Source organism: Pseudomonas palmensis, from assembly GCF_017848315.1.
In the GTDB taxonomy this organism is placed as follows: domain Bacteria; phylum Pseudomonadota; class Gammaproteobacteria; order Pseudomonadales; family Pseudomonadaceae; genus Aquipseudomonas; species Aquipseudomonas palmensis.
The window spans coordinates 115,061-171,447 of sequence record NZ_JAFKEC010000002.1 but is presented as its reverse complement, the minus strand read 5'-3'; the positions used below and the strand labels follow the sequence as shown (position 1 = coordinate 171,447).

Annotated in this window: 56 protein-coding genes and 5 pseudogenes (2 of these 61 running past the window's edge); 33 read left to right on the top strand and 28 right to left on the bottom strand. The window is 52.5% G+C overall.

Annotation, left to right across the window (positions count from 1 at the left end):
* The 3 genes from JZZ72_RS02195 to JZZ72_RS02185 form a co-directional block, all read left to right on the top strand.
* Positions 1–248, top strand: partial view of a hypothetical protein gene (locus JZZ72_RS02195; protein ID WP_210013980.1) — the 3' portion only. It extends 7 nt beyond the left edge of the window; 248 of the gene's 255 nt are visible here — the last part of the coding sequence; the start codon falls outside the window, past its left edge; its stop codon occupies positions 246–248.
* Between the two features lie 593 nt (positions 249–841).
* Positions 842–1,798: a GAF domain-containing protein gene (locus tag JZZ72_RS02190; protein WP_210013979.1), complete on the top strand. Its 957-nt coding sequence runs from the start codon at positions 842–844 to the stop codon at positions 1,796–1,798.
* Positions 1,785–1,994 (top strand): hypothetical protein, encoded by a 210-nt coding sequence (locus JZZ72_RS02185; RefSeq protein ID WP_210013978.1) that lies wholly within the window; start codon positions 1,785–1,787, stop codon positions 1,992–1,994. Before JZZ72_RS02190 ends, JZZ72_RS02185 begins: the two co-directional genes overlap by 14 nt.
* Before the next feature lie 282 nt (positions 1,995–2,276).
* Here JZZ72_RS02185 and JZZ72_RS02180 read toward each other — a convergent pair.
* Positions 2,277–3,439, bottom strand: a protein-coding gene (locus tag JZZ72_RS02180) for an IS3 family transposase (protein WP_210013977.1) whose coding sequence is annotated in 2 segments (ribosomal slippage) — positions 2,277–3,187 and positions 3,187–3,439 — 1,164 coding nt in all. Because the reading frame shifts where the segments join, the coding sequence is not laid out codon by codon here.
* 38 nt (positions 3,440–3,477) lie between these two features.
* On the opposite strand from JZZ72_RS02180, the gene JZZ72_RS02175 reads away from it, so the two are divergent.
* Positions 3,478–3,780 carry a hypothetical protein gene (locus tag JZZ72_RS02175; RefSeq protein ID WP_456291239.1) on the top strand — a complete coding sequence of 101 codons (303 nt, stop codon included), beginning with the start codon at positions 3,478–3,480 and terminating at the stop codon, positions 3,778–3,780.
* A gap of 713 nt (positions 3,781–4,493) precedes the next feature.
* On the opposite strand, the gene JZZ72_RS02170 is transcribed toward JZZ72_RS02175, so the two are convergent.
* On the bottom strand, positions 4,494–5,540 hold the full coding sequence (locus JZZ72_RS02170; protein ID WP_210013976.1) for a DUF4062 domain-containing protein: 1,047 nt from the start codon (positions 5,538–5,540) through the stop codon (positions 4,494–4,496).
* Between the two features lie 146 nt (positions 5,541–5,686).
* On the bottom strand, positions 5,687–5,878 hold the full coding sequence (locus tag JZZ72_RS02165; RefSeq protein WP_210013975.1) for an antitoxin Xre/MbcA/ParS toxin-binding domain-containing protein: 192 nt from the start codon (positions 5,876–5,878) through the stop codon (positions 5,687–5,689).
* 439 nt (positions 5,879–6,317) lie between these two features.
* On the opposite strand from JZZ72_RS02165, the gene JZZ72_RS02160 reads away from it, so the two are divergent.
* Positions 6,318–6,866 (top strand): hypothetical protein, encoded by a 549-nt coding sequence (locus JZZ72_RS02160; RefSeq protein WP_210013974.1) that lies wholly within the window; start codon positions 6,318–6,320, stop codon positions 6,864–6,866.
* Between the two features lie 95 nt (positions 6,867–6,961).
* Here the strand turns inward: JZZ72_RS02160 and JZZ72_RS02155 are convergent, their stop codons facing one another.
* Positions 6,962–7,186: a hypothetical protein gene (locus JZZ72_RS02155; RefSeq protein ID WP_145187299.1), complete on the bottom strand. Its 225-nt coding sequence runs from the start codon at positions 7,184–7,186 to the stop codon at positions 6,962–6,964.
* 511 nt (positions 7,187–7,697) lie between these two features.
* Between JZZ72_RS02155 and JZZ72_RS02150 the strand changes: the two genes are divergently transcribed.
* Entirely contained in the window at positions 7,698–9,338 is a 1,641-nt protein-coding gene (locus JZZ72_RS02150; protein ID WP_236066215.1) for an SIR2 family protein, read from the top strand.
* A gap of 350 nt (positions 9,339–9,688) precedes the next feature.
* Positions 9,689–10,735, top strand: coding sequence for a hypothetical protein (locus JZZ72_RS02145; RefSeq protein ID WP_210013972.1), 1,047 nt, complete (start codon positions 9,689–9,691; stop codon positions 10,733–10,735).
* A 258-nt stretch (positions 10,736–10,993) separates the two neighbouring features.
* On the opposite strand, the gene JZZ72_RS02140 is transcribed toward JZZ72_RS02145, so the two are convergent.
* A complete protein-coding gene (locus tag JZZ72_RS02140) occupies positions 10,994–11,365 on the bottom strand; it encodes a histone-like nucleoid-structuring protein, MvaT/MvaU family (protein WP_210013971.1) in 372 nt (123 codons plus the stop codon).
* A 479-nt stretch (positions 11,366–11,844) separates the two neighbouring features.
* On the opposite strand from JZZ72_RS02140, the gene JZZ72_RS02135 reads away from it, so the two are divergent.
* The 6 genes from JZZ72_RS02135 to JZZ72_RS02110 all read left to right on the top strand — a co-directional run bounded on the left by JZZ72_RS02135 (position 11,845) and on the right by JZZ72_RS02110 (position 16,415).
* Entirely contained in the window at positions 11,845–12,597 is a 753-nt protein-coding gene (locus JZZ72_RS02135) for an alpha/beta hydrolase family protein (RefSeq protein WP_186517034.1), read from the top strand.
* A gap of 704 nt (positions 12,598–13,301) precedes the next feature.
* Complete coding sequence (locus JZZ72_RS02130) at positions 13,302–13,634, top strand: carboxymuconolactone decarboxylase family protein (protein WP_122388558.1); 333 nt, start codon at positions 13,302–13,304, stop codon at positions 13,632–13,634.
* A gap of 93 nt (positions 13,635–13,727) precedes the next feature.
* Entirely contained in the window at positions 13,728–14,423 is a 696-nt protein-coding gene (locus JZZ72_RS02125; protein ID WP_210013970.1) for a DsbA family oxidoreductase, read from the top strand.
* 51 nt (positions 14,424–14,474) lie between these two features.
* Positions 14,475–15,023 carry an OsmC family protein gene (locus tag JZZ72_RS02120; RefSeq protein ID WP_210013969.1) on the top strand — a complete coding sequence of 183 codons (549 nt, stop codon included), beginning with the start codon at positions 14,475–14,477 and terminating at the stop codon, positions 15,021–15,023.
* An 88-nt stretch (positions 15,024–15,111) separates the two neighbouring features.
* Positions 15,112–15,447: a thioredoxin family protein gene (locus JZZ72_RS02115; RefSeq protein ID WP_210013968.1), complete on the top strand. Its 336-nt coding sequence runs from the start codon at positions 15,112–15,114 to the stop codon at positions 15,445–15,447.
* Between the two features lie 74 nt (positions 15,448–15,521).
* Positions 15,522–16,415, top strand: a complete 894-nt coding sequence (locus tag JZZ72_RS02110) for a DMT family transporter (RefSeq protein ID WP_210013967.1) — start codon at positions 15,522–15,524, stop codon at positions 16,413–16,415.
* A 92-nt stretch (positions 16,416–16,507) separates the two neighbouring features.
* On the opposite strand, the gene JZZ72_RS02105 is transcribed toward JZZ72_RS02110, so the two are convergent.
* Positions 16,508–16,966 (bottom strand): Lrp/AsnC family transcriptional regulator, encoded by a 459-nt coding sequence (locus tag JZZ72_RS02105; RefSeq protein WP_100633724.1) that lies wholly within the window; start codon positions 16,964–16,966, stop codon positions 16,508–16,510.
* Between the two features lie 176 nt (positions 16,967–17,142).
* Here JZZ72_RS02105 and metC point away from each other — a divergent pair, with 176 nt between their 5' ends.
* The 4 genes from metC to JZZ72_RS02085 all read left to right on the top strand — a co-directional run bounded on the left by metC (position 17,143) and on the right by JZZ72_RS02085 (position 21,629).
* A complete protein-coding gene (metC, locus tag JZZ72_RS02100) occupies positions 17,143–18,327 on the top strand; it encodes a cystathionine beta-lyase (protein WP_210013966.1) in 1,185 nt (394 codons plus the stop codon).
* 124 nt (positions 18,328–18,451) lie between these two features.
* On the top strand, positions 18,452–19,882 hold the full coding sequence (locus JZZ72_RS02095; protein ID WP_122388551.1) for an amino acid permease: 1,431 nt from the start codon (positions 18,452–18,454) through the stop codon (positions 19,880–19,882).
* 76 nt (positions 19,883–19,958) lie between these two features.
* Positions 19,959–21,149 (top strand): NAD(P)/FAD-dependent oxidoreductase, encoded by a 1,191-nt coding sequence (locus tag JZZ72_RS02090; RefSeq protein WP_210013965.1) that lies wholly within the window; start codon positions 19,959–19,961, stop codon positions 21,147–21,149.
* A gap of 30 nt (positions 21,150–21,179) precedes the next feature.
* Positions 21,180–21,629, top strand: coding sequence for a DUF1641 domain-containing protein (locus JZZ72_RS02085; protein ID WP_122388549.1), 450 nt, complete (start codon positions 21,180–21,182; stop codon positions 21,627–21,629).
* An 83-nt stretch (positions 21,630–21,712) separates the two neighbouring features.
* Here the strand turns inward: JZZ72_RS02085 and JZZ72_RS02080 are convergent, their stop codons facing one another.
* Together JZZ72_RS02080 and JZZ72_RS02075 are read right to left on the bottom strand one after the other, a co-directional pair.
* Complete coding sequence (locus tag JZZ72_RS02080; protein WP_014860748.1) at positions 21,713–21,913, bottom strand: YbdD/YjiX family protein; 201 nt, start codon at positions 21,911–21,913, stop codon at positions 21,713–21,715.
* Positions 21,914–21,927: 14 nt separating this feature from the next.
* The gene (locus JZZ72_RS02075; protein WP_100633715.1) at positions 21,928–23,985 is read right to left on the bottom strand and encodes a carbon starvation CstA family protein; all 2,058 of its coding nucleotides are present in this window, start codon (positions 23,983–23,985) and stop codon (positions 21,928–21,930) included.
* 295 nt (positions 23,986–24,280) lie between these two features.
* Between JZZ72_RS02075 and JZZ72_RS02070 the strand changes: the two genes are divergently transcribed.
* The 3 genes from JZZ72_RS02070 (at position 24,281) to JZZ72_RS02060 (ending at position 27,763) form a co-directional block, all read left to right on the top strand.
* Complete coding sequence (locus tag JZZ72_RS02070) at positions 24,281–25,642, top strand: cache domain-containing protein (RefSeq protein WP_210013964.1); 1,362 nt, start codon at positions 24,281–24,283, stop codon at positions 25,640–25,642.
* Positions 25,643–25,675: 33 nt separating this feature from the next.
* A complete protein-coding gene (locus tag JZZ72_RS02065) occupies positions 25,676–26,317 on the top strand; it encodes a response regulator (protein WP_210013963.1) in 642 nt (213 codons plus the stop codon).
* An 870-nt stretch (positions 26,318–27,187) separates the two neighbouring features.
* Positions 27,188–27,763, top strand: a complete 576-nt coding sequence (locus tag JZZ72_RS02060) for a TetR/AcrR family transcriptional regulator (protein WP_210013962.1) — start codon at positions 27,188–27,190, stop codon at positions 27,761–27,763.
* 545 nt (positions 27,764–28,308) lie between these two features.
* Here JZZ72_RS02060 and JZZ72_RS02055 read toward each other — a convergent pair.
* Both JZZ72_RS02055 and JZZ72_RS02050 read right to left on the bottom strand, forming a co-directional pair.
* Positions 28,309–28,557, bottom strand: coding sequence for a hypothetical protein (locus JZZ72_RS02055; RefSeq protein ID WP_100633707.1), 249 nt, complete (start codon positions 28,555–28,557; stop codon positions 28,309–28,311).
* Between the two features lie 538 nt (positions 28,558–29,095).
* Positions 29,096–29,413, bottom strand: a complete 318-nt coding sequence (locus JZZ72_RS02050) for a transposase (RefSeq protein WP_100633705.1) — start codon at positions 29,411–29,413, stop codon at positions 29,096–29,098.
* A gap of 273 nt (positions 29,414–29,686) precedes the next feature.
* On the opposite strand from JZZ72_RS02050, the pseudogene JZZ72_RS27715 reads away from it, so the two are divergent.
* From JZZ72_RS27715 to JZZ72_RS02025, 6 genes and pseudogenes are all read left to right on the top strand, one after another.
* A pseudogene (locus JZZ72_RS27715) lies at positions 29,687–30,135 on the top strand (transposase); the annotation flags it as partial.
* Between the two features lie 393 nt (positions 30,136–30,528).
* Positions 30,529–31,083: an OsmC family protein gene (locus JZZ72_RS02045; RefSeq protein WP_100633703.1), complete on the top strand. Its 555-nt coding sequence runs from the start codon at positions 30,529–30,531 to the stop codon at positions 31,081–31,083.
* A 72-nt stretch (positions 31,084–31,155) separates the two neighbouring features.
* On the top strand, positions 31,156–31,929 hold the full coding sequence (locus JZZ72_RS02040) for an SDR family NAD(P)-dependent oxidoreductase (RefSeq protein ID WP_100633701.1): 774 nt from the start codon (positions 31,156–31,158) through the stop codon (positions 31,927–31,929).
* Positions 31,930–32,024: 95 nt separating this feature from the next.
* A complete protein-coding gene (locus JZZ72_RS02035; protein ID WP_100633699.1) occupies positions 32,025–32,615 on the top strand; it encodes a TetR/AcrR family transcriptional regulator in 591 nt (196 codons plus the stop codon).
* Positions 32,616–32,618: 3 nt separating this feature from the next.
* Complete coding sequence (locus tag JZZ72_RS02030; RefSeq protein ID WP_100633697.1) at positions 32,619–33,317, top strand: DsbA family oxidoreductase; 699 nt, start codon at positions 32,619–32,621, stop codon at positions 33,315–33,317.
* A 63-nt stretch (positions 33,318–33,380) separates the two neighbouring features.
* Positions 33,381–33,710, top strand: a complete 330-nt coding sequence (locus tag JZZ72_RS02025; RefSeq protein WP_100634008.1) for a thioredoxin family protein — start codon at positions 33,381–33,383, stop codon at positions 33,708–33,710.
* Between the two features lie 33 nt (positions 33,711–33,743).
* Here the strand turns inward: JZZ72_RS02025 and kefC are convergent, their stop codons facing one another.
* From kefC to JZZ72_RS01995, 7 genes and pseudogenes are all read right to left on the bottom strand, one after another.
* Positions 33,744–35,567 carry a glutathione-regulated potassium-efflux system protein KefC gene (gene kefC, locus JZZ72_RS02020; protein ID WP_186517019.1) on the bottom strand — a complete coding sequence of 608 codons (1,824 nt, stop codon included), beginning with the start codon at positions 35,565–35,567 and terminating at the stop codon, positions 33,744–33,746.
* On the bottom strand, positions 35,568–36,089 hold the full coding sequence (gene kefF / locus JZZ72_RS02015; protein WP_100633693.1) for a glutathione-regulated potassium-efflux system oxidoreductase KefF: 522 nt from the start codon (positions 36,087–36,089) through the stop codon (positions 35,568–35,570).
* Positions 36,090–36,198: 109 nt separating this feature from the next.
* Complete coding sequence (locus JZZ72_RS02010) at positions 36,199–36,417, bottom strand: tautomerase family protein (RefSeq protein ID WP_014860756.1); 219 nt, start codon at positions 36,415–36,417, stop codon at positions 36,199–36,201.
* Positions 36,418–36,447: 30 nt separating this feature from the next.
* Positions 36,448–37,554, bottom strand: coding sequence for an alkene reductase (locus tag JZZ72_RS02005; RefSeq protein ID WP_186517017.1), 1,107 nt, complete (start codon positions 37,552–37,554; stop codon positions 36,448–36,450).
* A gap of 44 nt (positions 37,555–37,598) precedes the next feature.
* Positions 37,599–37,931 (bottom strand): carboxymuconolactone decarboxylase family protein, encoded by a 333-nt coding sequence (locus tag JZZ72_RS02000; protein WP_014860758.1) that lies wholly within the window; start codon positions 37,929–37,931, stop codon positions 37,599–37,601.
* Between the two features lie 316 nt (positions 37,932–38,247).
* Positions 38,248–38,638, bottom strand: a pseudogene (locus JZZ72_RS27710) (hypothetical protein); the annotation flags it as partial.
* A gap of 62 nt (positions 38,639–38,700) precedes the next feature.
* Complete coding sequence (locus JZZ72_RS01995) at positions 38,701–39,051, bottom strand: hypothetical protein (protein ID WP_146095018.1); 351 nt, start codon at positions 39,049–39,051, stop codon at positions 38,701–38,703.
* Between the two features lie 86 nt (positions 39,052–39,137).
* Between JZZ72_RS01995 and JZZ72_RS01990 the strand changes: the two genes are divergently transcribed.
* Complete coding sequence (locus JZZ72_RS01990; RefSeq protein WP_167400214.1) at positions 39,138–39,299, top strand: hypothetical protein; 162 nt, start codon at positions 39,138–39,140, stop codon at positions 39,297–39,299.
* A gap of 165 nt (positions 39,300–39,464) precedes the next feature.
* On the opposite strand, the gene JZZ72_RS01985 is transcribed toward JZZ72_RS01990, so the two are convergent.
* The 4 genes from JZZ72_RS01985 to JZZ72_RS01970 form a co-directional block, all read right to left on the bottom strand.
* A complete protein-coding gene (locus JZZ72_RS01985) occupies positions 39,465–39,761 on the bottom strand; it encodes a hypothetical protein (protein WP_210013961.1) in 297 nt (98 codons plus the stop codon).
* Positions 39,762–40,136: 375 nt separating this feature from the next.
* Entirely contained in the window at positions 40,137–40,823 is a 687-nt protein-coding gene (locus JZZ72_RS01980; RefSeq protein WP_236066214.1) for an HAD family hydrolase, read from the bottom strand.
* Between the two features lie 602 nt (positions 40,824–41,425).
* Positions 41,426–42,154 (bottom strand): metallophosphoesterase, encoded by a 729-nt coding sequence (locus tag JZZ72_RS01975; RefSeq protein WP_210013960.1) that lies wholly within the window; start codon positions 42,152–42,154, stop codon positions 41,426–41,428.
* A 359-nt stretch (positions 42,155–42,513) separates the two neighbouring features.
* Positions 42,514–43,236 carry a hypothetical protein gene (locus JZZ72_RS01970; protein WP_328825105.1) on the bottom strand — a complete coding sequence of 241 codons (723 nt, stop codon included), beginning with the start codon at positions 43,234–43,236 and terminating at the stop codon, positions 42,514–42,516.
* Between the two features lie 24 nt (positions 43,237–43,260).
* Between JZZ72_RS01970 and JZZ72_RS01965 the strand changes: the two genes are divergently transcribed.
* Positions 43,261–43,713 carry a helix-turn-helix domain-containing protein gene (locus tag JZZ72_RS01965; RefSeq protein WP_210013959.1) on the top strand — a complete coding sequence of 151 codons (453 nt, stop codon included), beginning with the start codon at positions 43,261–43,263 and terminating at the stop codon, positions 43,711–43,713.
* Positions 43,714–44,739: 1,026 nt separating this feature from the next.
* Here the strand turns inward: JZZ72_RS01965 and JZZ72_RS01960 are convergent.
* The 5 genes and pseudogenes from JZZ72_RS01960 to JZZ72_RS01945 all read right to left on the bottom strand — a co-directional run bounded on the left by JZZ72_RS01960 (position 44,740) and on the right by JZZ72_RS01945 (position 47,791).
* The gene (locus JZZ72_RS01960) at positions 44,740–44,946 is read right to left on the bottom strand and encodes a hypothetical protein (protein WP_210013958.1); all 207 of its coding nucleotides are present in this window, start codon (positions 44,944–44,946) and stop codon (positions 44,740–44,742) included.
* 11 nt (positions 44,947–44,957) lie between these two features.
* Positions 44,958–45,164, bottom strand: coding sequence for a hypothetical protein (locus JZZ72_RS01955; RefSeq protein WP_213085755.1), 207 nt, complete (start codon positions 45,162–45,164; stop codon positions 44,958–44,960).
* Between the two features lie 512 nt (positions 45,165–45,676).
* Positions 45,677–46,429, bottom strand: a complete 753-nt coding sequence (locus JZZ72_RS28445; RefSeq protein WP_456291240.1) for a methyl-accepting chemotaxis protein — start codon at positions 46,427–46,429, stop codon at positions 45,677–45,679.
* A gap of 105 nt (positions 46,430–46,534) precedes the next feature.
* A pseudogene (locus JZZ72_RS28440) lies at positions 46,535–47,299 on the bottom strand (MCP four helix bundle domain-containing protein); the annotation flags it as partial.
* 177 nt (positions 47,300–47,476) lie between these two features.
* Positions 47,477–47,791, bottom strand: coding sequence for a DUF7673 family protein (locus tag JZZ72_RS01945; protein WP_210013956.1), 315 nt, complete (start codon positions 47,789–47,791; stop codon positions 47,477–47,479).
* A gap of 483 nt (positions 47,792–48,274) precedes the next feature.
* Between JZZ72_RS01945 and JZZ72_RS01940 the strand changes: the two genes are divergently transcribed.
* Positions 48,275–49,276 (top strand): AraC family transcriptional regulator, encoded by a 1,002-nt coding sequence (locus tag JZZ72_RS01940; RefSeq protein WP_210013955.1) that lies wholly within the window; start codon positions 48,275–48,277, stop codon positions 49,274–49,276.
* A gap of 64 nt (positions 49,277–49,340) precedes the next feature.
* Here JZZ72_RS01940 and JZZ72_RS01935 read toward each other — a convergent pair whose 3' ends face one another.
* Positions 49,341–49,928 (bottom strand): acyl carrier protein phosphodiesterase, encoded by a 588-nt coding sequence (locus JZZ72_RS01935; protein ID WP_210013954.1) that lies wholly within the window; start codon positions 49,926–49,928, stop codon positions 49,341–49,343.
* A gap of 290 nt (positions 49,929–50,218) precedes the next feature.
* Here JZZ72_RS01935 and JZZ72_RS01930 point away from each other — a divergent pair.
* The 4 genes and pseudogenes from JZZ72_RS01930 to JZZ72_RS01915 all read left to right on the top strand — a co-directional run.
* A pseudogene (locus tag JZZ72_RS01930) lies at positions 50,219–50,898 on the top strand (IS5 family transposase); the annotation flags it as partial.
* Between the two features lie 1,953 nt (positions 50,899–52,851).
* Positions 52,852–53,937, top strand: a complete 1,086-nt coding sequence (locus JZZ72_RS01925; RefSeq protein WP_210013953.1) for a DUF4760 domain-containing protein — start codon at positions 52,852–52,854, stop codon at positions 53,935–53,937.
* A 200-nt stretch (positions 53,938–54,137) separates the two neighbouring features.
* A pseudogene (locus JZZ72_RS01920) lies at positions 54,138–54,433 on the top strand (transposase domain-containing protein); the annotation flags it as partial.
* Between the two features lie 134 nt (positions 54,434–54,567).
* A complete protein-coding gene (locus JZZ72_RS01915) occupies positions 54,568–55,518 on the top strand; it encodes an endonuclease domain-containing protein (RefSeq protein WP_210013952.1) in 951 nt (316 codons plus the stop codon).
* Between the two features lie 179 nt (positions 55,519–55,697).
* Here JZZ72_RS01915 and JZZ72_RS01910 read toward each other — a convergent pair whose 3' ends face one another.
* Positions 55,698–56,387, bottom strand: partial view of a DUF6119 family protein gene (locus JZZ72_RS01910; RefSeq protein ID WP_210013951.1) — the final stretch only. Its footprint extends 1,032 nt past the window's final position; only the last 690 of its 1,722 coding nucleotides appear in the window; its start codon lies off the right edge, out of view; its stop codon occupies positions 55,698–55,700.

Sequence of the window (56,387 nt, the reverse complement as noted above, 5' to 3'; positions counted from 1 at the left end):
GCGAGCCCACCGAAGTAACCAGCGACGACGTGTTGCGCTGGATGGATGAGCATGCAGCCGCCCAGAAGCAGGATGGGCCATTGTCAGAGCTTGAGATGTTGCGCGCGGCAGTCAAAGAGTTGGAAGCTCTGCGGGATGCACGAGTTGACGAGAAACTGGCCCATCACCAGGGCGAGCCGGTGTCGTTGCCTGAGCGGGCCTGTGAAGACTATCCGGAGGGTGCCGGACTTCATTTTGGCAAGGGCTGAAACGCATGCCTCGACGAAATCGCCAAGCTGGGGCCCCTCTACACCCGACCAGCTCCAGCGGTACACCAGGGCGAGCCGGTGCACATCGTTCGTTCCCACGGGTCTTGCTGCTGGGAGGATGCAAGAGGCGAAGGCCTGGATATCTGCTTGTCCATGCCGAAGGAATACGAGGTTCGCACGCTCTACACCCACCCCGCCGCTGGCGAGGTTGAGCGGGGGTATTCGCACGAGGCGGTGCAGTCGAAAACGACACCCTGCGCGCCCAGTTGGCCGAACGTGATGCGCTTCTGCGCGACATCAGCGATGCACCTGGCGGCAGCAGCTTCTGGAAGCACATTGAGACCGCCCTATCCGCCAGCGCAGAGCCGAGCGCTCGCCGCGCCGTGGTTGCCTCAAAATTCCCCAACGTGGTCAAGGTGCCCAAGGAGCTGATGCCGTGGTCGCCCTCGCCTGCATGGCCTACGCGATCTACAAAGGTCGCGTAGGCTACGGGCGGTGGGAAGGTAGCGCAAATCTACGGGGTCACGTGGCGATACGTCTTGACTATGGAACTAGAATCTTGCATACAGCGCAAAATATTTTGAGAGCTCGAGATGGACCTACGACAACTAAACCTAAAAAATAAGTTGATCGAGTCAAACATAGTTGCAATTTCAATAATTTTTGCAAGCATGTGGATGACTCTAATATCTCCAATCATAATAGGCTTATGCATTAGCAAACTTTTCTCCACCGACAACAAATTTACGTTTCTAGAGGGCGGTTTTGCAGTCATTGCTGTCGTAGCCCACTTGATCCTGGCACTTATATTATACAGGGGCGGATCAAGGCACATAAACTCCATCGAGATCGACAACATTTCAGATGAGAATGAGCATCTTAAAAAGGATGTCATCCCAAAAGCCAAAGAGCTTTATCTTGCCGCCACAACCCAGCAAAGTGTTATTTACCTTATAACACTGGAACTAGAGTCCATAATATCCGAAATCAACAGAAAGCCTAAAGACTACCCACTAGTAAAAAAGTGGGAGGACTCGCAAGAAGGCCTAGAGGCCATGTTAGGACATCTCGCACACCATAGAACCCCATTGTTCGGTTTCACTGGTGACAGTATGTACAACATGGCACTCTATTTGTATGATAAAGATGATAAAGACCTGTGTATCATTTGGCGTATGCATGATGACAGGATGACTACATCTAATCGAAGATGGAAGCCAGGCTATGGGCACGTTGGGTTAGCCTTTGTGCAACAAGAAGCAAAGATTTGTCATGACATTTTTGAAAGCACCGAGCTAGCCAACTCCTCAACGAGCGACACCTCAGACAAAGAAAAATATAGATCATTCCTTTCAATCCCAGTTAAAGACTACTTTGGCAATGATGATGGAAAAAAACCATTGGGCGTGCTAGTATTTACCAGTAGTAGCGCAGGCCAGTTTAACTGGGAGCGAGATAAGTTCTTCACGCTTACGATAGCCAAGCTACTATCTATATACATCGAGCGAAATGTCACAGAATGGTCAGGAGCGGAACATGAGCAAAGCTAAAGATAGCAAAAATCTCGCAGACGCTCTGACTTCCTCACCAAAGAAAAATGAGGGCGTCACATCTGTGAGCTTGAGCTTTGAGGGCTATTTAGTTGAAAGCTCCAAACGTAAAAACTCTTATTCCTCAGATTGGCTAGAAGCGGAGATCGAAAAAAGCAGTTCCTACTTCACAAAGGAAATATACAGCCAAGAGTAAATCACTTCCTCGCTCATAAGAACCGGCTAAGGCCGGTTTTTTTGTCCCCGCCACTTAAAAATCAACCATCACTAATATTTTCTTACCCCAGCATTCCTCGTTATCTGAGTTAGGTATTGGAATCTGCCGCCGGGGAGGTACCGGCGTAAGCGCACCAGCAAGAGCAAGAAAAATCCGGGCGGATCATGCTGGAAGTGGATGGCGCGGAGAGCAGCCTGGGCGCCCTGATCAGGAAGATTCTGGCGCGTAACGCTTCGCATGGGTCGCCATACCTTGTAGTGGTCAACTGATCCCGGACACTGAATTGAGTTTTTCCTCTGCGACCGCAGGCGGTAGCCCTTCGTTGAATTGATGCGATCGCCGCCAGTTGTACCGCTCCATCAAAAACCTACTGATATCTTGCTGTGCCAGCACAGCGCTCATGTAGCCCACCGTCGGTATCCATTCAGCCCTCAGGCTGCGAAATAGCCGCTCCATCGGCGCGTTGTCGAGGCAGTTGCCGCGCCGACTCATGCTCTGCGTGAAACGGTATCTCCATAGTCTCTGGCGGAAACTCCGGCTGCCGTATTGGCTGCCCTGGTCGCTGTGAAACAGCACATTCTGAGGCCGGCTACGCCGCTCATAGGCCATATCCAATGCCTTGATCACCAGGTCGGCATCAGGCTTGGCTGAGAACGCCCAACCTACAACACGCCGGGCACAAAGGTCGATGACAGCCGCCAGATAGTGCCATTGGCCTTCAGCCCAGACGTACGTAATGTCACCGCACCAGATTTTGTTCGGGGATGCCACGCTGAACCCACGATCAAGCACGTTCGGGATATCAGGCCGCTCCACGGTAGCCTTTTTGTAGGCATGGGAGCCCGGCTGTTTGCTGATCAAGTTCAGCTCGCGCATCAACCTACGTACCTTGAATCGCCCGATCTGCATGCCGTCCTCTTTCATCATCAGCATGATGCTCCGGCTGCCCGCAGCGCTTCGGCATTGCGTAAACAACTCGTTCACGCGGCTACGCAAGACTACTCGTTCGGCATCCGGATACCGACGTTTCCGGCAGTATGCGTAGTAGCAAGATCGGGTGACATCAAATACCGAGCACAACAGATCAACAGGCTCTTGGGCCCGCAGTTGATCGATTAACGCGAACGCTCGTGTTCCTCGGCCATCAAGAGCGCGGTGGCCTTTTTTAAGATCGATTTTTCCCGTTCCAGCCGATTGATACGGGCTTCGAGCTCCTGGATTTTTTGCTGCTCAGGTGTCAGAGCCTTGCTGGTGGGAGTAACACCGCTACGTTCTTGCTGAAGCTGGTTCACCCATCGACGAAGCGCCGATTCGACCAATCCGAGCGTACGGGCGGCTTCGATATGGCTGTAGCCTTGGTCGAGCACCAGGCACGCAGCCTCGCGCTTGAACTCAGGGGTAAGGGTACGACGTTGCTTGGTCATTAGACACCTCTCTATGGCGAGCATTCTCGCCTAAATGGGTGTCCGGTTTCATTAGGCCACTACACCTGCTGCTGACCGACAACGGCAAACGGGTGACGGCAGCGATGCTGCGTCACCGCTGGGACGACGCCCGGGAGGAGGCGGTGAAAGAAGCAGTCTCCGCCGGACACCAGGTCCTGGCTGGCAAGGTCAGCCAGTTCCAGTTCCGCGACATTCGCCCGAAGGCGGCTTCCGAGATCACAGATGTCGACCACGCCAGCCTGCTGCTGGGCCACACCAAGGGCGACATTACCGAGCGTGTTTATCGTCGAATTGGAGCCTTGGCGAAACCCTCCAAGTAGCAAAGTATTGTCAGCGCTGACAAATCAAAACCATTCCCAAGGGTGTTCCCATGAGTAGTTTTTCTATGCACCAAAAACGCAAAAAGCCCTGAGTAATCAGGGCTTTGAATATGGCGGAAGCGTAGAGATTCGAACCCTTCTCTAAGGAGCCGCCCCTTACACCGGTGATGCGATCCTGTCACTGCTCACCTTGAGAGCAATTATAACCCAATAAAACCGGGCCTCTCAAGCCTTTTTCATTGCCTTCCCAAGAAGATGCAACTAGTTGCACCTTTGGTGGTTGCAGCTTTGCAAAGGCGCTGTGATCAAAATCTCTCCTGGGGCTTGAGGAGGCGAGGTAATAGGCTTCCGATCGGCCTAATCCTACTACCCAAAGCCTGAAGTACCGCTCCACACTGATCTCCAATTCAACAGATACCCGGGGCATCGATGAGCTGAATTAATCATCATCTCAGCTCATTGGCAGGCGCCCTGGCATGTCACCCTCCGAGCCGAAATGACGACATCCAGGCGCCCTCGACCTTGGCTTGTAAACTAAATTTTTGACCTGTTAACCAATGCGGTTTACACATCAAAAAAGAGGTTTACAGGGGGGCGTGAGCGGCGAAGCTCTTCTTGGTGGTGGTATCGACGCGACCGCCCGTGTCCCACGATAAATAATCCAGACGGCCTGCTTTATATGCCCGTGTCCACTCACCAGCCCATATCAACGTTCACATGGACATTTTGCGCTCAAACCTGAACATCACCTCGTCCAACCAAAGACGGTACGCCGCCGGCGTGGCAGGAATCAACAAGCTCCGCTCTTCCAGCTTCTGCTCAGATCGGAACGGCAACGAGATGCTGCTGGAAGATGAAGCCGGGGGCTCAGCGAAGAGCTTGTGGTCAACTCCAGTCAGGCTGATCTGGAACCACCCACTCTTCCCTTCGCACAGCAGCCCGAACGCAGCTTCAGCGCCTGCTCTGACCCTGGATGGGGATAGGTAATACGAGTCCATGATCCCTCGCGACGTCGAAGCGTTGGCCAGTGAAATCGACAACCAGCACAAACCACTCTCATGGTGTCGCCACTTCAAGCCCGGAGTATCAATTCCCGTCTGATCGGCGCTATCGAAGTCCTTGTAGCCGCCTTTGATCGAGCCAAGCCCAGCCTGGCACAGCTTGAGAAAAAACGGGTCGTGTTGAGCATGGGCGGCGCGCAACGTGCCGAGGGTTTCAGGCTGAGGCAAGAACGCTACCTCCAGGCGAGCTTCGTGGTCATAGCCACCCCGCCGGCCATTGCCATCTTTCTGCTGCAAGCGCTGTATGAACTCCTGCTCCGATATGGCCTTACGACTCAGAGATAGTTGATTCAGGCCCTGAACGATGCCGTCTGATAGCTCATGCTGATCAGAAAATGTCAGCCGGAACAGGCCATCGAGATAGTCGGAGACTTCCCGTGAAAACGCTCTCTGCCGCTCTTCCATCTCCACTGTTTCGAGAAAAGCCAGGATAGGCTTGCCGGTCGTCTTCGCTCGCCGAAACTCCTGTTGAGTAACTGACTCACCAGTGTCAGTTTCGTAGCCGAAATTCGCGCCAAGGATAAGTACCACGACATCAGCTTGGTCGATCTCCGTCATGCACGCATGCTGCGAAGAGTAAGGACGTGCACCGAAGTCCTCGCACATGACTGGCGTGTGCCCCAGCAGTGTGATCGCCTTCCTAGCTGCAGCCCGGTACTGCTCAAACCCTCCGACAACGGAGCTCACGAACACCTTCATAATGATCCCCCAAACGCACGCCAAACTGACGGCCTTAGGGAACTACTGTATGTCCTAACAGCGGTAAGTGCCAAGCACCCGACGGAGCCAATTAGCGCCAAAATTGCGGGTGATCAGCCCTTCCCCACCTGCAGCGAATACAGCTTTCAACAAGCAAACCCATGCTCAATCTGAGTCAGCACTTCGATCACCCGCTCCAAGCCTTCCTGATCTTTCACGAAGTCGACAGGTGCCTCGCTACCGAATAACTGACTAGGCGTCGACAGCCATGTAGCGGCTTTGGCCCTGTCGCCAAACACCTGCTCGGCTTTTCGCCACACCGCATCTAAATTTTGCACACGCCACCCCGCACTATCGAGCTCGCCATCACCGTGCAAGCTTGGTCTGTTCTGTAATCACGGAAGGTCATGCAGCCAGAAAGAGCACCATGACTGATCGGGTCGTTTCAAGAGTATCAAGCACCTCTCCCCGAAGCGACCTCAGCAATCTGGTAGAGAGCACCAGAAGACGCTGAGCTTCATATTCATTTGGAGGGCAGACGGGCGCGGGCACGGACGCGAAAACACGTTGCACGGAACACCGATGGCGATGACCAGAACGACCAACGCCTTGACAGCCTCGCAAGAGTTACTGCACCATTTTGGCCATAGGTACGACTACAGGTGCCTGAGCCGCCCGCTGGCCCAAGTGAGAACACTGTTAGCAAAAATCTGACGACTACCCACAAATCTTGGGCCTGAGCGGGCCAGAGCTCCGTATTGGATTTATGGGATAGCTATGTCCAAAACTCTTACCACCACACATCCCCTCACCCCCGAGCTTTTTCAGCAGATTAAGCGCGAAGCCAAGATTTTGAAGCGTAACAGCCAGAAGGCTTTGCGACATAAAGCCTGCTTGTCTATCGTCGCGCGCCGCTACGGGTTTGAGTCTTGGAAAAACTGCTTCGAAGCCTTCAAGAATGCATTCAAATCGTGGCGTGACCACGGTAAAGACCGCTGCGCAGCGGCGTCAGCCGACGAAAGAAAATCCTATTACTTCGTCCAGTTGCACGACTTCTTTGAGCGCAGCTTCTTTAGCCATTGGGTTGGGTGGTCGGACGACGGTTATGAGCTCCGAGTTCCATCGAAGGTTAACCCTGCTTGGTTTATCAGAGCCTTCCGGGAAACCAGAAAGGAGACGCTCTACGTGATCGAGACGCAGGAAGACTACAACCGCTGGACACTGTTCTGGCACGGCCCCGCATTGGTGGAGTGTGATCTGATGCTTTCGGAGGTGCCCAAATTCCTCAGCCCCGAGCCGTCCTATAGCCGGCCTCGACTGAAGTAAAACGCACAATGAGTAGGGCTCGCATCCCAGGCTGCGGGGCCTTCTCATTGCCTCCAGTTCGGATAGTCGAACCAGTTTCGCATTGGTTCCAGCGATTACGACTCTTCAATGTGCTTGAGTACCTGCTCCAGCTTCTCCTTTGGCCAAAGGAGTTCCTTACCGTTTTCCCTAGAGGCGTTCAGAACCTGTCCCGGGTTCATGACATTCACTTTGCGAATGACGCTAGCGACGGTCGCTTGGTGTACCTTCGTGGCGATGTTCAAATCGTGGGCTTGCAGCTGATCGGGGGTGAAGATGTGAAGATCTAGGTTCTGAGTCATGGCCAGCTCTCCTCAATCGCTCATTGTGAGCTCATCAATCTACGCCTCTTTCCAGCGAGCACAACACCGCTGCTCCGACATGTCCATGCCGTCGACGAGCGGTGGGAAACCCTTACCACACCAATGCTCAAGCCAGAGCAAGGCGTTTTCACCCGACTCTGGATGCCACCCGTCCTTCCCCCCTGATCGCATGTTCATTCCAGAGAACTAGTTCTTCTGAGCCCCACCGAGCCCCCCAAGGCCATGGCGTTGACATGGAGTCCGGAAGAAGCAATCACTGCGGCAGTGATGGCCATTCGCTAGAATATCCCCATCCAGGATAACGTCAGCGAATCCGAGAGTTTCTGATCCGCTCTCCCCAGAACACAAGGAAGACCTTATGCCCATGATCGCAAATGACCCAACTACCCAGCTTGCATTTTCGGTGTACGAGAACAAAGGGGTGTACGCACTACTCCTGGGGTCAGGAGTGTCACGCTCTGCCGGCATCCCGACTGGGTGGGAGATCACCATGGAGCTGGTCAAGCGCGCCGGTATTGCCTCAGGCGTAGGGGAGCAAGAAGACTGGCATGCTTGGTATGTAGGTAAGACAGGAGAGCAGCCAAACTATTCGACGCTGCTTGAGACACTGGCTGGGACGCAAAGCGAACGCAGGGCGATTGTTCAAGGCTTCCTGGAGCCGACAGCCCAAGAGCTAGAGGATGGGTTGAAGGTTCCCACACGGGCTCATCGAGCTATTGCAGAAATGGTGCGTGCTGGACACGTACGTGTCATCGTCACCACTAACTTCGACAGGCTAATGGAAAATGCTCTGCGTGATGCCGGCATTGAGCCCACTATCGTGAGTTCAGTCGACGCCTTGGCAGGGGCCGAGCCGATCACCCATTCCCAGTGCTTCATCCTCAAAATTCATGGTGACTACAAGGACGCCAGAATTCTGAATACGGATGTGGAATTGGGTGACTACTCTGCCGAGTTCAACGCCCTGCTCGACCGCATCATCGATGAGTTCGGGTTAATCGTCGCCGGCTGGTCAGGGGAATGGGATCATGCCCTGAGGGCCGCGTTTCTGCGCGCCCCCTCCCGCCGCTACCCAACTTACTGGCTTGCCCGTGGTGGTCTTTCTGAACGTGGCCAGGAATTGGTCACACAGCGTCGCGCATCGGTGGTCAATGGCACTGACGCGGATACATTTTTCGACGCGCTTAAGCTGAAGCTTGAGACCATCCAGCAATCACGCCAGCCCAACCCGGCAAGCGTCGAGCTGATGATCGCCATGACAAAACGCTTCATGGATCGACCTGAACACAGGATCCAGCTCGACGACTTGGTCACGACCCAAACTCGGCAGACGATTTCTGATTTCTCCCCGCTTTTCGCAGGAGGGGCTGACGTGAGAAACGAGGCTTTCAGTGACTGGGTTCCAGAATACGAGGCCATTGTCGAACCTATCGCCCGCCTTGCTTCAGTACTAGGACGTTGGGGCACAGGTGATGAGTTGCGGCTCGTCCTGGACGCAGTCCAAGGGCTGTATGCCGAAGCTCATAGAGAGCAGGCTGGCTATACTCACTGGCTAGCCCTGAAAGACTATCCGGCAATGTTGGTCGTGCTGGGCTATGCACTTGGGCTAACTCGTGCGAATCGCCTTGACGTTCTGCATCGGCTGTTCAGTTCAACAGTTATTAACCGTCGCGAGCGGCCTAGTGTGGTGGGCTATGAACTATCACCGTTCTACCTTGAGTGCGGCAACGGGCTCCTAGAACGCTGGAAAACCCTAGAGGGCCAGAGCAGCGCCCGTACTCCCCTATCCAATAGACTTGCCAGCCTCATTTCCTGCAAATGGGCTCCCTCGTTTGCCGGAGTGCATGATCCTGAGCTGCTCTACGAGCGATTCGAGTTTATGAACCTACTGTTCTTCGTTCAAGAGAATGGCGTCAACGAAGAACAGCTCAACATTCTGATCCAGCAAAGTCAATTTCGAAATATCGCGATGGGGCGACTGTCATGGCACTCGGAAACCATCTCTCGCTTCGCTCAGGAATACTCTATCCCGGAATTCAAGGAGCCTTTGCTTGCTGCCGGCTTCGCCTTTGGCAGTGAAAGCTACCTCCAGCGATTTTTAGAGGGATTGGCGCGGTTTAGCAGGTGGTGAGACCTCCACTCCAGCGCTCAAGGCATCCAGGTCATGGATCACCGCCTGCCTCCAGATCTCGACGGAAGATTCCTCAGCATGTTGAAGATCCGCCTTGGAGGTACCAACATTGATAAGCGTTTTCACCACCTGCTCAAGGAGGCAATCCAGCGAGCCAAGCAACGATCTCTTCGACCAGTAACCTCCGTTGCCATGGTGGCGCAGCCCATCATGCGACAATGCCCACCTCTTCATTCAAGCCCGGAGCCCGCTTTGGAGATCCCAGTAGGATGACGGTTGTAGAGAGCTAAAGCGAGCATCCATAGCCCTCAGCGGCTTACCAAGAACGACGATTGCGACAGGACTTCAGAATGCTTGATCTAGCGCTGCTTGCTGCAACAATACTGTGTCCCGCACTGACCACCTTCTGGCTAGTCAGTAGAAAGCTTGGGGAAGGTCATAACTTACATACCAAAGCACGCTCTGTCTTTGAGCTCAACACCGAGCATGGATTGATCAGGCAAGGTTTGCTGTGGTTAGCCATTGGCATTCCATTGAGCCTAGGCTTCGCATTCGGCCTATGGACGTGGTCAGGTTATGAGGTAAGCCTCACAACCGAAGGGTATAAAAAGTTCGCTGAGATAAGTCTTCTTCCACTGGCGCTCATGTCAACGTCACTGCCATTAGCCGCTTTGGTTGCACGCTTTCACTCGACCCAACAAGCTGCTAGACAAATCACTATAAGCCGAACCAAAAACAATTTAGATGCTTACTATGCGCATCGAAAAGCCATGTTCGAATACTTCAAAGAAATAGACGACACCAAATATTTCAACCAGTATACCTTCAGCTACAAAACCCACCCTGTGGTTCATAAAAGATTTTTTATTGGCACACCTGAAGACGGCACGCCCGTCGTACATAAGCGTGCTTTTGAACAAATTGAAAGTTTTATACAGGGAGCCGCCAACCACTTAAGAGGCGTACTAGATGGAAGCAACAAAGACTCATTTAGCTTTTATCTGGCAGCAAACAAAAACATATATCACGCAGCAAAAAAACTAAATATCAAAAAAATATACATGACAATGAGGGAGCAAGGAGTGTATGTGCGATATGAAGACAACTCCGACGCCCCGACTTTTGGCACAAGCACCTTAGAAACTTTAGCTGCACTCCGCTTTACCTGGGAGTACTACAACAATCTGTGCGATTTTTCGGGAAGAGATCGTATGGATATCCCTCCCGAGCTAGAGGCCGTGTTCACAAAGACTGAGTTCTGGCTGAACAAGGGGAAATTCATTGAGGCACTGCATGAAGGCCCAATTGCTGAGCTGGTAGCCAGTGGCCGCGCGAGCCTCGGAGAGCTGCATCACACACTTCAACCTAAGTCGGTCGGCTCAGCTACCTTGGAATAAAATCGGCCAAGTGGCGGGACTTTTCCCGAATAGGGCGCCAGGCCGAGCTTCGGGAAAACTCGCGCAAGCTCAAACCCAGGCCACCCTCCAACGTCAATCGCGAACTGCTGGAGGAGCGTACTTGACTGCAAACAGGCATAGCAAAGCGCCTACTGCCGAAGGCGCAGAAGTTCCTTTTCGACCTGGCCTTCAAAATCCCATATATCCCTATCCCATAAAAAAGGGCCCCGCAGGGCCCTGATTTGTACTCAAACAGTGTTACTTAGCCAACCAGGATTCGACCTCTTCGGCACCGTGCTCAGCCTTCCACTCTTTGAGCTGCTTGTGATTGCCGCCTTTAGTTTCGATGACTTCACCAGTGTGCGGGTTTTTGTACTGCTTGACCTGGCGCGGCTTGCGATTGCCTTTTTCAGCAACTGCGGCAGGAGCTGCGCGGCGAGAAGCGGCTTGAGGATCGAGGATGGCAACAACGTTACGCAAGCTATAATTGTACTCGCCCAATAAGTTGCGAAGCTTTTTCTCAAATTCGATCTCGCGTTTGAGACCATCATCGTTTTTCAAGCTTTCCAGCTCAGCCAACTGTGCAGCGAGCTGTTGTTCAAGGGCGCGGAATTCAGCGAGCCTAGACATATCGGTTCCTTTTAGATTATTGGTTAGGCTCGTTTTGAGCCTCAGGCAGAGCCTGGTGAGACTGCACGAATAGTACGATGGCCGAAGCTGCCGTGTGAAGGGTGTAGGCCACCATGTGGCAGTCAATTTCTTTGGCAACAACCCCTTGGCCAGACCGGCCTCAGCATTGCGAATGACAAGATTGGTCTGACGCTGTCCGTGAAGTTCGGCATTTAACCGGGCGCTCCAATAGTAACGTATAAAACACGCTCTGGTGATCAGTCACCCCCCCTCAGTGCTTAGCACCGTGCAGCCCTGTGCCAGTTCGCCCCCCTCTAAAAATCGAGGCTGTCAATCACGATTGCAAGCACACCTACTAGATGGTAGGCTTCGATCTATTCGAGTTCGACCCTCAATTCCCTACCACCTTTGCGACAATTCACACACGCAAAACTCTCAGCAAGCCTACTCCAAGACCAATGCTTCCTACGGAGCTAAACATGACCAAACAGAAAATTACGTTTCCAAATTCCCAGGGCATGAACCTTTCAGGTCTGCTTGAGGCGCCTCAGTCACCTAAAGCTTACGCATTGTTCGCGCACTGTTTCACGTGTGGAAAAGATATAAAAGCAGCCGCCCGAATTGCCAAAGCGTTGGTAGACAATAATATCTCTGTGCTTCGATTTGACTTCACAGGTCTTGGTGGCAGTGATGGAGATTTCTCCAACAGTAATTTCTCTTCTAATGTTGCCGACTTAGTAGCTGCAACAGAATATTTGCGTAATTTCCACCAGGCACCATCCCTTTTGATTGGACACAGTTTAGGCGGCGCCGCAGTTATAGCAGCGGCCAAGCACATTCCAGAGGCAAAGGGGGTAGTTACAATCGGCGCTCCCGCCGATGCGTCTCATGTCATGAAACAGTTCAAAGGTCAGGTGGAAACCATCAGAGACATTGGTGAGTACAGCGTAACGCTTGCAGATAGACAATTCACAATAAAAAAGCAGTTTCTTGACGACATTGAGAGCCACCAGCAGGATAACAGTGCTGCGAACTTGAAACGTGCGCTTCTTGTCTTTCACTCCCCCACGGACAACATCGTATCGATAGAACAAGCGCAGAAGATTTACCAAGCAGCTAAACACCCTAAAAGCTTCATTTCACTGGATTCCGCCGACCATCTATTAACTAACAGTCGAGATGCGGAGTATGTTGCCTCATGCATTGCCGCCTGGAGCTCTAGATATCTATAACAGTGTTACTGCCTCGATCTAAAGGAATTGTCTTATGCGATACTGCTCAATTTTGGCCCTAAAGAAGGCTAGGGAACAAGGGAAAGAAACTCCCCTCTGCTGCGATAGTGAATCGGCACAGCGACAAGGGAAAGAGAGTGCCAGTAGCAGTTCTTGGTCTATGATATTTCTCATCATATTAGTGGCGTTTTTTGCGTTAGCTCTAATGCAATCGTCCTAATCCCAGCGTTAGCGTAGGTGCGAGAATTCTGCATAGGGCTGGCACCCTACTCTTCAGCGGTCGCAAGGCTGTGTTGTTGCCGCCACCAATGACGAGCTCAATCGTGAAGCCATCCTAGACACCTAACGAATGGCCGTAGCTCCCCTTCAGACCAATTCCGCCAGTCGAGTCGATCACGTACAGCATCGGCTCACTCATATCCACTGCGGGAAACGGCTAAGCGGCAGGGGTGAGGAAAGCACAGGTAGCTCAGCATCCACAGCGCTCCGTGACCGCCGGAAGCTTCTGAAAGCCAGATATCAAGCCAAGTCCAGCCGACCAGACACAGAGGCTCGGCGCAAGTGATTGCGCCTGTTGGCTGGGAAATCCTAATAAGTGAAACAGAATTGCTATTCCTACCTACTAGGTGGTAGGCTTGTTTTTCTTTCACGCAACCATACTAAAATGTTTCATTTCTACGCCTTGGCGTAGCTGAGAGGATCACATGCAAGATTGGAAACAGGCCCGACAAGACATCAACGCCCGCGTTATGCAGCTTGGCTCGCTTTCGCCAGAAACCATTAAAGGCGTAATGGCACTAGGTGGGGCTGGCGCAAAAACCAATCACCTAGACGCGAAAACCCGCGAGCTGATTTCTCTTGCGGTAGCGGTGACCACTCGCTGCGACGGCTGCATTGCTTTCCATGTAGCCGAAGCTAAGAAGCTTGGTGTTACGGTTGAGGAGGTCTCAGAAGCTCTGGGAGTCGCAATCAACATGAACGCAGGCGCAGCTCTGGTTTATAGCACCCATGTGCTAGACGCCTTCGACAAAGAATGACCTAAAGGGGCTGTTTTCCTAATGAGCAGCCATCCTTTTCCCGTCCGCGCCCAGACTAATAACTGGGCTGCTGAATCTTTCAGGTGATACAAAATGAGCGCAGAATCCAAATTGATCACGATTGACGTTTGGTCGGACTTCGTCTGCCCTTGGTGCTGGATTGCGAAGCGCCGGTTCGAGATTGCCCTCGCCGATTTCGAGCACAAGGACTTGGTTCAAGTTAACTACAAGGCATTTCGACTCGCTGCTGGCCAAAAAGCTGCACCGATAAAACAGGTTCTTGTGCAGAAGTTTGGCAACGAGCAGTCTGCCAAGGGGATGATCCAGGCTGTTGTTGCGAACGCCACAGAAACAGGCCTCGTTTACAACTTTGACACTATGCTTTTTGGAGACACCACAAAAGCACATGCTCTCGTCAAAGCAGTCGACGATAACGACATCAAAAAGGCTCTCAGCGAACGCCTTTATAAGGCCTGCACCACAGATGGACGCTCGATCTTCGAAGTGAACTCATTAGCGGAAATTGCGGGAGAAGTCGGCCTTTCAGAAAGTTTCGTCCAGCATGCCTGGAATGATGAGACGCTGCCTTACCTAGTCGCCAAGGATGAGAAAGAGGCTCGTGAGGTCGCAAACGGCGTTCCTCTGTTTGTCTTCAACAACGGCTTCTACATTTCGGGAGCCCAAACCGTTGACGCATTCAAACTGGCGCTACAACGAATGCATTCGGATGCCACCGAAGATGAATCTTTTCAAGGGCAGACCTGCGGCCTAAACGGATGTGACAGCTGATGAACATGCTCGCACATTAACGATAAATATTAATTTCTGTAGGCCGTCAGCATGAACAACATTGTGAATGGTATCGACGTTACTAATCTAGAGAACTTCGCTCGCGAAGTAGCGGCGGATGACACAAAAGCTGAAGTCCGCTTCAATGTCCAGACTAAGTGGATGGGCCAAACCAAAAGCGTTACGAATGTTACTCAATGCAGGCTTGCCGGTCGGCAAATAGCGCGAGACTTCCGGATCGTCTCGGACGAGCCTGTTGAGCTGCTGGGTGAGAATACAGCTCCCGGCCCAATGGAGCTGCTGCTTGCCGCCCTGAATGCTTGTATGTCGGTGGGTTACGCAACAGGCGCTGCGGCGAGGGGCATCAAAATCAAGAGTCTTGAAATTGAAACGGACACTAATCTAGATCTACGTGGATTCTTGGGTCTTGATGAAAGCCTCAACCCTGGCATAAATGAAATTAACTACAAAGTAAAAATTTGCGCAGACGCGCCTCAGCATCAAATCGAGGAGCTTCATGCACACGTCATTAAAACCTCGCCAAACTTCCATAATATGGCGAGAGAAATCAAAGTATCACCTAAACTAGAGATCATATAATATCTGGCAGCATCATCGCTGAAGGGACGCCAAAGTACTACCTGGCGGCCCTACGCAGCACTTTAAGAACAAGCTTGGATATGTTTCTATGAGTGACGTTCATGACTTAGATGCAGACGGGCTGTATAGAGAACTTAGCGTACCCCATAGACTTTTTGTGGTCTACTTCTCTGCTCCTTGGTGCGGCCCGTGCACCGGAATGAAGCCAGTCTTCCAAAAGCTCGCTGACGCCTACTCTCAGCTCGCGTCATTCAGACACGTTGATGTCGCCCTGTCCCCCACGGTTGCGAAAGCATCAAATATTCACGGCGTTCCTTCAATCGCAGTATTTAGAGAGGGGGTTCTCTCTAAGTTGATCATGGGTGCGAATTCATACAGGGAGTTGCAGAAAGCTCTGGAAATTGAACTCAAATACATGGACTGAAGCGACCTTTAAGGTTGACACTCTATAACAGATTCTCGGTTGGAAATCTGACCCTACCCAGTGGAGGACTTCTCTTGAATACACGTCTATCTGCCGCTCTCACCACCAAAAAAACACAACGCGTTGTCATTCTCACCGCTATCGCTTTGACCGCCTTTGCTGCGAACTCAGTGCTGTGCCGCGTCGCACTGCGCCACAGCGCTATCGATCCGATCAGCTTCAGTGTCATACGTTTGGTGAGTGGTGCACTGATCCTATGGGTGATTCTTAAGTTTCAGCGGCCAGTAAAGAAGGCGACAGGTTCCTGGGGGGGAGCTGTATCACTCTATGTTTATGCCTTTGCGTTTTCCTACGCGTACCTGAAACTAGACACCGGTACCGGCGCACTTGTTCTGTTCGGCGCAGTGCAGCTAACCATGCTCGGGTACGGAGTTCTGCAGGGAGAGCGTATGGGCGTCTTGGCACTGCTAGGCCTAGTGTTGGCGGTTACTGGCCTTGTCGTGCTGCTTCTTCCTGGATCCAGCGCTCCGCCGCTGACAAGCGTAGTAATAATGCTAACATCAGGGGTGGCATGGGGGGTCTACTCAATCCTCGGTAAAGGCTTAACTGATCCGTTGGCGGCTACAGCTGGCAACTTCATGATGTCTGTGCCGCTAATCATGCTTACCTCCCTGCCCTTCATATCCTCTTTCCATGCAGACGTTGTCGGTATTACCTCTGCCGTCGTATCAGGCACAATCGCATCAGGCGCGGGATACGCTATCTGGTACGCGGCGGTTCGAAATCTCTCATCTTTTCGCGCAGCTACGGTACAGCTGACCGTGCCAGTGATTGCCTCTATCGCCGGAGTTCTACTGCTAGGGGAAACCTTTACTACTCGACTTGGCCTAAGCTCCCTCACAGTACTAGGTGGCATTGCCCTGGTACTGTCAGCTAAGCAAACAGCTTCATTAAAGCCGAGAGACTGAAAAGCATCGACACGTGCAGCACAGTCGATCTTAGGCTGCACGCACTGCATCAATCGCTGAGGCAAGTTCCACATCGCGCGTAACCTTGGCACTCACAAAGGAAGAGTCGGGCACCTTTTGATCTCTTTGAGAGAAAAGCCCGTATACATCTCCTTAATATTTCCCAAGCGGCGGATCTTATACATAGCCAGCTGATGGAAATCGTCCATGTCTTTAACCACCACCTGAAGCAAATAGTCATACTTCCCAGATATGTTATGACAGGAAATCACACTTGGAAGTGAATTGATTCCCTTCTCAAAGTTGTCCATCGCCTCCTCAGAATGCGTATCCAACGTAATACTGATGAAAGCAAAAACATTCAAACCAATAGCTTTTCGGTTAAGGGAAGCGTGATACCCCTCAATCACCTCTTCTTCAAGCCGCTTCAATCGCTTCCAGCTTGCAGGGGCCGAAAGCGAGACGCGAGCTGCAATCTCAGCGTTGGTGAGACGACCGTTCAACTGAACGATCTCAAGGATCATTCGATCCACCTTATCCAGCTCAATCATGGGCGCATCTCGGGCAATGGCAGAAAAATCTAAATTAATGGGATACGGAATTTTCCTAGACGACCCTAATAATATTAACTAGAGAACCGCCACGCAAGAAATATACGAAAGAAAATTTCTCTAGGAAATAAATATAATTAACTGGTCTAGTCACGCATCGATCAGAGAGAAAAGCCTTGAATAACAATAAGTTAACCACCTCAAGTGCGACGGTAATTGCTCACGCAGGTAGCCATCCCGAAGACCACTACGGTTTCGTCAACCCTCCTATCTACCGAGGTTCGACAGTCGTTTTCCCAAGCGTCGACTGTATGCAGAATGGCGATCAGCGCTATCAGTACGGTCGATGGAACAATCCATCGACCGAGGCCCTGTGCGAAGCTATATCAACGCTGGAAGGCGCCACTGGGGCCGTTCTGTGCCCGTCCGGCCTATCCGCGTGCATTACCGCGATATTGTCCGTTGTAGGCTCAGGCGACCATATTCTGGTGCCGGACAGTGTTTACGCCCCGACACGCCATTTTTTGGATACTGCAGGAAAACGGCTGGGTATTCAGACAACCTACTACGACCCTCAAATTGGAGCGGGCATCTCCGAACTTTTCCAATCTAATACTGAGGCGGTGTTTACTGAGTCCCCAGGCTCTCACACCTTTGAAATTCAAGACATCCCGGCAATCGCCAAGGCCGCACACGCCCATGGCGCACTGGTTCTGCTCGATAACACCTGGGCGACGCCGCTTTACTTCAAAGCGATCGATCATGGCGTTGATCTCTCGATTATGGCTGCCACCAAATATATCGTTGGTCACTCTGATGCCCTTATCGGCACCATCGCCGCATCATCACGCGCATGGCCGCAACTGAAAGCCTACCATTTCCAATCGGGCACATATGTGAGCCCGGACGACGCGAATCTGGCACTGCGAGGACTTCGGACATTAGACGTTCGTCTGGAGCGACATCAACGCAGCGCCCTGTGCGTGGCAAAATGGTTGGAAGAGCAAGACCAAGTTTCTCGTGTCATTTACCCTGGGCTACCATCCCACAAAAATCACTCCCTATGGCGCCGGGACTTTACCGGCGCAACAGGCCTCCTATCGTTTGTTACCAAGTCCGCCCCCATTGAAGCAGTCAAAGCCCTTCTTGATGATCTAAGTCTTTTCGGACTCGGCTATTCCTGGGGTGGCTTTGAAAGCCTAGCGATGACAGTTGATCCACGAAAAATGCGTACCACAACTACTTGGGAGGAAGAAGGTCACCTGATTAGACTTCATATCGGCTTGGAAAATGCAGAAGACCTGATCGCCGACCTAAAAATAGGCTTTGATAGGTTCGATCTGATTTGCAATCAAGCTTAACATTGATCCAGCGTTAATTAACCTAGAAGATAAATAAAGCCTTGCGCGCGCTAAAACAGGGGGGGCCGGTAGGTTACCCCCCCTTCTTCACGTACTGCCGCGAATAATAAAACCGGAGGCAATTGTGAGCATTTTTAGAACAAAAAGCTTAGACGAAATAAGCAAACCACAATCTTCAAAAGTATCTCTAAGAAAGGTGCTCGGGCCCGTCGATCTGATATTTATCGGGGTGGGCGCCATTGTAGGAACAGGTATTTTTGTTTTAACGGGCACGGGCGCTCTTACAGCTGGGCCTGCACTGACAGTTTCGTTCATCATCGCTGCTTTAGCGTGTGGCTTTGCAGCACTCTGCTATTCAGAGTTTGCATCAAGCATTCCGGTAGCAGGCTCCGTCTACACCTACAGCTACTTCACACTCGGTGAGATTGTTGCATGGATGATCGGCTGGGATCTTATGCTTGAGTACGGGTTGGCTAGCGCAGCAGTGTCTGTTGGGTGGTCTGGTTACTTTCAGTCTCTTCTAAGTGGGTTCGGACTATCGTTACCCACCGTGTTGACTGCAGCACCCGGGGCGCTACCAGGCGTTAGTACATTCTTCAACCTTCCTGCGTTTGTCATCATGATGGTAATCACGTGGCTGCTTTCTGTTGGAATACGTGAATCTGTAAAAATCAACAACATCATGGTGGCACTCAAAATTGCAGTCGTACTTTTGTTCATTATTGTCGGCGCCCGACACGTAAAGCCCGAAAACTGGCAGCCCTTTGCGCCTTTTGGATTCAATGGAATAATGAGCGCAGCAGCACTGGTCTTCTTTGCGTTCATTGGTTTTGACGCAGTATCTTCTGCAGCTGAGGAAGTCAAAAGACCTGAGCGTGATTTGCCTATCGGGATTATTGGTTCACTTGGTATATGCGCGATATTGTACGTCGTGGTGTCCATGATCATGACAGGTATCGTTCCATTCGGTGAGTTCCTCGGCGTCGACCATCCCGTCTCGCTCGCCCTCCAACATGCAGGTGAAAACTGGGTAGCAGGCTTTGTCGACTTGGGTGCTATCTTGGGGATGACCACGGTCGTGCTTGTAATGCTCTATGGGCAATCCAGAATTATCTTCGCTATGTCTCGCGATGGATTGGTGCCCTCTAAGTTTTCCGAAATCCACCCTAAATATGGCACACCATTCTTCACTACTTGGGCGATCGGCATAATTTTCGGTCTTATCGCAGCAGTAGTGCCATTGAATGTACTTGCCGAACTTATGAACATAGGCACGCTAGCCGCATTCTGCCTTATTTCATTTGCAGTAATCGTACTTAGGAAAAAGCGGCCCGATCTGCCACGTGCCTTCAAATGCCCTCTCGTACCGCTCGTACCAGCACTCGCGATTATTTTCTGCATTACGCTCATGTCGTATCTAAAACTGCACACATGGATTGCATTCGGAGCATGGCTGCTCATTGGTGCCGCAATCTACTTTCTATACGCCAAAAAACACTCAAAACTCAATACCTCTACGGATGGCGCACTGAACACAGGCATTCCCCCGGCCTAATCCACTAGAGCCTCATTGTGGCCAGCCTCGCTCACAGCACGACTGGCCTTCGTTTAGCTAAAACTATGGAGAGCACATGTCCCATCGGATAATTATTGTCGGCGGCGGCATTGGCGGCACAATGACCGCTAATCATCTTGCCACCAAACTCTACCCTGAGATACGCAGCGGCAAAGTGGAAATTTTGATGCTATCAAACTCTCCCTGGCACTACTACAAACCTGCTTTCATGTACATTGCTTTTGACAGCTTCTTCAAAAATGAACTCCGACGACCTCAACGTAGCCTACTCCGCCCTGAGATCGACTTTCTTATAGAAGAGGTCGAAGAATTCCAGTACAACCTAAACCGTGTGAAATGTAAAAGCGGAAAAGCATACGGATACGACCAACTCGTTATCTCGACAGGCTGCGTACCATGCCCCGAGCGAATCAACGGCCTAAAAGAAGGCGGTGATCATTTCTATCAGTATGAGCCTGCGCGGCAGCTTGCAGATAAGTTGAAGTCGATAGAAAAAGGCAGAATTCTGGTCACCGTAACATTCCCCAAGACGCCCAATGTGCCTCACCAATGTGGGATTGCTCCAATTGAAACCACACTAATGCTTGACGACCTGCTGCGTAAACGCGGCGTTAGAAACAATGTGGAAATTGTCTACACGTACCCCACCGTAGCTCAACTGTTAAGAAACTGTCTTTTTTTGCAAAAGGACACCTGCGAAGTACTACCAAGCATATTTGAGCAAAGGGGTATCAAGCATCAAAGAAGCTTTACTCTCAACAGAGTTGATCCAGAAAGCAATATCGCCTTTTCAGAAGAAGGTGGGGCTGAAGATTTCGATATCCTTATGGCAACCCCACCTATCCGCGCCGTAGAGGCGGTCAGAAACTCCGGACTATCGCAAGCTGCAGACGGTGAAGGGTGGCTCCCTACAAATTATCAAACCATGAAAGTCTATGGCTTAGAAAACGTCTATGTTTTGGGCGATACCGTTGATCTCCCCGTGAGCAAGGCCGGAGGCGCATGCCATAGCCAGTCCCCCGTTGTAGTAAATAACATAGCCTCCGAGCTTCGTTTCGGGCGGACTTGCGACAGTTACGAGGGCAAGGTTGCTGCAATTGCTCAAATGGGACTGGAGGCAGGAATGCCGCTCTGGTACGACTATGAAAGTGATGTAAAGCCTACGCCCCCCACTAAGGTTGGCGGACTTATGAGGAAAAGCTTCAATAGAGGCATATATTGGGCGGTCGCGCGCGGCCTGGTGTAACACGATCAATAATTTTACAGGACACCTCAGATGAGCTTACTCTCTGAACAAGGAAGCGCCTCGGAAAATCAACCGGGAGCGCCCTCGATTTTGGAACCGTTGGAACTTAGCGAGGCGGCGCTCGAAGGGCTCAGGCTGCTTGTCGTAAAGCTTGAGCCACTCTTGGCCGGAGATCGACTCTCAAGGCTGGTCGACCTAATGTCAGTTGCGACCGACATCGTCGACATGAGCGATTCTTACATGGTCGAAAAGCTAGCAAATGTCTTCGAAGAAGGCACGTCTGCTGCATGGTTAGCGGGTAACGCAGCTCGCGTCGCAAGCGCGCAAGTGAGCAAGCTTTCGGAACCTCCCTCTTTAATCCGTTTGCTTCGGATGACCTCTGATCCGGATGTCAGACGGGGACTAGCATTTGCGTTGGAATTTTCGGGAGCACTCGGAAAGCAACTAAACCATGGCGTTACCAACCATTTAGAAGACTGACACCGTTTTCGCAGACCAAGACGCAAAGCGCCCGATGCATTGCATCGGGCGCGATTGACTACGCAGATAAATACCTCAAGGTGCTAACAGCAACGTGGCTGACCGTTGCCGCCGCCATATCGAGCTTCCTGTCTCTCCCGAAAGAATTCCTCATATGACATCAGAGGTTTGTCAGGGTGCTTGTTCTGCATGTGCTCGACGTAGGTGTCGTAGTCAGGCATGCCCACCATCAGACGCGCTGCCTGACCCAGGTATTTACCGAGGCGACTCAGGTCATTGAACACGCTACCACCCTCCTTTATGCATCAGGCAGTGCTTGGTAAGGCGACTCTTTATCCGTCCGCTCCTTGCTACCCCACGCCGCAATCCCAACCTTGAGCGCGTAGAACAAAATGCTAAACATAACAAGCAAGAACAGGGCTGTGAGCGTAGCGTTCGTATAGGCGTTGAAGATCACATGCTGCATCTGCGAAATGTCCTTCGCCGGCGCCAAAATCTGACCATTGGCCTGCGCATCACTGTACTTACGGGCCAACGCCAGGAAGCCCATAGCAGGGTTAGCATCGAACAGTTTGATGAATCCCGCAGTTGTAGTGCAAATCAGCAGCCAAATCGCTGGTAGCAGGGTCACCCAAACATACCGATGACGCTTCATTTTGATAAGCACGACGGTACTTAGCATCAAAGCGATACCTGCCAACATCTGGTTGGAAATGCCGAACAGCGGCCAAAGCGTATTGATACCACCCAACGGATCGATCACGCCCTGGTAGAGCAGGTAGCCCCACAGTGCCACACAGCCAGCGGTGGCAATAAGGTTCGCCGTCCAGGACTCTGTGCGGCGTAGGGAAGGAACAAACGAACCTAACAAATCCTGCAGCATGAAGCGTCCTGCCCTGGTGCCAGCATCGACTGCGGTCAAGATAAACAGCGCTTCGAAGAGGATTGCAAAGTGGTACCAGAACGCCATGGTATTTTCACCCGGCAAGAGGTGGTGCAGGATTTGGGCAATACCTACAGCTAACGTCGGTGCACCTCCTGCCCGGGCAAGAATTGTGGTTTCACCGATATCTCGGGCAACAGCCTCAAGCTGATCAGGTGAAATTGTGAACCCCCAACTGCTAACCGTCTGCGCTACGGACACTGCATCACCACCAACGATAGCCGCAGGGCTGTTCATGGCGAAGTACACACCAGGCTCAATTACCGACGCAGCCACCATAGCCATGATCGCTACGAAGGACTCCATCAACATGCCACCGTAGCCGATGTAGCGGGCGTGGCCTTCGCTTGCGAGCAACTTAGGTGTTGTGCCAGAGGCTATCAGCGCGTGGAATCCCGAGACTGCACCGCAGGCAATGGTAATAAAGAGGAACGGGAACAAGCCGCCTTTCCACACCGGCCCCGTGCCATCGGTGAACTGAGTCAACGCCGGCATTTTCAGCTCGGGCATAGTGACGAGAATACCGACGGCAAGCGCGAGAATCGTGCCAATTTTGAGGAACGTGGACAGGTAGTCACGTGGTGCCAAGATCAGCCAGACGGGCAGCACCGCAGCGACGAAGCCGTAGCCAATCAGCATCCAGGTGATTTGAATACCGGTGAAGGTAAAAGCCTTGGCCCAAACTGGGTCAGCAGCAATCTGCCCCCCCAACCAAATTGAGCCCAACAGCAACAACACACCAATTACCGAGATCTCTCCGATGCGCCCGGGACGAACATAGCGCATGTAGACGCCCATAAACATGGCGATCGGAATGGTGGCCATGACGGTGAAGATACCCCAGGGGCTCTCAGCCAGCGCTTTGACCACAATCAGCGCTAATACGGCAAGGATGATGATCATGATCAGGAAGCAGCCAAACAGCGCGATCGTTCCTGGGACTCTGCCCATCTCCTCTCGCACTATGTCCCCCAAAGAGCGACCGTTGCGGCGGGTAGACAGGAATAGCACCATGAAGTCTTGTACCGCGCCGGCAAGCACCACGCCGGCTATCAGCCAAAGCGTTCCAGGCAAATAGCCCATCTGGGCAGCGAGTACTGGCCCAACCAAAGGCCCCGCACCAGCGATTGCAGCGAAGTGATGCCCGAAGAGCACGTGTTTGTTGGTCGGCACATAATCCAGGCCGTCGTTGTTGACAACGGCGGGAGTGGCCCGACGAGGGTCTAGCTGCATCACTTTCTCGGCGATGAACAGACTGTAGTATCGGTATGCAACGAGATAGATGGCGACTGCTGCGACTACGATCCAGAGAGCATTGATAGCTTCGCCACGGCGCAAGGCCACGACGCTCAGCGCGAATGCTCCCAGAACAGCCACGGCAAACCAGGCAATGTGTTTAGCCATATGGGTCATTACGTGTCTCCTGTCGACAGCCTGTAGGTCGTCGACCGTGATTTTTATATTTGTGTCCGCTTCGCGGCAGCGGCCAATATCCGCGTATACCCACCACAAATAAATCCGCACAACTACGCCCACAAGCCTACGTAGTTCTACTGAGCTGCCGGCTATGCAATCGGGTCTTTCGACCGCTAGCCGCTTTCGGCTACTCGGTGCATCGGGGATTGACATAAGATGCTGGAGCCTCAGTGGTCTCCAACCGCAGCCCCCAAGACCGCTGGTCGCGTACAAGGTCTGGACAGGAGTAGGAATGCAGCTCAAACACAAAATTGTCGCCCTGGGGATCTTGCCACTTGTATTGGCTATTGCCGCTATCTGCGCGCTTGTCATCTCCCTGAACAACCAGCTGGGTGACCAGCAAGCACAACTGATCGAAGACAGTATTTTGGTCAGTAAGCGTGCAGAGCTGGAGAACTACGTAGCGATGGCAAGGAGCTTGATCGCCCCCCTCTATAACGATGGCCATGGTGACGAACATGCCAAGCAAAAAGTCCTAGACGAGCTGAGGAAGCTAAGCTTTGGTATAAATGGTTATTTTTTCGTCTACGATCGCCAAGGCCGCAGCCTGATGCATGCACGGCAGGCAGAGCTTGTCGGCAAAGACCTCATGGATATGAGAGATCCACACGGTCTGCTAGTGATTCAAGCGTTGCTGAAAAGTGCCAGGTCTGGAGAGGGCTTTCAACGCTATGCGTGGAATAAGCCTTCATCCGGAAGAGTGACCGAAAAGCTAGCGTACGTCGTAATGTTAAAACAATGGGGGTGGATGATCGGTACGGGCATCTACCTTGAAGACGTTGAGAAAGCCACTCGGCAAGCGCGCGATGAAGTGGCTCATGGCATCCGCAAGACGATGGTTTCAATTGCTGTCGTCGCCCTTGTGGCAGTCCTGTTCGTATTTGCAAGCGGGATGACGCTGAACCTGAGTGAGCATCGACTGGCCGACACCAAGCTACAACGCTTGAACCAGCGAATTGTCAGCCTTCAGGAAGAGGAGCGTTCGCGCGTTTCTCGCGAGCTTCACGATGGCATTAGCCAAGTTCTCGTGTCCATAAAATACAAACTTGAGCTAGCAGGCTTTCTGCTCGAAAACGAAGAAAGCCCAGGTGCAGTTATCTTGAAAGAGGCTACCGAGCGACTTGGAGAGGCCATCGGGGAGGTTCGGAGCATCTCACACGACCTTCGTTCTTCGCTCTTGGACACCCTGGGGCTTCCCGCCGCAATCGGACAATTATCTGATGAGTTCGAGCAGCGCAGTGGACTGCGGGTAACGTTCGAAACCAATGAGTTTGAATGCCTGCTGGACGATGGGGTACCCGTCTCGCTTTTTCGAATTGTTCAGGAAGCATTATCTAACATCGAGCGACACGCTCAAGCTCTCCATGTAGCGATTACTTTGTTTGGAACCGAGAAATCTGTTCGCTTAAGAGTCATCGACGATGGAGTTGGCTTTAACGTCGATGAAGTTGAGCGTCGCCATGCCGGGATCGGACTAAGAAACATACGCGAACGCGTCGAACACATGGGTGGTCGATTTCATCTGGTATCTTCACCTGGCCGGAGTGAGGTCGACATTGAGATCCCAATGAGCATCCCTTGTAGAAAAGTTTGAACCACTTATTTCGATAACAATGGACACCCCCCTATGAGCCTATCAACAAAAATTCGTTTAGCCTTAGTCGATGACCACTCGCTTGTTCGCGACGGGATCAGGGCATTGCTTTCGGTAGTACCCAATGTGGCTGTTGTTGGTGAGGCTGAAAATGGCGCACAGGCCATAGAAATGGTTGAACAATGCAAACCAGACCTACTTCTATTGGACATCAATCTACCAGACATAAACGGTCTTGTGCTCACACGAAAAATACGCGAAAGACATCCTTCCTTGCGGATTTTAGTGCTCAGCATGCATGACAGCAAAGAGTACGTGAGCGAATCATTGCGTGCAGGTGCAAGCGGCTACGTGTTGAAAAACTCCCCTTCCAGAGAAATAGTTGCGGCAATTGAGGCGATCGCAACTGGAGGTACTTTCTACAGCGCTGAAATAGCACAAAAACTTCTCCTTGATGATGGCGAGTCCAGCGAACTGACACCTAGGGAAAGCCAAGTTCTTTATAAAATGGCTCAGGGACTGAATAACAAAGAAATGGCTCGCGAACTTAATATCAGCGTCAGAACAGTAGAGACGCACCGCCTGAGCATTCGACGAAAACTAAAAATCGACAAACCTGCAGCGCTGGTAAAATATGCAATCGACCATGGAATAATTTCCAGCCAATCATATTGAGCAGTGACGATAATCTAAAAAAGTAGCTGGCTCGCCAAATTGTACTGAAACCTTACCATTTATCGTGCGTTATTAAACACCAGCCGTGCACCAGCAGGACTGCCGCAGCCACACTCCAGTCCACATGGATACAGCAGTGCCCCATTTCGGTTACCCCTGGATCCAAATTCCTTAGTACTGTCCCGCGACATCAGTTATGTCAGATGGCTCCGCACATTGCAAACCTACCTACTGGATGGTATCTTACCTCCACAAGTCGGAGGAATTTACACGTGGACACAAACGATAAACTACCCACCCGAGCTACCTTTCGGTTCGGCATCAATCGATCGTCGGCTAACAAGCGAATGCGTTACATTGAAGGAACGCAAATTGATCCAAACGAATGCATTTTTTGCGTGCCCGACCTCAATGATGACGTCGTCGAATTAGGCGAGCGGGTGTCAGACGCAGAATCGCCCCAGAAAACTCAGTGATCAAGCAAGGCGGCAAACGGCATGCCCCCAGTACTCGCGCTCTTGGTAAGCTTTTTGCCCGCCCTGCCCTCCAAGAAATAGATAGCCTGGCTGAGAAGCCTCATTGCTCACATATGGATTTTGATCTGCGCATTCGCAACCAATCCCAACAAAATTCGTTGATCCCGAACCAGTTTGCGTCTTAACGTTTCTGGCTCATTTCGAAATGGCCTCAGATCAGCCGCCGCCTGGTGGATCGGTAGTCCTAAGCAGGCTCCTAGGCTCGCCAATCCCGCATGGAGCCTATTCGAGATGGGCGCAAAGGGTTAGGAAGCCCAGTGCGCGCATGGCGAACGCTGTCTTATGAGGGGTGACTAATTTATGATGTCTGGATGACAAATTTGGATGCCGCATCATGAGTACACGTTCAGACCTTTTGACCAGCGCTGAAATTCTGTTGCGCACGAAGGGCTACGCAGCCTTCAGCTATGCCGACTTGGCAGAGGAAATTGGCATCAAGAAGGCGAGTATTCATCATCATTTCCCGACCAAGGAAGGCATGGCAATTGCCATCGTCGAAAGCTATCTGTTTCGTTTCAAGAAGCAGCTGAATGCCATCAATGATGAAAATATTGGCGTTGTTGACCGGTTGAACGCCTTTGCTCTTATGTTCGCGCACAGTAGTGAAAATGGAATGCTTCCACTCTGCGGGGCGTTGGCCGCAGAGCTGCTGGCCTTACCTGAAAGCCTCAAGGCGATAACAAAGGATTTTTTCGAAATCCATCTCACTTGGCTTCAAGATAACATCAAGCATGGCCAGGTTCTGGGTGAGCTTAAGGCCGACCTAGACGTTATGAAGGTTTCAAGATTTATATTGAATGCCCTGGAGGGTGCCAGCTTTGTGTCTTGGGCCATGAACGATGATTACCAGAAGTCTTCTGGGTTTGATTTGATTCTGGCTGGGCTTTTGAATTCTGAAACTAAACATTGATAGTAACCGTCCGGCCAACACATCTTCCCGCCCCACCCGCTGCAAGCCATGGTGTCCACCTAATCGAGTGGACACCATCGCCCTCAATACTGGGGTTTTGAAGGTGCGTTCTTCGACCTCTTACGTGACTCGAACAGGGTCATCTTTCCCTAGCATACGCCTGTATCCGTCCAGCAATTCGCTGAGGGCGTTCGCGACGCCCTCGCCATAGCAACCCGAGGCGCGCCCCAGACGTCACTGACGATTATGCTTTCCATTCCACTCGCTCTAACGCTCAAAGACCGAAAAGGCATCGCCAGGGCAATAGGCCATCAATGCACAGGAACAACTCGAAGCTCAATCTAAAGCAGACGGGGGTTATCCATTGCTGGCCCACAATCAAGAAATCCCGCTACGGTACTCGCCTCAACGGGCAGCCGGAGCCAAGCTCCACCTCGCAAAAACTACCTCATGGCGGGGTGTCACAGGTAGGAGATGAAGCGTCGGGCTCCGCAACAGAAATAGAAACGCCCCGCCTGGGCGGGGCGTGGTTACCAGCACCGAACTCAGCGCTCTTTGTTCGCCTGCGAAAGCACGGAGCCGGCCAGGCTCAACACCGTCTGGCTGTGGCCCAACTCACCCAGAATTTTGCTGGCTAGCTCCTCCATCCGAGCACTGGTTTGCTTGGTAGATGAGGCCTGAGAAAGCGCCGAGCCAGCTAGCTCCTTGGCCAAAGCGGAGGATTTAGAGTCAAGCAGTACAGCCGAGGCCAGGCTGGCGATCGAACTGCTGGTTTGTTTCGCATTAAAGCTCATAGTCTTACCTTTTGATCAGAGATTAAGTGCCCCGACCGAGCGCTAGCGCATCGAACCACGCGTCACCTTTCATTTGACGCGGCAGTGCGCAATTCGATGTAATGCGTTCACTCAAGTCAGGTTGTCCAACCGTATGGCTTTGAGAGCGAGTGGATCACGGAACGTTTGGCGACCTAACGTGACCGCTCGCTGAACTCGCCTCCCGTCTAGGGACACGGCACTGCAAACACCATATCTAGGGTGTCTTTGTCGCAGCAACCACAAGATGAGCGATTTCCGCTTAGTTATCAAGCGTTGAAGACACATATGCCCTGTGGATAATGTGTGCATATCCTGTTGGGCGTACAGCCCAAGCTGCATACCGCTTGGCTTGCAGCGCGCCCCAAAAATTTCGAACTTTTTTTTGACGCTGGCCATTACGTGATTCGTCGTGAGGATCTGAAGCGCTCACGCATGCTGAATTGGCCTGCACCTGGTGGCGGAGACGCTCGGGAGATAGGGCGAAAATGATGCAGGCCAGCCTCGTCCCGCTTGGCCTTCAAGCTAAGGCTGCGCAGGCGGCGGCACTGTCGACGGGCCAACTCATTTTGATGAGCGTGCGCGGATATTGGATTTCAAGGCAAATGTAGGCGGGTTGGCCTTGTGATCTGGTCGGGAGCATCTGGGTATGCAGAGGGATGAACGCTGGCTGCAACGCGGTGGATTTCTGCGTGTGCAGGCGTATCCATTTATGCACGAGGTTGGCGTTGAGGCTGGGGCCCAATCCGATGTTGGCGATGGAGGCGCCGGGCTCTGAACACTCTTGAATGACCTGGGCTTTGAAGGATTTGCTGTAGGTACGGCGCTGAAGGCGCATGAAGAGTCCGCCTGATGGGTCAGAAATGGCGTCCACTTAAATTAGGTGGATACCATGGCCTCCGGCGTTTGCATCGGGAAGGTGTGTTCGCCGGCCCCTTACCATTAATTAGGCGTTTTGGGGCTCAGAAAAGCTTGTTCTTCATGCGCTGATTATTGAGAAACCAGGGCAACGCCCTGGTTACATTCTTCACGGACGCACGTCCCCCAACTAATGCAGGCGCACCAGCCACAGATTTGAGAGCGCAAACAACTTGATCAGTCTCGCCGTGCTCTGCAAACACGCCACAAGCGTTTCCTGGCTGAGATGAAACAGGTCGTGCCGTGGCATGCACTGGTTGCATTGCGAACCGCATAATCCAAAAGCTGACAGCGGTAGGAAGCCCTATCCACTGGAAACCATGCTGCGCATCCACCTCTGCAATACTGGTCTCACTAGCGATCCAGCCATGGAAGAAGCGCTGTAAGAGATCACCTCGATGCGCCAGTCTGCACAGCTGACACTCAGCGCCCCGCCCCCTGAGGGCACCACGATGGTGAGTTACCGGCATCTGCTGGAAGAGCATCTGCTTGCGAGGGGCATTCTGGAGATCATCGACGACTTCTTCTCGACAAAGGCCTCTCATTGCGCAAGTGGTCGATGGTCGATGCCATCATCGCCACCCTCCCTGTTCGACCAAAAACATGCATGAAAAACGTGCCCCTAAGGTGCATCAGCCGAAGACAACTGCTGCCAGCCTAAAACCCCTCTTGTCTGGTTTATGTTTTCATTAATTATATTAAAAACAACGTCTTGGAGTATTTCACTCTGAGCCGCTACCACCTCTTCGCAGTGGAGCTCCGCACTGTCCGCTGCCAGTTCTTAACGGAGCTGGCCTCTTCCCCTCTGTGTAAATCTAAAACCTCCGAGAGCCTGGCATTTCAGTCGCCTAACCTGCTGAAATAGCAGGTATTTCACCAAGCTTAAGATACGAGCCTCTTCGGATCGAAAGGTCGCCGCATGCGTGCGCACACTTCACGGGAAAAGAATTTCTTGCACGCCAACCTACCAGTTGGTAGAGTTGTTTCTCAGCGAACAACCTACCCCCGTAAATGCGTGCACCGAGGATCTATCAAATGACTACCAATCTGAACGGTATTGACGTAGCTGCCCTGCAACAATTTGCCCAAGCCGTTGCTGAGGATGCGAGCAAGCGCCACGCCAGTTTCAACGTTAAGACCGCGTGGAAAGGCCAGACCCGCTCTGTAGCCAAAGTCAGCCGTTATAGCCTGGCCGGTGAAACCTACTCGCGTGATTTCGAAATCGCCGCCGATGAACCCAATGAACTGCTGGGCGAAAACACTGCGCCTAACCCTCAGGAACTGCTGATGGCTGCTCTCAACGCCTGCATGTCGGTCGGCTATGCCGCCAATGCCGCGATGATGGGCATCAAGATCCACAGCCTGGAAATTGAGACCGACGGCACTCTCGACCTGCGTGGCTTCCTGGGTATCGATGAAAGCGTTAACCCAGGCTACGACGAGGTAAGCGTCGTAATCCGCCTGCACACCGACGCCTCCCGTGAGCGCGTGGAAGAGCTGCACAAGGTGGTGCTTAAGACTTCGGTCAACTACGCAAACTTCTCTAAAGCCATCCGCATGCTCCCTAAGCTCGAAGTCATCGAAGGCTAACTGTCATGGCCGCAGGTGTGTACGGCACCTGGCGGCCAGCGACCTTTCGGTTATCTGGTACTGGAGTCTGTAATGAACGATTTTTTTAAAGGCAAAAAACTGTTGGTCGTGGGCGGCACAAGCGGCATGGGCCTGGAAACAGCACGCCTGTTTTTGAAGGCTGGTGGCAGCGTGGTTCTCACCGGCAGTAAACAGGATAAAGCCGACGCTGTTCGCGCTGAGCTGAGTTCGTTGGGGAACGTATCGGTGATCGTTGCCAACCTCATGACCGAAGAAGGGATGAATTTCGTACGCAACGAAATCAATGCCAATCACAGTGACATTGGCTTCATGGTGAACTCCGCAGGCATATTCATTCCGAAGCCTTTCATCGAGCACGATGAGGCTGATTACGACATGTATCTGGATTTGAACCGCGCCACGTTCTTTATCACGCAGGCCGTGGTCAAGAATATGCTCGCCGCCAAGCGCGAAGGTTCCATTGTCAACGTCGGTTCGATTGGCGCCCAAGCTGCACTGGCAGGCTCTCCAGCGACTGCTTATTCGATGGCTAAGGCGGGTCTGCACGCAGTCACCCGAAACCTGGCAATTGAGCTGGCGCACTCCGGTATCCGAGTTAATGCCGTGTCTCCTGGCATCGTTCACACCTCGATCTATGAAGGTTTCATGGACAAGGACGCGATTCCGGATGCGATGAAGTCGCTCAACGATTTCCACCCGCTGGGGCGTGTCGGTGTTCCCGAGGACGTCGCCAACACCATCCTCTTCCTGCTCTCGGATAAAACTTCCTGGGTGACAGGTGCTATCTGGGACGTTGATGCAGGGGTGATGGCAGTACGGGCCTAATACCGTAGCAAGCGCTGCATATAGCGCCTCTCAGTGAGGCGCTTTCCCAGTGCACTGCCTCCGGTGGAAAAAGGTGCTGGCTGTAGGAGTTCCAAATGCCTATCACGACAAAAGCTGCGCTCATGAGTTACGCGGAAACCCAGATGCGTTCAAAGGGTTACTCAGCATTCAGTTACGCTGATCTCGCTGCGAAGATCGGTATCAGAAAAGCCAGCATTCACCATCATTTTCCTACGAAGGAGTGCTTGGGCGCAGAGCTGATCAACGATTACATCTCCCGGTTCAATGAAACGCTGGCCTCAATCGAAGCCATGTATCCCGAGCCACTGCAGCGTCTGCAGGCCTTTTCTCGACTTTTCGTGATCAGCGCGAATGATGGGCTGCTGCCTTTATGCGGCGCCTTGGCTGCGGAAATGGCTGCGTTGCCGTTGTCGCTCCAAGGGCTCACGCGGGACTTCTTCAACTCTCAGCTCGCCTGGCTCCAAAGCACCCTGAATGACGCAGTCCGCCAGCACAACTGGTCGCTGGGAACAACGGCTGAAAACTTCGCCTTCATGCTGTTGAGTATGTTGGAGGGAGCAAGCCTCATTGATTGGACACTCGGTCGATCAACCGACCCTTTGGCTGGTTTTAACCATTTGCTTGAAATGGCGGCAATTCGGTCTTCATTTCTTCGTGCAGGATAGATTATGAAAACTCCTTCGAAAAAATACGTTGTCGATATCTGGTCTGATTATGTGTGTCCTTGGTGCTGGATTGCCAAGCGCCGCTTTGAGAAAGCACTTGAATGCTTCCCAGAGAAGGACGACGTACAGGTCAACGTTCGGGCCTATCGGCTGGCTGCCAACCATGCTCCGGAGCCGATGATTCCTGCCTTGAAGCGTAAGCTTGGTAACGCAAACTCCGCTTTATCGATGATGAGTACCGTCAGTAAATATGGCGAGGTCGACGGGCTTGATTACCGCTTTGACACCATGATGTTTGGCGATACTGCGGATGCTCATGTGCTGGTAAAAGCTGTTGAAGACTCGGAGGTAAAGAAGCGTCTTGTGGAAGCGCTGTACGAGCAGAGTACCAGCCACGGTAAGTCCCTTTTTGATCGCGCCAGCTTGGCGGCGATTGCTAAAGGCGCAGGTGTGTCGGACGAGTCCATCCAGCTGGCTTGGTCATCTGCAGAGTTGCGCGCTGAGATGAAGGCGGATGAACAGTTTGCCGCCCAATTGGGTTCCGGCGTACCGCTCTTCGTCTTCAATAATGCGTTCTCGGTATCAGGCGCACAGACAGACGCATCCTTTCTTCAGGCGTTGAATCAGATGGCAGCTGAGGCGAAATCCCTGGATAGCTCATCAATGGGCCAAGTCTGCGGGATCGATGGCTGCAAAATTTGACTGGCAATGGATGGCGGCATTCTCAAGGTGCCGCCTTTCCTCAATACAGAACGAGAAATCCAGATGAGTCGTATCGTTGAGTTGAGCGCTCCCCAATTTGCTCGCTTCGTAGCCAAAGGGAGCAGTGTCGTAATGTTCTCAGCCTCCTGGTGCAAACCTTGTAAAGAGATGAAGCCGATCTTCTTGGAACTGGAGGGAAAACTCCATTCTCTAGCGGTCTTTGGAAAGATTGATATTGCGGTGTCTCCGACAATTGCGCCGATGTATGGCATCCGCTCTGTGCCGTCCTTGGCGGTGTTTCACGAAGGCCGCTTATTGAAAGTCTTCGCTGGGTCTAAGTCAGTTTCAGCCTTGAAGAAAGCAATTATCACTGAGCTGGAAGACGCTAGCTAACGGAGCGTTCTCCATAACTCGCAGTCTGGCCGGCTATTCACCTCTCGGTGCTGAAGACTCATTTTTTCCTGGGCCTGCGTCAATTGGATGAGCACGATCTTCGTTGAATATTTCCGTCAGTAAAGCGTTGGCTCGTTTGTAAGCGTCGTACTTGAATTCGGTGTCATCAGCGGGCTGAGCGGCCATTTCTTCCAGCATTTCCAAATTCAGGCGACGGAACCGATCCGCACGCTCACGAGCCTCGTAGCGCCCTACACCCAGTTGCTCCAAGGCTCTACGCCCAAGGGATAACGCGCTTTCAAAAGTTTCCCGCTCGACGGCCTCTATGCCCATCTGGCGCAGGGTAATGCTATGCCCCATATCACGAGCACGCACCACCAGTTTCAGGGATGGAAAATGCTCTTGAGCCAGCTCGGTCAGTGCCAGGTTATCGTCCTGGTTGTCGATGGCGTTGATCAGCACCACGGCTTTCGCGGCACCCGCAGCGTGAAGTAAATCGAGACGTGTGGCATCCCCATAAAACACCTTCACTCCGAATTTTCGCAGTGTCTCGATGTGGTCGGGATCATGATCCAAGACCACTACCTCAAAGCCACAGGACATCAGTAGACGCCCAGCGATTTGACCGAACCGACCGAAGCCAGCAATGATGACCCGAGGATTGCTCTGATCAATGATGTCCGATTCCTTGCTACCCTGTTTGCCCGACGAGTCCAAGTGATTGAGCAAGAGGATCAGCAGAGGCGTTATACACATGGACAGCGCCACCGCCAACGTCAGGCTTTTACCCCAAGGGTCGATCAGGATGCCGGCGACAGTCGCTGCGCCAAATACCACAAAGGCAAACTCACTGCCTTGGCCGAGGAACACCGCCTGCCACGAGCGCTGATCACTTGGGACACTCAAGAAACGCCCCAGAAGCTTTATCACGAGCAGCTTGATCAGGATAAAGCCCAACGTCAGAGTGATGACTTTCAAAGGGGCGTCGATCAGCGTTCCGAAGTCAATCGACATGCCTACGCCGATGAAGAACAGACCCAGCAATAATCCCTTGAAAGGCTCGATATCGCTCTCTAGGGCATGACGATATTCCGAGCTAGCCAATAGAACGCCCGCTAAGAAAGCACCCATGGCCATCGATAAGCCTGCCTCTTCCAATAAGAGGCCGAATCCGAATACCAGGAACAGCGCGACAGCACTAAAGATCTCTCTCAGGCCAGAGCGCGCTACAAAGCGAAGGACGGGTCTGGATACGTACTGACCCAAAAGAACAACTGCGACAACTGCACCTACGATTTTCGCGATAGACAGGGCCAGTTCCGCACCCGAGGGCGTGCCACCGTTTGCGGCCAGCAGTGGAATCATAGCCACCAGGGGAATCGCCGCGATGTCTTGGAAAAGCAACACGGCAAAGCTGCTTCGACCCACGGCGGTCGAGGTCATGTTCCGCTCATTCATGGCCTGCATCGCGATAGCTGTCGACGAGAGGCTCAGCGTTAGCCCTACCAGCAGCGCAGCTGTCCAGTTCAAGCCTAGTGCAGCGCAAAATATTGCGATGGCTGCACCACATGCCAGCATCTGCATCGCACCACCACCGAACACCATCCGGCGCATAGCCCAAAGACGCCTGGGGTCGAGTTCGAGACCAATGATGAACAGCATCAACACCACGCCAATTTCAGCGAAGTGCAGTATGGACTCGACGTCGGTCACAAGCTTCAAGCCCCACGGGCCGATTAAGCAGCCGGCTATCAGATACCCCAGAACCGGGCCTAAACCTAACCGAACGGCAATTGGGACTATCAAGGCAGCTGAGCCCAAGTAAATGAGCATTTCAATCAGGCTATGAGTGTCCATTCAATCTTCCTTCCACGAGGCCAGGCGCTCGCCGTAATGGCGGATCTGCTTGAGCAGTCCGTCTTGGTCTGCTCTATATGCACCATGAACTGCGACTGGGCTTAACCAACGCATTCCACAGTAATTCGCGGTTGCTTGAAGAGGCTGGGACAGCACCGCGAAACCCGGATGGTCACCGCCTTCAAAATGATCATGCTCTCCGCCCGTGGTCACGGCCCACAGGAGATTTTTATTTTTCAAAGCAGTAGCACCCGCCCCGTAGGCCCAGCCCTGCGTGAAGACCTTATCGATCCACAGCTTCAAAAGTGGGGGGTAGCTATACCAATACAAAGGATGCTGCAGAACCAGCAGGTCTGCTTGCTCCACGGCCTTCTGTTCAGCTTCAACGTTGATGTTGAAATCGGGGTATAGGTCGTACAGGGAACGGACTACAACATCGGATTTGTTAGCTGCGAACCTGAGCATCAACGTGTTTACGTTGGATTTCTCAGGGTAAGGATGGGCGTAAATGATCAGAATCATGACGTGATTCCCCACAAACCTGGCGTTCTTCAAGAACGGAAAAAGCCCCCTGATCGTTGAGCGTAAATACACTCAGCGATCAGGGAGCTAATGGTTTGGCGATGAAGCCTTATTGGCCTGCTTGCAACTTCAGCACGTCCTGTGCAGTGACTGGATTGCCAGCGATACCCCAGTCTCCGCTCTTAACCTCTTCGAAAATGACCCAGGTCAGGGCACGCATGTTTTCGCCTTCCACCGACACCATGGCGTCAGTCACTTTGCGAATGACCTCGGCTTTTTGCTCGTCAGAAAAAACCCCTTCAATACCTTTAATAGTTACGAGTGGCATGGTGTTCTCCTAAATGTTTGGGATGGAATTTCAGGCTTTTGCTGCTGCGTATTCAGGGTAGTCGGTGTAACCCTTATCAATCGAATCGCTTACGCCGTAGTAGGTAGCGCGATCACCCTCGGCCAGCGGCCAATCGTTTTGCATGCGCTCGACCAGATCCGGGTTGGCGATGTAAGCGGTGCCGAAAGCGATCAGGTCGAGTTCGCCTTTGGCCAGCTCAGACTCTGCGATCTCTTTGGTGAAGCCGCCAGCAGCCATCAAGGTGCCTTTGTAAGCGTCGCGGAACGCAGCACCGAAGCCTGGGGGCGTTTGCGCGGCCAAGATGGTCGGTTGGTAGTTCAGGTGAACAAATGCCAGCTCTCGTTCGTTGAGGGCAGCCGCCATGCTCATCCAGGTTTCTTCTTCGCCTTCGTACACCCCGAAGTCGTACAGGCGACCAAACGGCGAGAAGCGAACGCCAATCTTCGAACCACCAATTTCAGCAGCAATCGCGTCAATTGTTTCCAGCAGGAAGCGCTGACGGTTGGCAATAGAGCCACCGTACTGATCAGTGCGAGTGTTCAGGGCGCTGCTCAGGAATTGATCGAACAGGAAGCCGTTGGCTGCCATGATTTCGATACCGTCAAAACCTGCGTCCATCGCCATCCGCGCGGATTTAACGAAATCCGCAATGACCCGTTTCACTTCTTCAGTTTCCAGGGCGCGAGGTTCGCTTGGTTGAACAGGCCCAGATTTGCCCGGTTCGATCCAGGCATACACCGTGGTGTCTACGGCAGGCACTTTGCCCGAGGAGACCGGTACCAAACCATGCACCGAGACATGGGACATACGCCCTACGTGCCAGAGCTGCGCAAAAATCTTCCCGCCTTTGGCATGCACAGCGTCAGTGACATTGCGCCAGCCTGGCAGGTGCTCATCTTCGTAAATGCCGGGGGTGTACAGATACCCCCGAGCCTCGTCGGAGATAGGCAGGCCTTCGGTGATCAGCAAGCCGGCAGAAGCACGTTGCGCGTAGTACAGCGCGTTGGATTCATTTGGAATGTTGTTCAAGGTTCGGGTGCGAGTCATGGGGGCCATGACGACGCGGTTTTTGAGCGCAATACCGGACAGGTCGTACGGAGTGAACAGCTTATTCATGATTAATCTCGACGTCGTTGGAAGGTTGAAAGTCAGCGTCTGATTCAGGACTTATCAAACGCGTCGAGCACGTGGGTGCTGTAGACCAGCGCAGCACCGGCGTTCATGTTGATGGCTACACCCAGGGCTTCAGCTACTTCTTCACTGGTAACGCCGAGCTTCTTGGCCTCAGCTGCGTGGAAAGCGATGCATCCGTCGCAGCGAGTGGTCACAGCTACAGCCAAAGAAATCAGCTCGCGGGTTTTGGCGTCCAGATGGTTCGTCTTGCCGCCAGCGGCGCCTAGCGCAGCCATGCCTTTCATGGTTTCAGGGGACAGGCCATTGAGCTCAACGAGGCGAGTGTTGATGTCTTTGCGGGTTTGCTTCCAATCTTGCATGAGGCTCTCACGTGGGCGTTAACGCCCGGCAGGTTCACGGGTTGGTTTCGACTATGAGCATACGCTACCATCTAGTTGGTAGGCTTGCAACGCCTCATGCTAAATTCACGTCATTACGCAGGATCGAGGTGACAGTATCGATACGTGGCCAATGATATTTTGGTCGAAGGCGCCTGGCCATGACTGCGCACCTACCTATAGGTAGCCATCTTCAAAAAGAAGATTCGAATGAGCGTAGGCAGTGCAAAGGCTCAAGTGGAGCGATCCATATTCGCGAAATGTGGTTGAGGCTCGGTCAGAGTCAAGCCTGGCCTTATCAGGGTTGAAGGCACTGAATAGGCTCTGGGCTGAGCCCTGCGAGGGTGCGCCGGCAATAGGCTCTGTACCGCATGGAACAAGCCAGTGAGACTATGGCGGCATAGCCTCTGGCAAGCTTATCGAAGCCCGGAGGTTCTCTTCAGCCAGCCAAACATGCGCTTGGTGATGTTGCGCTGTCGATACTTGGGCTGATCGAACACTCTGGGTAATCTAGGCTTGGGCTTGCATTTCTTCGAGCGCAGGGAGATGGCGGGCTGCATTCGCTATTGGTCGCATTAGCGGCGTAGCGCTTCGACGTTGTAGCCCTTGTAGGTAAGCAACCATTTACGGCGCTTACGCGGGCGGCTAGGTTGGCTCGATGGAATGCTGACCTCGTCCAAAAGTGGCTGGACGTAGTTCATTCAAAACGGGGCCCGGTCAGCATCAGATTGATTCTGATCGACGCCGTTATTCATACACCAAGATCTCCCGCAAAAAAGGCATCTCTCAGAGCAGGCGTGCCCTCATGCTCAAAGACGAGCTTACGCAGTAAATACTGCGCGAGGTATGACCGAAGACGGGATCGGAGCTGAACATAAGGTTCTGCATGCCCCACATCGCTATCAGGCCAGCGAAGCTTCAAGGCGTGTCTCAAACTCATCAGTGTCTCGCCGCCGAGTGTGTCCTCGTAGAGCCGGGTCAAATCGTCGAAGCCAGCGGTGCGCTTGTAGCCGACCAGTGCCTCACTCAGAATCAAGCTAAGCGAATCCGCGTAGACCTGCCACGCCCTTTCCCACACCAGCTTTTCCACATCACTGTCCAAGCACAAACCTCGCTGCTACAGCACAACTACACCGTGCCCACTAGAACACGGCACGACATTTAACAGCCCTGGAATTGAGCCTGAGCATGCACATCGAATTTGACCTGAATCAGAACGACCTGGAAGCCCTCTTGCGCCACTGCCAGGCCTACAGACCAACAAGCAGTGATCCTCGTGAGAATCAACGCCTGCAGGATGCGCTGGAGGCGTTGGAGCAGGCCTTGGTGGAGGCAAATGCTACTCGGTAATCCGAGGACATCATTATGCAGATCAATATGCTGATAACCAGAGGCAAGGACACCCGTATGCACTAGGGAAAATAAGGCGGCGCAACTCCAGCGTCGCCGTAGGTTGTCTGACATGGGTGCATTTTGAGACGGAGCTACTCCACTCAAAAAATTGGGTTCAGCTTGTTATTTGAAGTCAAAAGCAAAAGCAGCGGCCTTACGGCCAAAAAGACGATCTCCCCTACCGGCCCTCGCCTCGCCTATCGGCAAGGCAATTGAGGCCTGAAAAGCGCTCAGATCAAAAGCGAAAAGATCGGCCATCACACCGTGTCTTATCCAAGCATCATCGGTGGCGCCGACACGGTAGAAAATCTTTTTGCTCTCAAATATAGAACTCCGTCTCGCTTTAAAAATTTCAAGAGGGGGGGTGGCGAAAACGTCGCAAATTGATAAGAGATGTCGCAATTGAACAAGGTTGTCCAACGCTGTCCTTGGAATGTGACATTTTGACGATTGTTACGATGGTAGTAGCTTTCCCCAATTTGGGGTTCATCAGCAACGCATCAAAGGCCTGACGGGCGCCATGGCACAGTCCCCGGCAGAGGCAGATCCAACTCAAAGATAGGCAGAAACCGTGCGATTTCATAGGGCCAGCACGCACTAAAAACAACTATTCGTGTCCCTGGTGTGAGCCGAGGAAGTGTCAGGTGCAGCAGGTTCGTGCCGATCTAACTCAGCGTCCATTCGCAAGGCTGATCAGGGTGGTTCAGCTGGAGAGCTGGGCCGGCTGCGTGGATGATCAACAGAGGGCGTTCTGGGCTGAGCTCTGGTTTGCTCTGATCATTCAATGGTTACTGCTCAACCGACGCGATTGTGGTCGGTGACCAGGCTGGCGAATTGCACGAGGTCGCTGATCTTCCCCTGGCCTGACCGATCCAAGTGATACCCGACGATTCCCACAGCTCTGGGGCCATCTCTGTCGCATTTTCTGGAGTCGCCGATCATCACCACTCGGTCTTTCTCTCGGGCTTTTTCAAGCGCGGCGTGGGGGGCCCACACGCCCAGCTTCCGGCATAGGCTCAGGTAAATACTGGGGTCAGGCTTCATGACCCCAAGCTCGTAACTGAAAGCGTGACATTGCACGCGCGGGAAGGCTTTCCTGATCACAAGGCCGTAGGGCTGGGCTAGGTTCGAACAGATGCCAATGAGCAGCCCCGCTTCCTGCAGTCGGTCAATCACCTCAAGGGCATCAGGGTATGGCTCGATAGATGCCAATTCCTTGCCCAACGCATCGTTCATCTCCGCACGCTTCGAAGAAGAAAGTTCGATCCCCAGATGATCAGCTACCTGGTCAAAACTGAGGTTCGCTGTCATCACGAAATGAGTGTTATCGGGTGTTAGCGCCAAACCCTGTCGGCGGCCTTCTTTAAACAAAGCGCCGTAAGGGTTGGTGCGTCGACCGATGCGAACAACAGTACCGAATGCATCGAAAACGACTGCTGAAATCATGTGCCCTTCTTCCTGTCCAGCCTGTTCAAAAGCCATTGTTCGGATCAAGTAGTAGCAAGACGGAACTGAGCCTGAGCCTGCTCCGCCACCCGTTTTCCTCAGGACTTAGCCCCGCCAGAATTCGACTGTAAACCATTTTTTTGACCTGTAAACTAAGTAGGTTTACACGTCAATAAACCGGTTTACACAATCCAGAACTAGGAATCGACAGCCCACTGGCTTTCATCCGAACCCGACTCCGCGCGAAAGCGATTGCCTCATCCAAGAGCACACTGGCCCCGGCCAAACCCTACTCTGGTCGATGATCCGGATCATTTCAGGGGCAGGGATGAGTGCTAGCTTTATCGGCTTCGAGCCAATTCACGACGACGTAATGATCTCGACCACAGAGGCTCTGGAGTAATACAAAGCCCTGCTGCTCATCGACAGTCTTAGCCGGCGGAGTAGCGACTGTCTCTCCGTCCTGAATGAGGCCCGAGCGATCCGAGAAAGCCATGGCCGAGTAGCGTGCCCCTACCCTCGCGACATCGATCAAGTAGGCATCGATGATCACACCCCACTTGATACGCTTCGCAGCTAACACTTTCAGAGGGATGGGGGGCTCGTCGTTCACTGAGCACCTGGCGTCGTTCAACACTTCAAATCTCCAAAATTTTGCACGGGTTAAAGCCGGTTTTTTCTGATGGATACCCACGCGGATTTGAGATCAGCCGGCACCGCCCGTAAGACCGATCGATCGCATGGTGGGTATGCCCAAAAATCCAGACATCAGCCTGATCAACGAGCGCGTGCCAACGATTGAAATAGGCAGCACTCAAGTGCCCTGAGTACTCTGACCCGGAAGCCTCAGGAATGGGACAGTGATGGGTTACGACGACGGTTTGGCCAACGAAGGAGGTGGCGAGCTGCTCGCGGAGAAATTCGCATGAAGCACGATTCATTTCGATGAGATCTGCAGGCCGGATACGTCGATACTCACTGCCCGTACGGATCATTCGAAAATCGTTCATTCCCCGCACACACGCACTGGAGGCAGCTATCACATCCCCAGTACCACTGAAATCTGTCCAACACGTCGCGACCAGGAACCGGACGTTGTTCGACGTCCAGACTTGGTTGTCCAGGACGTGAACATGCGAGGCCGCTGCTGTCTCCATTTTCTCGCGAGTGCGTGTGAGATGGCCTTTGTAAAACTCGTGGTTGCCGCTGCAATAAATCACATCACTGCTGAACGTCTCATTGGCCCACTTCACACCTCGGTTCAGCAGGTCGATATCTCCTGCCAAAATCACAAGATCTACACTGACGCTCGGCGGGGTGAAGCAGTCGAATTCGTTGTGCAAATCCGAGTAGATCAAAATCTTCATTCAGGAACCTTTGCCTGGGCCGGGGCCGCATGCCTGAACGACCACAGAGCCTGCTGAGAAGCTTCTGCATGGCCTTCCAATTGACGGTTTAGCGCTATATTGAAGTTCGGTGGAAGCTGACCATGTGCCATACCCGGCCAGGATAGAGCGAGCGATCCTGAATAACCCTCGCATCAGGGAGGCGGCCATTCGAAAACAAAAGACCTACAATTTACTCAATCAGCGACTGCTCAGAAGCTGGGGATCTCCATGCAGACAGTGCATGAACTATGGAAGCGGGAGGTCGATCAGAAGGCCGTGCACTGAGTGGGTGCGTTCGTAGCCTTCGACTGCTTACATACACTCACTACACCAGACGTCTAGCGCGACCACCCCTCTCCCGCACCAATTCCTAACCGGGAAAAGTCCTCCAGCAGCCGCTTTCGACTCAGGATGGCTGGGATCTTGAAAATCTGCTTGTAAGCTTGGTACAGGCCGAAGGGAATCAGCAGGAGGCCGAAACCGAAGGTCGCAGTCGCAATGACGATGCCCGCTGGGATCGACGCAACGCCAATCAGAACGCCGGCCAAAAAACCGGATCGTGACAACTGACGAACTTCGTCCAGGTCATATTCAACTGTGCCGCTTTTGGTTTCAAACGCGACCAGCACAATGGCGGACTTATGAATATTTTTAACATACCACGTCCTTGGCACATCAGATGCAAACGCACCTCTGCTCTCAACGTATTTAGGAATAATTAGGTTTTGATAGTAGAAAATTTTGCCTGACTCATCCAACAAGCGAACCTTTTTATAGAGACGTGCGCAGTCTTGAGATGAGTGAAATTCATAATTTTTTACAGTAACGGTTACTTTCCTCAACTCCGACATCCTAGCTTTCCTTAATGCCTGTTCCGTCGACAAGTTCTCGATCAGCCTTGGTATCTGAAGGCGACTGTACGAACGCCCCCCGCCACCAAGCTCATTCGCCACTGGTGGGCAGCACGTCAACTCGCCGGCGTACAGCCCACGCGGATCATCACGGAGAAAACCCACGCGATTCAATATATAGATTTGTATGGAATCAGGCAAACGCGGCATACCGTCTGCTTTTGGGGTGCCGCCATGTCGATTCAGGAAGGTTTCGCGGCAGCGCTGCGGCTGATTCGTAAAACCCAAGGGCTGAATCAGAAGGACTTAACAGGCGCAGTAACGGGATCGCATGTCAGTCAGCTCGAAAGCGGCAAAACCTACCCAACGGTCAAGGTAGCCGGTGACCTAGCCCGGGCTCTCGATCTCTCACCCTCAGCATTAATCGCCGTTGCCATGGCTTGTGATTCCGGGGCTACTCCAAGGGCCGTGCTTCTGCAGGCCATCAAAGATCTGGAATCGCTCGGATTGATTGACCAGGTGCCTCCTGCTTCAGCGGATGCCCTGGATGGAACCCATCCGACTAGTCTTCGAGCAGCCGCTGTTCGCGCCAAAGTCCAGGAGCTCAAGAGGCAGGGGCTAAAGCAGGTCGAGGTGGCCAAAGAACTGGAGCTACCTAGGACGACAGTCCAACGGCATTGGCACTAAGTTTGTTTAATCCGGGTCTTCAAAGCCAAGTCACTGAGCGTCCCCGCACCTGTAAAAGCTAGCTGAAATTCATCCTCGACGACTGGTGAAGGTGTTCGCACGCAGGGCGAGGACTTCGACGACGCAGCGCTGGAGTGCGCCGCTGCCATAGGCTCGCTTCGCCTTGCCAAACGTGTTTCGGAGAGGCTGCTGGTCGGAGCACCAGCACAGCGCGCAGGGAAAGCTTCCGAGTTTGCTACGGTTGCTTGTGATGGCCAAGCAAGCGGCTAGGCTGATCGGCGATCGCCACCTCTAAGCTGGAGAACGCAGACCTACTGGCCAACAGCCAACCGCCTAGAGCTGACCACCTTCTGCCGATGCTGCCACTTATAGCGGAGGCGAGTTGAAAAGCGCCAGAACTCCTATGCAGCTAGCGAACGCGGGAGCTGGAAGGTTGTGTGCATCGCGCTCAAGCGATGCTGAACGTAAGTGCGATTGGAGCTGTAGGGGCAAACTATTTGAGGCATATCAATAACTTGTCTGCCGGACAGCTACCGACAGCTAGTGACAAAGCTAGTTAATTTTTCCACATACCGCGAATTAAGCTTCGCACACATCTTGAAAGCGCCCATCAACAGCAATAAGATCATTGAGCACCACCAACATCTACATCAACACAAGGAAGATCTTATGGCGCTTAAACCAGGCCCAAAGCCTATTGCCAAATCAACCGGCGAAGTAGATAAACGTCGCCGTGACAATAAAGGCACGCAAGGTAACAATCCTGACTTGAAGCCGAGCAAACCTTCAAAGAAATAGCTTGTTACAGACAAAGCTACTGCAATGGTAGCTTTTGTCATTAAAGTCTGCGATAGATCGACGAGCAGCCGGACGGTTGAGTTACCGTTACTTTTGTAAATTACTTGCAGGCTACCTACTTATAATTTTACGTACTCTATTTTTTGCTCCTCAGAGAAGCTGAGTGGCCGTTTTTTGCATTCTTCTATCGGCCTCTGCAAAGCATGGAGCCGACTATCCAGACGCCCATCAGTGCGTAGTCCCCCCGCCACTGCCGAATGCCCTCATTTGATAGTCAGCTACAGACTGGAACAGGGCCTCGGCAATCAAGCGTAGTTTTTCCACTTCGATTGCGGGCGCGCCAGCGTCCTGAGCTTGATGGTAACGGCGCATCGCCTCAACTGCCTCAGAGTAGGCTGGATGGTCGGGCGGCAGGAGATCGGACAGTTTTGGCATAAATGCTCCGATTAGTGAATCAGGTCAGGCAGACTACAGGTTGCCAGCAACTGGAAATTCACTACCTCGTGATAAAGGGACTCCGCTCGCAATCGACGGCGCTCTACCTCTTCCAGAGATGCCTTTTGATCCTGAGCTTTTTGATGCGCCCGGATCGCTTCAAGGGCTCCGCGCAGCAGCGGCTCGCCAGCCTTGGCGATACCTTCTAAGGTTCGCACAGTGCGCTCCTCTCTACACTGATTGTTTGGCCTATTTGCGAGCGGAAGTGATCAACGATCAGATGCCTGTTGCTACAAGGAGGAGTGGCACCCAAACGTTGACTTCACTCATTAACCGCTGAGGCGACGCTGAAGACCTGAAAGCACAGGTCAACTGAGGTAGGAAACGGCTCCTCTCGGACATGCAGTTCAGACAGTGACTGCGGGTATCGGCAATCATAGCGATAACGGTGACAGCGTCCGCATGAAAATATGCAGACACCATGGCCGTTCACGCTAGAGCTCGAAGGGCAAATTGACAGGGCGCTTGCACCCCTCGTGCCCCTACGTTGAGACAAACGCTCATGAGAACAGCGGTTCGGTCGCGCAGAAGTTACGGAAGGAATGGCAAACGCCACTCAAGCCACTTCAAGACCCCGACGTCACTGCAAGCCCTGATTTCCAAAGATTCGGACAGGTTAGTCAAAAGCACTATCGTCACTGTTGCGAGCACGAAGAGCGCCCTGAGTCATTTAGATAACGAAACGGGCGACCATGCCATTGAGTTCCACGGCTAGCCTAGACAACTCGTGGCTAGCGGCACTGGTCTGGTTGGCTCCAGTGGCGGATTGAGTCGCCAGGTCGCGAATGTTCACAAGGTTCCGGTCTACCTCACGAGAAACCTGCGCCTGTTCTTCGGATGCACTGGCGATTACCAAGTTGCGCTCATTGATCTGAGAAATGGAGGCAGCGATTTGTTCCAACGCATCGCCCGCTGAGCGTGCGAGCTCCAGGGTGCTTTGCGTGCGGTTGGTATTAAGAGACATCGACTGAACAGCATCGCCAGTACCAGTTTGGATGCCCGCTACCATCTGCTCTATTTCTTGGGTAGATTGAGCAGTCCTGTGGGCCAAGGCGCGAACCTCATCCGCCACGACTGCAAACCCTCGGCCCGCCTCTCCTGCACGCGCGGCCTCAATGGCTGCATTCAATGCCAGCAAATTGGTCTGCTCGGCAATAGAACGAATAACATCCAGGACTTTACCAATCTCACGTCCTTGCTCAGCAAGACCTTCGACCTGAGCAGAGGTAGTTTGTACATCTTGAGTCATGGCCTGAATGGCCTTCACCGTTTCTACCACCTTATCGCGCCCCTGGCGCGCAGTGTCGGTAGACGCCTGGGATGCTTGAGAGGTAGAGACTGCATTGCGGGCTACTTCTTCGACCGCAGCCGTCATTTGGTTGACCGCTGTTGCAGCCTGCTCAAGTTCATTATTTTGTTGCATCAGCCCCCGCGAAGACTCCTCGGTAACGGCGCTTAACTCCTCCGCTGCAGAGGCAAGTTGCGTGGCCGATCCAGAAATCATTGCTATCGTTGTACGCAGATTCTGCTGCATGATGGACAATGCTCCTAGCAACCGCGCAGGCTCATCACTACCTCCAACCTCGATATGTCCAGTCAACTTACCTTCGGCAATGTCCTGCGCAGCACTCACAGCTTCGCTTAATGGGGTTACTATGCTTCGCGTCAGCAACCAAGCGAGTAGCACTGTCAGCAGAGTGGCAGCCACCGAAACGATGATAATAGCCAACTTTGCGTTGCTGTATTGTTCACCCGCCAAGTCCGAGGCATCACTCGCGTTAACTTTATTTATAGCTATTAACTTACTGAGCTGAACACCCATCAAGTCGGCCAAATCCTTCATCTGACCATTTACAAGTTGGCGGACAGCTTCAGTCTGTCCTTGCTGTGACAACTCTAGTGCCCGAGATTGCTCTGACAAATATGTCTTTAGGGTACTGTCGAATTGAGTGTAGAGCGCTCGCTCATCGGCACCCGACGGCAGGATTGCATAGCTGTCTTTTGACTTCTGGAGGAGCTCAATCAACTCTTTTACGCGACGTTCAGTTTCCTGGAGCGCAGCAGGCTCACGATTGACCAAGATGCGAAAAGTGGTAATACGTAACCGCAGTGTATTTTCAGTCATTTCTCCAAGAAAACCTACACTAGGCAGAAGGTTAGTTTCCATATTTACCGTTGCGTCACGGATCACAGACATGCGCCCCTGAGCAAATAATCCAAGTAAAATAACTAGCCCAGCAATAAACGCAAATCCCGAGAACGCCCGGGGTGCTATATTAAGTCGTCTCAACATCATGGAACGTCCTCCAGGTTTTAAATAACGGCCATAGCTATAGAGCTCGCAAAAATAACGATGACCTACGGCGAGAAGTAGATCTAGCTTAAAACTGTGCACTTTAGCTAAATTCCGGCACCCTCGAAATTAATAAAAAGTCGTTGGCAGTTCCGGGGCCACAGCCTAAATTTCTTCTTAGTAAGCCCAACGAGCAGCTATCGCATTAAATACAATTTGGAGACCTAGTTCACGAGGCGTTACGTGATTTTTGCTCAGCCACACAAATAAAACCACTGCTGCTTGCCGCGACTTTTCATTCATTACCCAGAGATCCGACAAATTGAATCCGCCATAGCTTTCAGGGTCATGCCACGCCATGAGAAATGCCGCGACAGGCTCGGCTGCACAATCACCCGCAATGGCTGCAGCAATTAGATCGCGGATAGATAAGGATACAAGCTCGTCCAACTCGTCATATTGGAAGTGTGCTAACGACTTCTCGTAACTCATGATTCTCAGGCTCACCGTCCCGGTATGATAGAAATCACCACATCAAGCGTACGCCTCCTCTCAACCTCATCGGGGGAACGCGGTTAAGCCGTACGAATGAGCAGAGGAATGGTACAGCTCATTAGGCGACGCCAGACTTTCCCAGGCCAACAAAACCCAATTAAAACAAATCGCCCAGACCTCCATGATTGATACTTAGATCTAGAAGAGCACGACAACCTAAAAAGACTACCAAGGAGAAGGCTAAAATACACGTGAAATTTTTGGCGGTATTTCAGCATACTTTTTTGTTTTATGTTGCTTCCTGAGACGCAAATTTTCACGTCCTCAGGCGCAAATCGAAGAAAGAAAACTGTAGCCATCTTGAAGGCCTGCCTGCACTCAAACGTATTGGCGCCATAGCCGTTTTTTGAACGCTAGAGGCTTGGCATACTTTCTCATATTTGGCATGCTCATTGGCTACCTAACCCATTGAGTTCTATCATGCCCACACTAGCGCCCTCTTGCGCCCAAGTGATTTTACGCTTGGCCGAATACGTGCCTGAGTCTCCAGTACCGCTTCAACATCTATACTCAAGCGTGGACTCAAAAGTCAGAACAGACGCTAGGGTAGATATCACTGAGGCGGCAAGTCTGGTACAAGCAATTGCACTCGTCTCAGGAGATATTGATATTGGACTAATGGCATATGACCTGTTCAGGCCTGGACAACTCAATGCCCAGCTCTACGCAATCATGTCGAGTGACAACCTGGGCGAAGCACTTAGGGTCGCAGTTAAGTATTCAATATTACTAGCCGATGGCACGCCGATTTCATACACTCAGAATGAAGATGGGTTGACGCTAAAATTCCTCAGAGTTGAATCGATGAATGTCACTCGACAGTACATTGATTGCTGCCTATCCACGATGGTGGGGCTAACCCACTGGCTGCTTCCTTGGGAGCCACCTATGCCGCTGTGCGCGACATTTAGCTACGAGGCTCCCGCCGACCAAAGCAAGCTGAAACGCATCTTCGGAAATAATTTAACATTCTCCAGCGAGTTGAATACTATTTCCTACTCCGCTCGTGACTTAATGAAACCCCTAGATACTGCTAACCCACAGCTCAAAATATATCATTTGAGCCAGATCAACGAATTACTCTCTAAGCGACAAAGCAAGATCACTTCTATCGTCAAAAATCTGATTTTCACAGACCTAAATTCAAGCCGATTGATGTCTTTGAATAAAGCGGCACGTGAGCTAAATTTTAGCTCTCGCACCCTTCAAGCTCGACTCAATGAGGAACGGACATGCTTCAAAGACTTACTTGATGAGTGCCGGCGTGAAATAGCGTGTGAACTTTTACGCACCTCTGATGCTACGCTTACTTCAATCGCAGATAGATTGAACTTTCGCGGAACTAGTAGCTTCCACAAAGCTTGCACTAGATGGTTTGGCTGCTCGCCCGGCATGTACAGATCCAATCAAAAAATTAATTAATTAGTACGCTAAAATGCAACAGCACCTTGAGGCTATTTAGTCCAGACCAAAACATCGGGAATTCTCACACTGCTTTTTTGGATAAGGCGGATCGAGCGTAGTGCCAGAGCAAGGGATAAAATTCCTTAAAGTCCACGCTCAGGGAGTCATAATTATCCATCATTTCTTCGTAAGCACCAATTAAGTGCGTGGGTTGAGACAATCGCTGGGAAATGACATGCAATCCCTCACCAATCTTGGAAATATTTCTGTACGCGCCAAGCCAATCCTCGGAAATGATTAGAGGGGCAATAGACTTCAAACGCTCAGGTAAAACTGGCTCATCCTTCAAAATTTTGTAGACTTTATGTGAGAAGGTATCGAGCGCAACATCTGAATATTGATCCCAGTCTCGCGCCAGACAGTGATCAAAAAACATATCGATCACGATCCCCGCATAACGACGCCTTTGGCTAGGGAAACGTCCAAGTGCGCGCCTCACCACGGAATGGGCATCAGTAAAAACATCGATTTTGCGATGTAACTTTATAGCTTCCTCTGTCTGGAAAGAAAACTGCCCTGTCAGCGGCCCTTTTACAAAGTCACCATACAAGCTGCCAAGCAGTTGGTCAGGATCCTGGCCGCCTAAGTGCAAATGCGCTAGATAATTCATTAACAGTACCTACTGTGCTCGCCTATAAAGTCGCGCCAAGCGATCTGAATTTCGATAGCCTGAACGATTAACCTCTCATCCATCAGGTCGGTATCGTACACCACCCTATCCTCACCTAGGTATCGATCACGTCGATTATCACAATAACCTGAACGGCTACCTTCTGGATGGTTTTTATGAAAGCCCAGCATTTTTAGCTCAGACCAACAAGAAAAACGACTAGGTAGACTCTGAAAAAGACTTCCTGATTTGGCAAAATCCCCGAATAGCAGTCGCTGAGCCTTTCGATCATGAAACAGATGTCCTTCGCCGACACCGAGCACGCCAGCAAGCGCAAGTAGACCCGCAAGAATTATTCCTGATCGAGAAGGATCAGGTGCCCTGGAAGGGTTTGATTACTCTGATCGAGCCGCATTATCCAAAGGGTGAAGGTGGTCGTCCGGCCGACCCATTGATGGCGATGCTGCGGATACATCTGATGCAGAGCTGGTTCGGCTAAAGCGATCCGGCGATGGAAGAGGCGTTGTATGAGACGACCATTCTTCGCCAGTTTTCTGGCCTGAGCCTTGGGAGAATCCCGGACGAAACCGCCATTCTCAATTTCCGGCTCCTGATAGAAAAGCACGACCTGGCACCTTGAATTCTCGGTGTGATCAGTGGCTATCTGGGCGATTGCGGCCTGTCGTTGCGTCAGGGCACGATCGTCGATGCCACTTTGATTCACGCCCCCAGTTCGACAAAAAAAGGACGGCAAGCGCGATCCCGAGATGCACCAGACGAAAAAGGGCAACCACTACTACTTAGGTGCCAAAGCCCATATCGGTGTCGATGATAAATCTGGTTTGGTGCATAGCTAGTGGTCACGGCGGCCAATGCTGCGGACGTCACGCAGGTCGACAAGCTGCTGCACGGCGAGGAAAACGTGGTGTGCGCCGATGCGGGTTACACTGGAGCCGATAGACGCGAAGAGCTCAAGGTGAGTTCGCTGCACGCTTACGCTCATAAGACCCCTCTCTATGGCGTGCATTCTCGCCTAAATGCCTATCCGGAATCATCAGACCCCTACAGGCTGCTATTGGCTGCGCGAGGGCACCGGATAGGCGATCTCTAAAGTTTTAAAACCGGGCCTGCCTGACCCTCGCTCAACCTTCAAGCCTATGCCTATGCGCTACGTGGCCGCTGCTGAGTCGAGCAGTTCCTGCGCGCCCAGAGTCACCGACATTCAATACGACGATCCGTATCGGTTGAGCACGCTTTTACTATTGCGAAACAGGCAGAAGCTCATACCGTCTGAATAGCGATCGATAGAAGGAGATCATCTGCTCCTCTGCATCCGGCAGGGAGAGTTCGTAACCACCAAATCTATACACCTCATACCCTGCCAGCCTCAGAGCCCTGTCTGCCGACATAATCGCTGAATAGCGGCGGGGGCTGGCTCGTCCATCATCAGTCGCGTAGTGATGATCACCATCGACCTCAATGACTACCCGGACTCCTCCAGGTACCATGTACGTAAGTCAGGTAACCCGGTGCGAGGCTGCGCTGGCACGCCCACCCGTTCAGGGCTCCGCCATGGAGACCTGAAAGCATTTCTGGCCGCTCAACATCGATTACCCCGCGTGGCGTCTCTCACCACACGGATCTGGTCGATTCTCCTTGGCTGAGTCGAATATCGAGGGGTTTGTCTCTCGGCTCCAGGGTTTCTGTGCTGCACAACACCTGGCCTGTGGCGAATAACCCGCGCTTCATCTCTCACTGCGCGGATCTGGTCGATTCGCCGTGCATGAGCTGAATATCGTGGGGTGTGTCTCTCTGCTCTGGGCTGCGGTGGGGCTTCTGTGGTGCGCAACGCCGGGGGTGTGGCAAATATCGCTGGATTTGTCTCTTAGCTCCTCAGCTGCGGCGCCGCGCAACAGCGGTATTCAGAGGGAAGCCAAAGCCAACGCTGGTCAGTCCGAGACGCTCCGATCCAGCTCTACTTGGCCCAGGGATGTGAACGCCTGCTGTAGTGGCTGCCTGCTGCCCTGGCACAACCCGTCTATTGAACGAGCGCTGGCCTATAGGCAAGCGGAGCGCGCAGGCGTGATGATGGAGCTCGTGAATGAGATCAATCACAGGCCATGGGTAGCGGCGCTGACCGGCTGGCAATGCAATAGGTACAAAAGCGAAACAGCTCCAGTCATCGTGTGCCTCGATGACTGGCCGCAACTGCTCGCGAAGTGCGTCGCGACTCAAGCTGGCCGCAACACTCCACCAGATTAGCTGAACATCATCGGCAGTCAGATCTTCGGGGGCTCATCGGCATCGTTGTCAAAAATCAGCGAGCGGGATTGGGTTGCCAGGTCGCCAATCAACCATAGGGGGGAAGCTGGAAGATTCCATTGGACTCGCTCTGAAGTGAGATGAGGGAGCATAGCCGTCCTGGGCTGCCGGATCGACCGGCAAATCCTGCAGGTGCGAGACATCCTGCCCCGCAGGGGCAATGAGGCTTTGTACAGGCGGCCATCACATCAGGAGGCGCACTTGCCTTGGGATTGGCCTGGGCGGGGGCATGAGCGTTGGCACTTGGCCATCACGCAGCAAAGTGCTATCTTGAGGCTGTCAGTGCGTTAAGAGGGACTGCCTGGAGCTCCACGCAGCCGTCCTGCGCTAAGACGCTGATTTGATGGCATTTTGCCCCCTAACCCGAGCTTCACCCTAGGTTTTGATTGCATTTCAACACCAAGGGATGTGAGAATCAGGAAGCAGGAAGCCATAGAAAGCGCTTAGCTGCCCCTTTATTACGTGAGGAATACATTATGAAGCCAAAACTTGAATTGATTGCCAAAGAGATCGATTTAGGATTCATGTGATCTAGACCTTTCAAGAGGCAACTGAGCGCCAACCCCACAGGGTGGCGCTTTTTTTATGGATAAAATTAGTAATGTTCAACCTTGTCAACAAATACAAATACCTGCTTCCAATAGTGTATACCATTATCGGACTTTTACTCATTAGTGTGCTCAGCGTATTTGCCTATGCGCAATACAAGTGCACGACGTGCACACTTGCCACTGTCAACCCTTCATTCTTTCTAATGCCCCTCCTCGCCTACGGCAGCATTGGGCTTGTTGGCTTGACCATCGGTTTTAATCGAAAAACAGCCAGCGAGAAGAACGCGCTCGACTTTGACAAGGCTATGAGCGAACTGACCGAGTCCTTCAAAGTTATCGGTGAAGTCCGCAAAACGCTTGTTTCCCATGACTCAAAGCTCGATAGAAGAAAAGCGTATGGTTTCATGCAGGATCTGGAAGGCGCAGTAAAAGCCGAGAAGGAAAAAGCGCAAGCCGCTGTTCCCGTGCCACCTGCAAGCTCCACACCAGCAGCAGCCCCAAACTTCGCGTTCATGATGCTCAACTCAAGCACCAAAGAACAAGGCTCGAACAGCTTTATCTTCTTCTCGACTGGAGTTGATGGAGCTGGCTCTACCGACGCAGGCTCTGGCTCTGCTGTGGGTGTAGCTGCCGTGGCTAGCGCGCCTGCCGCTGCCGGCGTGGCCAGTGCTGTTAGCATTGCTAGTTCACCCGGTGTTGCTGGTATTACTGGTGTTACTGGTTCAAGTGGGTTAGCAACAACAGCACCCACTGCCACCGAAGTTTGGCAAGCCGCTGGAAAGATCCTGAATGCCTTTGAAGGCTGTGCCAATGCCATTCGCTATGGCATTTACGACGAAGATTTGATCTACAATGTCTATGGTAGTCAGTTTATCAATTTCTACGAGCTGATCTACGGCCTTATGAAGTCACGGCAACGTGAGTTCCCGCGCGCCTGGGTAAATTTCGAATGGCTCGCAGTTAAGTGGACTTTGCGCCGGAAAATCACGGGCGTCACTTCCAAGGAATGGGAAGAGACCTCCTATATCATCCAGGAGTCCTTGGTCGCCATTAAGGAACATACCAAGGTCAGGCCAAATCCTGAGAAGCTCCAGACATTCATGAATAAACTGGAACGTCGGAAATTCCCGGCTTGATAAGCTTTGCTGAAAGGATTAGACAGGGTGGGCGAGCTCTCACCCTTTGCCCCTTTCCTCTCTCGTCTGCCGTGACCAGCACCGCCCGATCCTCCATTACCGATCACAGCTCTGTGCGGCCACACGGCCCTGTTCAACCTCAAGGCCGCAGGGCATGCGCGCCGGTGCCGAAACAGCATTAGTCCGGGTGATCGCGGTGCTCGGTGCCCGTCGACAACAATTATGCTGGGAACCAGATACGGCCATGGGCCCTCGGACGCTCGAATTGTTGGTTGCCAGATCGGTGCGCAGCGGTAAAAGGGCTGCGTCGATCATGATTCTGATCCAGTCGGCACGCATAAATGGGCATCATCCGTATACCTATCACAAGGATGTGCTGACACGCCTGCCGAGGCTACGAGTCAATGAAATAGAGCTGCAGATATCGTATAAGTGTATGCAGGCTTGGCTGCGTTGCGGGGATACAGTCGCGCTGAGAGGCAAGCTTCCAGCGTAATCGAGGCGGCGTGACGCGTTGCTTACCAACCGAGATAAAGCAGAGGGCTTCAATTGTTTGTGATCCGCACAGACCAAGGCAAGAAGTAGTGCGCAAGGCGCATAGCCCTCTATAAATTGGGAACGGACTAAATGATGAAATACCCTGGACACCCTACTACGCCCCCAAGCTGGTATCGCGACGATACTCCGTCGCCCATCGAGAGCGCGTTCACTGAAGCAGCGGCAGACCTCGCTGAGAAAATCCAGCGTGAGCACTGGTTTGGGGACAGTCAGAAGCATCATCGTTTTCGAGTTGACTTCCTCCTAAAGGACGCTCGGCTAATAATTGAGCTTGACGGGCACGAATATCATTCTACTAAGGAACAGATCGCGAGAGACATGCAGAGGCAACGCTATCTAGCGCGAGCAGGCTATACTGTCCTCAGGTTCACCGGGAGAGAGATCCACCAGAGCGCGGATCAATGTGTTGCTATCGTCAGAGAAACGTATCGAGAAATACTCCAGCGAGCCCCTGCGAAGTACAGGGTGATGTACGTAGACTACTCATTCTTACAAAAGCAAACTCACGCCACACTGCGCCTATATAAGAGACTTTATCCTGAGAGGAAGCTTTGCGCACCTTCACTGGGAGAGCTCATCCCGCATGCTATCAAGTGGTTGCACGAAAAATCTTTTATCACTGTCTATGTATTTGCCCCACCTCACTTAGAGGACGAAATTAAGGCGCTGGACTCAGAGGTTCTTGAATACGAGAAAGGTGAGGTAAAATTCACCGCACGGGCAAGTGAATTCTACTCCATTGATCTCGGAGAGCACATGCAGGGCTATGCTCACCTTTTTGATGAATTCATTTTGATTGCTGACGATCCCGTTTACGTAGATCCACTTATCGCAGTATTGCCTCATCAGTTGAGCCAGCGAGCAGTCGGCGAATTTACTCACGAATATCTAGCGAACGGAAAGCTTCTTCGCCTCGGTAATGAGGAAACGTCCTTGATCGCAGGAAACCTCAATCGCGTTCTCTGGCAGGATGTCGGCTACGCTATCGGATCAGCAATGGGGCTTCATTTTCATGAGCTGTAGCACATTCTGTCGAGCATTCATTTGATACAGAGTCGTGCCACCAAAGAAGATCATAATGCCAAGCCCCCCCCCCTGTCGACGATCAAGAGAGAGGCGTCATCACCCCCCTTCAGGATTTCCATTGCGCAGTCAACGCGCAGGGTTTGGCGCACCCTCATAACCTTCGACTATCCGAGCAGTCATTCCTCTTCCCGATCCTCACCTACCTCGCCCTCCGCTTCCCCATATTCGCCCTGGGCGTTGTCAGCGTCATCGCCGTCGTCATTCGCAGGCTTGGCAATGATTTCCAAGGCCACTGGGATGTCTAGTCGCTCAATCCGATCCACCGCAGCCTGCAGGCTGACTTTGCTGAAAAAGGGAAGATCCAGGTCGCCGTTTCTGTAGGGTTTGCGCATCACCCCATACACAACTGTGTAATCAGCCCGTGCCACGCGACCATTGATGGCGGGCAACAGTGCCAAGGCCGGCCGCCTGCGGGTGCTCACAACCCTGCGCAGCTTCTTGCGAAAATCCGCATCACTCACCAGCGCTTCCGCACTGACCACGCCTTGCGACCACAGATGGCTGATGGGGCCTGACGAGTGTCCGTCCTTCAGGTGGATGAACTGCCTAGCGTTCGACAGAAAATCGCACGGCTCAATGTTCGCGTATCGAACCCCTTCGGGGTTGATCTTCACCTGATCCAGGCACAGCAGGTCAGCCCGGTTTTCCTCCAGATGAGCGATGAGCTCCCGCTCATTCCGGCAATGCGTGGGCCCGATGATTTCCACCCTCGGAATAGCCTGGAAACGCTCCTCCACCTGACGCTTAAAGTTGCGCTCGACGCAGTACCATTGCCCGGAGAAAAGGACGTAGCTGTTGTTGACACC

Bases quoted from the DNA above. Each gene is read 5' to 3' on its own strand.
- JZZ72_RS02190 (WP_210013979.1), top strand. From the start codon at position 842: ATGGACCTACGACAACTAAACCTAAAAAATAAGTTGATCGAGTCAAAC.
- JZZ72_RS02185 (WP_210013978.1), top strand. From the start codon at position 1,785: ATGAGCAAAGCTAAAGATAGCAAAAATCTCGCAGACGCTCTGACTTCC.
- JZZ72_RS02170 (WP_210013976.1), bottom strand. From the start codon at position 5,540: ATGAAGGTGTTCGTGAGCTCCGTTGTCGGAGGGTTTGAGCAGTACCGG.
- JZZ72_RS02160 (WP_210013974.1), top strand. From the start codon at position 6,318: ATGTCCAAAACTCTTACCACCACACATCCCCTCACCCCCGAGCTTTTT.
- JZZ72_RS02155 (WP_145187299.1), bottom strand. From the start codon at position 7,186: ATGACTCAGAACCTAGATCTTCACATCTTCACCCCCGATCAGCTGCAA.
- JZZ72_RS02150 (WP_236066215.1), top strand. From the start codon at position 7,698: ATGGAGCTGGTCAAGCGCGCCGGTATTGCCTCAGGCGTAGGGGAGCAA.
- JZZ72_RS02145 (WP_210013972.1), top strand. From the start codon at position 9,689: ATGCTTGATCTAGCGCTGCTTGCTGCAACAATACTGTGTCCCGCACTG.
- JZZ72_RS02140 (WP_210013971.1), bottom strand. From the start codon at position 11,365: ATGTCTAGGCTCGCTGAATTCCGCGCCCTTGAACAACAGCTCGCTGCA.
- JZZ72_RS02135 (WP_186517034.1), top strand. From the start codon at position 11,845: ATGACCAAACAGAAAATTACGTTTCCAAATTCCCAGGGCATGAACCTT.
- JZZ72_RS02130 (WP_122388558.1), top strand. From the start codon at position 13,302: ATGCAAGATTGGAAACAGGCCCGACAAGACATCAACGCCCGCGTTATG.
- JZZ72_RS02125 (WP_210013970.1), top strand. From the start codon at position 13,728: ATGAGCGCAGAATCCAAATTGATCACGATTGACGTTTGGTCGGACTTC.
- JZZ72_RS02120 (WP_210013969.1), top strand. From the start codon at position 14,475: ATGAACAACATTGTGAATGGTATCGACGTTACTAATCTAGAGAACTTC.
- JZZ72_RS02115 (WP_210013968.1), top strand. From the start codon at position 15,112: ATGAGTGACGTTCATGACTTAGATGCAGACGGGCTGTATAGAGAACTT.
- JZZ72_RS02105 (WP_100633724.1), bottom strand. From the start codon at position 16,966: ATGATTGAGCTGGATAAGGTGGATCGAATGATCCTTGAGATCGTTCAG.
- JZZ72_RS02090 (WP_210013965.1), top strand. From the start codon at position 19,959: ATGTCCCATCGGATAATTATTGTCGGCGGCGGCATTGGCGGCACAATG.
- JZZ72_RS02085 (WP_122388549.1), top strand. From the start codon at position 21,180: ATGAGCTTACTCTCTGAACAAGGAAGCGCCTCGGAAAATCAACCGGGA.
- JZZ72_RS02075 (WP_100633715.1), bottom strand. From the start codon at position 23,985: ATGACCCATATGGCTAAACACATTGCCTGGTTTGCCGTGGCTGTTCTG.
- JZZ72_RS02070 (WP_210013964.1), top strand. From the start codon at position 24,281: ATGCAGCTCAAACACAAAATTGTCGCCCTGGGGATCTTGCCACTTGTA.
- JZZ72_RS02065 (WP_210013963.1), top strand. From the start codon at position 25,676: ATGAGCCTATCAACAAAAATTCGTTTAGCCTTAGTCGATGACCACTCG.
- JZZ72_RS02060 (WP_210013962.1), top strand. From the start codon at position 27,188: ATGAGTACACGTTCAGACCTTTTGACCAGCGCTGAAATTCTGTTGCGC.
- JZZ72_RS02055 (WP_100633707.1), bottom strand. From the start codon at position 28,557: ATGAGCTTTAATGCGAAACAAACCAGCAGTTCGATCGCCAGCCTGGCC.
- JZZ72_RS02050 (WP_100633705.1), bottom strand. From the start codon at position 29,413: ATGCGCCTTCAGCGCCGTACCTACAGCAAATCCTTCAAAGCCCAGGTC.
- JZZ72_RS02045 (WP_100633703.1), top strand. From the start codon at position 30,529: ATGACTACCAATCTGAACGGTATTGACGTAGCTGCCCTGCAACAATTT.
- JZZ72_RS02040 (WP_100633701.1), top strand. From the start codon at position 31,156: ATGAACGATTTTTTTAAAGGCAAAAAACTGTTGGTCGTGGGCGGCACA.
- JZZ72_RS02035 (WP_100633699.1), top strand. From the start codon at position 32,025: ATGCCTATCACGACAAAAGCTGCGCTCATGAGTTACGCGGAAACCCAG.
- JZZ72_RS02030 (WP_100633697.1), top strand. From the start codon at position 32,619: ATGAAAACTCCTTCGAAAAAATACGTTGTCGATATCTGGTCTGATTAT.
- JZZ72_RS02025 (WP_100634008.1), top strand. From the start codon at position 33,381: ATGAGTCGTATCGTTGAGTTGAGCGCTCCCCAATTTGCTCGCTTCGTA.
- kefC (WP_186517019.1), bottom strand. From the start codon at position 35,567: ATGGACACTCATAGCCTGATTGAAATGCTCATTTACTTGGGCTCAGCT.
- kefF (WP_100633693.1), bottom strand. From the start codon at position 36,089: ATGATTCTGATCATTTACGCCCATCCTTACCCTGAGAAATCCAACGTA.
- JZZ72_RS02010 (WP_014860756.1), bottom strand. From the start codon at position 36,417: ATGCCACTCGTAACTATTAAAGGTATTGAAGGGGTTTTTTCTGACGAG.
- JZZ72_RS02005 (WP_186517017.1), bottom strand. From the start codon at position 37,554: ATGAATAAGCTGTTCACTCCGTACGACCTGTCCGGTATTGCGCTCAAA.
- JZZ72_RS02000 (WP_014860758.1), bottom strand. From the start codon at position 37,931: ATGCAAGATTGGAAGCAAACCCGCAAAGACATCAACACTCGCCTCGTT.
- JZZ72_RS01990 (WP_167400214.1), top strand. From the start codon at position 39,138: ATGCACATCGAATTTGACCTGAATCAGAACGACCTGGAAGCCCTCTTG.
- JZZ72_RS01980 (WP_236066214.1), bottom strand. From the start codon at position 40,823: ATGGCTTTTGAACAGGCTGGACAGGAAGAAGGGCACATGATTTCAGCA.
- JZZ72_RS01975 (WP_210013960.1), bottom strand. From the start codon at position 42,154: ATGAAGATTTTGATCTACTCGGATTTGCACAACGAATTCGACTGCTTC.
- JZZ72_RS01970 (WP_328825105.1), bottom strand. From the start codon at position 43,236: ATGCCGCGTTTGCCTGATTCCATACAAATCTATATATTGAATCGCGTG.
- JZZ72_RS01965 (WP_210013959.1), top strand. From the start codon at position 43,261: ATGTCGATTCAGGAAGGTTTCGCGGCAGCGCTGCGGCTGATTCGTAAA.
- JZZ72_RS01960 (WP_210013958.1), bottom strand. From the start codon at position 44,946: ATGCCAAAACTGTCCGATCTCCTGCCGCCCGACCATCCAGCCTACTCT.
- JZZ72_RS28445 (WP_456291240.1), bottom strand. From the start codon at position 46,429: ATGCAACAAAATAATGAACTTGAGCAGGCTGCAACAGCGGTCAACCAA.
- JZZ72_RS01945 (WP_210013956.1), bottom strand. From the start codon at position 47,791: ATGAGTTACGAGAAGTCGTTAGCACACTTCCAATATGACGAGTTGGAC.
- JZZ72_RS01940 (WP_210013955.1), top strand. From the start codon at position 48,275: ATGCCCACACTAGCGCCCTCTTGCGCCCAAGTGATTTTACGCTTGGCC.
- JZZ72_RS01935 (WP_210013954.1), bottom strand. From the start codon at position 49,928: ATGAATTATCTAGCGCATTTGCACTTAGGCGGCCAGGATCCTGACCAA.
- JZZ72_RS01925 (WP_210013953.1), top strand. From the start codon at position 52,852: ATGTTCAACCTTGTCAACAAATACAAATACCTGCTTCCAATAGTGTAT.
- JZZ72_RS01915 (WP_210013952.1), top strand. From the start codon at position 54,568: ATGAAATACCCTGGACACCCTACTACGCCCCCAAGCTGGTATCGCGAC.